Annotated in this window: 52 protein-coding genes and 1 tRNA gene (1 of these 53 running past the window's edge); 46 read left to right on the forward strand and 7 right to left on the reverse strand. The window is 42.1% G+C overall.

The genetic code is table 11. The features are described from left to right. Positions 1–167 precede the first annotated feature (167 nt). Positions 168–1,352, reverse strand: coding sequence for a coenzyme F420-0:L-glutamate ligase (locus tag CS898_RS08725; RefSeq protein WP_009430365.1), 1,185 nt, complete (start codon positions 1,350–1,352; stop codon positions 168–170). 66 nt (positions 1,353–1,418) lie between these two features. Continuing rightward, complete coding sequence (locus tag CS898_RS08730; RefSeq protein WP_009430958.1) at positions 1,419–1,952, reverse strand: 5-formyltetrahydrofolate cyclo-ligase; 534 nt, start codon at positions 1,950–1,952, stop codon at positions 1,419–1,421. A 121-nt stretch (positions 1,953–2,073) separates the two neighbouring features. Between CS898_RS08730 and ftsE the strand changes: the two genes are divergently transcribed. The 24 genes from ftsE (at position 2,074) to CS898_RS09845 (ending at position 29,136) form a co-directional block, all read left to right on the forward strand. Next, positions 2,074–2,769 (forward strand): cell division ATP-binding protein FtsE, encoded by a 696-nt coding sequence (gene ftsE / locus CS898_RS08735; protein WP_009431274.1) that lies wholly within the window; start codon positions 2,074–2,076, stop codon positions 2,767–2,769. Beyond that, positions 2,747–3,649 (forward strand): permease-like cell division protein FtsX, encoded by a 903-nt coding sequence (ftsX, locus tag CS898_RS08740; RefSeq protein ID WP_009431871.1) that lies wholly within the window; start codon positions 2,747–2,749, stop codon positions 3,647–3,649. Before ftsE ends, ftsX begins: the two co-directional genes overlap by 23 nt. 9 nt (positions 3,650–3,658) lie before the next feature. Further along, entirely contained in the window at positions 3,659–4,909 is a 1,251-nt protein-coding gene (locus CS898_RS08745; protein WP_099208849.1) for a murein hydrolase activator EnvC family protein, read from the forward strand. An 18-nt stretch (positions 4,910–4,927) separates the two neighbouring features. Beyond that, positions 4,928–6,100: a S41 family peptidase gene (locus tag CS898_RS08750; protein WP_099208850.1), complete on the forward strand. Its 1,173-nt coding sequence runs from the start codon at positions 4,928–4,930 to the stop codon at positions 6,098–6,100. A gap of 59 nt (positions 6,101–6,159) precedes the next feature. After that, positions 6,160–8,145: an excinuclease ABC subunit UvrB gene (uvrB, locus tag CS898_RS08755; RefSeq protein WP_099208851.1), complete on the forward strand. Its 1,986-nt coding sequence runs from the start codon at positions 6,160–6,162 to the stop codon at positions 8,143–8,145. Beyond that, positions 8,142–10,955, forward strand: a complete 2,814-nt coding sequence (gene uvrA / locus CS898_RS08760) for an excinuclease ABC subunit UvrA (RefSeq protein WP_099208852.1) — start codon at positions 8,142–8,144, stop codon at positions 10,953–10,955. The genes uvrB and uvrA overlap by 4 nt, the downstream gene beginning before the upstream one ends. Positions 10,956–10,964: 9 nt before the next feature. Beyond that, positions 10,965–11,729, forward strand: a complete 765-nt coding sequence (locus tag CS898_RS08765) for a L,D-transpeptidase (protein WP_099208853.1) — start codon at positions 10,965–10,967, stop codon at positions 11,727–11,729. A 244-nt stretch (positions 11,730–11,973) separates the two neighbouring features. Continuing rightward, the gene (locus CS898_RS08770; RefSeq protein WP_099208854.1) at positions 11,974–12,804 is read left to right on the forward strand and encodes a transporter substrate-binding domain-containing protein; all 831 of its coding nucleotides are present in this window, start codon (positions 11,974–11,976) and stop codon (positions 12,802–12,804) included. Positions 12,805–12,841: 37 nt separating this feature from the next. Then, positions 12,842–13,528, forward strand: a complete 687-nt coding sequence (locus CS898_RS08775) for an amino acid ABC transporter permease (RefSeq protein WP_099208855.1) — start codon at positions 12,842–12,844, stop codon at positions 13,526–13,528. Next, complete coding sequence (locus CS898_RS08780; protein ID WP_099208856.1) at positions 13,515–14,231, forward strand: amino acid ABC transporter ATP-binding protein; 717 nt, start codon at positions 13,515–13,517, stop codon at positions 14,229–14,231. The genes CS898_RS08775 and CS898_RS08780 overlap by 14 nt, the downstream gene beginning before the upstream one ends. 188 nt (positions 14,232–14,419) lie before the next feature. Beyond that, positions 14,420–15,817 carry a bifunctional UDP-N-acetylglucosamine diphosphorylase/glucosamine-1-phosphate N-acetyltransferase GlmU gene (glmU, locus tag CS898_RS08785; RefSeq protein ID WP_099208857.1) on the forward strand — a complete coding sequence of 466 codons (1,398 nt, stop codon included), beginning with the start codon at positions 14,420–14,422 and terminating at the stop codon, positions 15,815–15,817. Next, on the forward strand, positions 15,814–16,764 hold the full coding sequence (locus tag CS898_RS08790) for a ribose-phosphate diphosphokinase (protein ID WP_099208858.1): 951 nt from the start codon (positions 15,814–15,816) through the stop codon (positions 16,762–16,764). The genes glmU and CS898_RS08790 overlap by 4 nt, the downstream gene beginning before the upstream one ends. Positions 16,765–16,772: 8 nt before the next feature. Beyond that, positions 16,773–17,354: an aminoacyl-tRNA hydrolase gene (gene pth / locus CS898_RS08795; RefSeq protein ID WP_099208859.1), complete on the forward strand. Its 582-nt coding sequence runs from the start codon at positions 16,773–16,775 to the stop codon at positions 17,352–17,354. A 27-nt stretch (positions 17,355–17,381) separates the two neighbouring features. After that, positions 17,382–20,849: a transcription-repair coupling factor gene (gene mfd / locus CS898_RS08800; protein ID WP_099208860.1), complete on the forward strand. Its 3,468-nt coding sequence runs from the start codon at positions 17,382–17,384 to the stop codon at positions 20,847–20,849. Positions 20,850–20,915: 66 nt separating this feature from the next. Then, complete coding sequence (locus tag CS898_RS08805; RefSeq protein WP_159459154.1) at positions 20,916–21,944, forward strand: peptidylprolyl isomerase; 1,029 nt, start codon at positions 20,916–20,918, stop codon at positions 21,942–21,944. A 188-nt stretch (positions 21,945–22,132) separates the two neighbouring features. After that, on the forward strand, positions 22,133–23,554 hold the full coding sequence (gene mazG / locus CS898_RS08810) for a nucleoside triphosphate pyrophosphohydrolase (RefSeq protein WP_009430893.1): 1,422 nt from the start codon (positions 22,133–22,135) through the stop codon (positions 23,552–23,554). Between the two features lie 23 nt (positions 23,555–23,577). Then, positions 23,578–23,856, forward strand: coding sequence for a non-specific DNA-binding protein Hbs (gene hbs, locus CS898_RS08815; RefSeq protein WP_009430487.1), 279 nt, complete (start codon positions 23,578–23,580; stop codon positions 23,854–23,856). 45 nt (positions 23,857–23,901) lie between these two features. Continuing rightward, positions 23,902–24,141 (forward strand): RNA-binding S4 domain-containing protein, encoded by a 240-nt coding sequence (locus tag CS898_RS08820; protein WP_009432025.1) that lies wholly within the window; start codon positions 23,902–23,904, stop codon positions 24,139–24,141. Positions 24,142–24,195: 54 nt separating this feature from the next. Next, the gene (locus CS898_RS08825) at positions 24,196–24,516 is read left to right on the forward strand and encodes an FtsB family cell division protein (RefSeq protein WP_099208862.1); all 321 of its coding nucleotides are present in this window, start codon (positions 24,196–24,198) and stop codon (positions 24,514–24,516) included. Positions 24,517–24,519: 3 nt separating this feature from the next. After that, positions 24,520–24,921, forward strand: coding sequence for a S1 RNA-binding domain-containing protein (locus CS898_RS08830; protein WP_009430048.1), 402 nt, complete (start codon positions 24,520–24,522; stop codon positions 24,919–24,921). Between the two features lie 45 nt (positions 24,922–24,966). Next, a complete protein-coding gene (tilS, locus tag CS898_RS08835; protein ID WP_009430665.1) occupies positions 24,967–26,262 on the forward strand; it encodes a tRNA lysidine(34) synthetase TilS in 1,296 nt (431 codons plus the stop codon). Beyond that, positions 26,259–26,807 carry a hypoxanthine phosphoribosyltransferase gene (gene hpt, locus CS898_RS08840; RefSeq protein WP_009430222.1) on the forward strand — a complete coding sequence of 183 codons (549 nt, stop codon included), beginning with the start codon at positions 26,259–26,261 and terminating at the stop codon, positions 26,805–26,807. The genes tilS and hpt overlap by 4 nt, the downstream gene beginning before the upstream one ends. A 104-nt stretch (positions 26,808–26,911) precedes the next feature. Beyond that, positions 26,912–28,864: an ATP-dependent zinc metalloprotease FtsH gene (gene ftsH, locus CS898_RS08845; protein ID WP_099208863.1), complete on the forward strand. Its 1,953-nt coding sequence runs from the start codon at positions 26,912–26,914 to the stop codon at positions 28,862–28,864. 110 nt (positions 28,865–28,974) lie between these two features. After that, positions 28,975–29,136 (forward strand): hypothetical protein, encoded by a 162-nt coding sequence (locus CS898_RS09845; protein WP_159459155.1) that lies wholly within the window; start codon positions 28,975–28,977, stop codon positions 29,134–29,136. Positions 29,137–29,296: 160 nt separating this feature from the next. Here the strand turns inward: CS898_RS09845 and CS898_RS08850 are convergent, their stop codons facing one another. Continuing rightward, entirely contained in the window at positions 29,297–29,734 is a 438-nt protein-coding gene (locus tag CS898_RS08850) for a Fur family transcriptional regulator (protein ID WP_099208864.1), read from the reverse strand. 130 nt (positions 29,735–29,864) lie between these two features. Here CS898_RS08850 and ybaK point away from each other — a divergent pair, with 130 nt between their 5' ends. From ybaK to CS898_RS08915, 13 genes are all read left to right on the forward strand, one after another. Next, on the forward strand, positions 29,865–30,332 hold the full coding sequence (ybaK, locus tag CS898_RS08855) for a Cys-tRNA(Pro) deacylase (RefSeq protein ID WP_009430522.1): 468 nt from the start codon (positions 29,865–29,867) through the stop codon (positions 30,330–30,332). A 3-nt stretch (positions 30,333–30,335) separates the two neighbouring features. Further along, positions 30,336–32,003, forward strand: coding sequence for a phospho-sugar mutase (locus CS898_RS08860; RefSeq protein WP_099208865.1), 1,668 nt, complete (start codon positions 30,336–30,338; stop codon positions 32,001–32,003). Then, a complete protein-coding gene (locus tag CS898_RS08865) occupies positions 32,000–32,902 on the forward strand; it encodes a hypothetical protein (protein WP_099208866.1) in 903 nt (300 codons plus the stop codon). Before CS898_RS08860 ends, CS898_RS08865 begins: the two co-directional genes overlap by 4 nt. After that, the gene (locus CS898_RS08870) at positions 32,895–33,449 is read left to right on the forward strand and encodes an isochorismatase family protein (protein WP_099208867.1); all 555 of its coding nucleotides are present in this window, start codon (positions 32,895–32,897) and stop codon (positions 33,447–33,449) included. Before CS898_RS08865 ends, CS898_RS08870 begins: the two co-directional genes overlap by 8 nt. A 36-nt stretch (positions 33,450–33,485) precedes the next feature. Further along, positions 33,486–34,478, forward strand: coding sequence for a metallophosphoesterase family protein (locus CS898_RS08875; RefSeq protein WP_159459156.1), 993 nt, complete (start codon positions 33,486–33,488; stop codon positions 34,476–34,478). Continuing rightward, on the forward strand, positions 34,475–36,382 hold the full coding sequence (locus CS898_RS08880; protein ID WP_099208869.1) for an ATP-binding protein: 1,908 nt from the start codon (positions 34,475–34,477) through the stop codon (positions 36,380–36,382). The genes CS898_RS08875 and CS898_RS08880 overlap by 4 nt, the downstream gene beginning before the upstream one ends. Beyond that, positions 36,375–37,076 (forward strand): metallophosphoesterase, encoded by a 702-nt coding sequence (locus tag CS898_RS08885; protein ID WP_099208870.1) that lies wholly within the window; start codon positions 36,375–36,377, stop codon positions 37,074–37,076. The genes CS898_RS08880 and CS898_RS08885 overlap by 8 nt, the downstream gene beginning before the upstream one ends. Further along, complete coding sequence (locus CS898_RS08890; RefSeq protein WP_099208871.1) at positions 37,061–37,594, forward strand: class IV adenylate cyclase; 534 nt, start codon at positions 37,061–37,063, stop codon at positions 37,592–37,594. The genes CS898_RS08885 and CS898_RS08890 overlap by 16 nt, the downstream gene beginning before the upstream one ends. 59 nt (positions 37,595–37,653) lie before the next feature. Then, positions 37,654–40,014: a phosphoenolpyruvate synthase gene (ppsA, locus tag CS898_RS08895; RefSeq protein ID WP_099208872.1), complete on the forward strand. Its 2,361-nt coding sequence runs from the start codon at positions 37,654–37,656 to the stop codon at positions 40,012–40,014. A gap of 121 nt (positions 40,015–40,135) precedes the next feature. Beyond that, entirely contained in the window at positions 40,136–41,251 is a 1,116-nt protein-coding gene (locus tag CS898_RS08900; protein ID WP_099208873.1) for a CapA family protein, read from the forward strand. A gap of 9 nt (positions 41,252–41,260) precedes the next feature. Continuing rightward, entirely contained in the window at positions 41,261–41,983 is a 723-nt protein-coding gene (locus CS898_RS08905) for a TraX family protein (protein WP_099208874.1), read from the forward strand. 51 nt (positions 41,984–42,034) lie between these two features. Further along, positions 42,035–42,121, forward strand: a tRNA-Leu gene (locus CS898_RS08910). 140 nt (positions 42,122–42,261) lie between these two features. Then, entirely contained in the window at positions 42,262–42,732 is a 471-nt protein-coding gene (locus CS898_RS08915) for a siphovirus Gp157 family protein (RefSeq protein WP_099208875.1), read from the forward strand. 191 nt (positions 42,733–42,923) lie between these two features. Here CS898_RS08915 and gltA read toward each other — a convergent pair whose 3' ends face one another. Continuing rightward, positions 42,924–44,312, reverse strand: coding sequence for an NADPH-dependent glutamate synthase (gene gltA, locus CS898_RS10130; protein ID WP_306345829.1), 1,389 nt, complete (start codon positions 44,310–44,312; stop codon positions 42,924–42,926). Beyond that, on the reverse strand, positions 44,302–45,147 hold the full coding sequence (locus CS898_RS10135) for a sulfide/dihydroorotate dehydrogenase-like FAD/NAD-binding protein (protein WP_099208877.1): 846 nt from the start codon (positions 45,145–45,147) through the stop codon (positions 44,302–44,304). Before CS898_RS10135 ends, gltA begins: the two co-directional genes overlap by 11 nt. A gap of 171 nt (positions 45,148–45,318) precedes the next feature. Here CS898_RS10135 and proB point away from each other — a divergent pair, with 171 nt between their 5' ends. From proB to thrB, 4 genes are read left to right on the forward strand one after another with little or no spacing between them, the layout of a single operon-like run. Continuing rightward, positions 45,319–46,125 carry a glutamate 5-kinase gene (gene proB / locus CS898_RS08930; RefSeq protein ID WP_099208878.1) on the forward strand — a complete coding sequence of 269 codons (807 nt, stop codon included), beginning with the start codon at positions 45,319–45,321 and terminating at the stop codon, positions 46,123–46,125. Next, entirely contained in the window at positions 46,109–47,344 is a 1,236-nt protein-coding gene (locus CS898_RS08935; RefSeq protein ID WP_099208879.1) for a glutamate-5-semialdehyde dehydrogenase, read from the forward strand. Before proB ends, CS898_RS08935 begins: the two co-directional genes overlap by 17 nt. After that, positions 47,341–48,798, forward strand: a complete 1,458-nt coding sequence (gene thrC, locus CS898_RS08940; RefSeq protein ID WP_099208880.1) for a threonine synthase — start codon at positions 47,341–47,343, stop codon at positions 48,796–48,798. The genes CS898_RS08935 and thrC overlap by 4 nt, the downstream gene beginning before the upstream one ends. Further along, positions 48,795–49,625 carry a homoserine kinase gene (thrB, locus tag CS898_RS08945; RefSeq protein ID WP_099208881.1) on the forward strand — a complete coding sequence of 277 codons (831 nt, stop codon included), beginning with the start codon at positions 48,795–48,797 and terminating at the stop codon, positions 49,623–49,625. The genes thrC and thrB overlap by 4 nt, the downstream gene beginning before the upstream one ends. 6 nt (positions 49,626–49,631) lie before the next feature. Here thrB and CS898_RS08950 read toward each other — a convergent pair whose 3' ends face one another. Next, positions 49,632–50,771 (reverse strand): alanine--tRNA ligase, encoded by a 1,140-nt coding sequence (locus CS898_RS08950; RefSeq protein WP_099208882.1) that lies wholly within the window; start codon positions 50,769–50,771, stop codon positions 49,632–49,634. 58 nt (positions 50,772–50,829) lie between these two features. Between CS898_RS08950 and CS898_RS08955 the strand changes: the two genes are divergently transcribed. Further along, the gene (locus tag CS898_RS08955; RefSeq protein WP_099208883.1) at positions 50,830–53,118 is read left to right on the forward strand and encodes a DNA internalization-related competence protein ComEC/Rec2; all 2,289 of its coding nucleotides are present in this window, start codon (positions 50,830–50,832) and stop codon (positions 53,116–53,118) included. Beyond that, positions 53,084–54,082, forward strand: a complete 999-nt coding sequence (gene holA / locus CS898_RS08960; RefSeq protein WP_099208884.1) for a DNA polymerase III subunit delta — start codon at positions 53,084–53,086, stop codon at positions 54,080–54,082. The genes CS898_RS08955 and holA overlap by 35 nt, the downstream gene beginning before the upstream one ends. Positions 54,083–54,121: 39 nt before the next feature. Here the strand turns inward: holA and rpsT are convergent, their stop codons facing one another. Beyond that, positions 54,122–54,379 carry a 30S ribosomal protein S20 gene (gene rpsT / locus CS898_RS08965; protein ID WP_099208885.1) on the reverse strand — a complete coding sequence of 86 codons (258 nt, stop codon included), beginning with the start codon at positions 54,377–54,379 and terminating at the stop codon, positions 54,122–54,124. A 148-nt stretch (positions 54,380–54,527) separates the two neighbouring features. On the opposite strand from rpsT, the gene lepB reads away from it, so the two are divergent. The 3 genes in view from lepB to hemW are tightly spaced (at most 19 nt apart) and all read left to right on the forward strand, a layout consistent with a single transcriptional unit that may run on beyond the window. Then, positions 54,528–55,043: a signal peptidase I gene (gene lepB / locus CS898_RS08970; protein WP_099208886.1), complete on the forward strand. Its 516-nt coding sequence runs from the start codon at positions 54,528–54,530 to the stop codon at positions 55,041–55,043. Positions 55,044–55,062: 19 nt separating this feature from the next. Then, the gene (gene lepA / locus CS898_RS08975; RefSeq protein WP_009431768.1) at positions 55,063–56,871 is read left to right on the forward strand and encodes a translation elongation factor 4; all 1,809 of its coding nucleotides are present in this window, start codon (positions 55,063–55,065) and stop codon (positions 56,869–56,871) included. Then, positions 56,868–57,671: the 5' portion of a radical SAM family heme chaperone HemW gene (hemW, locus tag CS898_RS08980; RefSeq protein ID WP_099208887.1), read on the forward strand. The gene runs 327 nt beyond the window's last position; 804 of the gene's 1,131 nt are visible here — the first part of the coding sequence; the start codon lies at positions 56,868–56,870; its stop codon lies beyond the right edge, outside the window. The genes lepA and hemW overlap by 4 nt, the downstream gene beginning before the upstream one ends.

The following is a 57,671-nucleotide window of genomic DNA, read 5'->3' on the forward strand; positions in this document are numbered from 1 at the left end:
TAGCTACCTTTTCACGCCCGCCTGTTTCTCCTGATAAATATTCTAGCACTAGTTTTATTTTAAATTCTTTTGTGTATTTTGGCATACAAAAAACCCCTCCATCCGTATTCCGGATTTTGGGGTTCAGGTCAGGCTCAACCGCTGGTCTAAAAGTCTTTTATTTTCAATTATTGGTCAACATAGGAGTCAAAGTATCCTTGAATCCAAACCACAGGGGTTCCCTTGTCTCCACTACCACTGGTAAGGTCACTTAAGGACCCTAAAAGGTCGGTTAGGTTTCTAGGAGTGGTTCCCAGGGTTTCATCGGCTCCAACCAGAGATTCTGGCTTGGTCTTAATTTTTTCTTCTAGGACAGCATATTTTTCATCATCAGACAGGCCTTCCAGTTGGTTGTCGGCAACGTACTTCATCTTGATTTCGTTGGGGGTTCCCAAAAGTCCCTTGGTATAACCAGGAGAGACTACAGGGTCCGCAAGTTCCCAAATTTGTCCTACTGGATCCTTAAAAGCGCCGTCTCCATAGACTAAAACTTCAATATGCTTGTTGGTTTTTTCATAGAGGCGTTTTTGAAGGTCTTCAGCAAAGCTTTGGGCATTCCTAGGGAATAACTTCACTGTGTGGTCATTGCTGAGGTTGGATCCCAAAAGACCATAATCATCGTTGTAGCCACCAGTTTCACCAGGGCTAGTCATAATATCATCCAGGCCGTAAACCACCTTTGCACCGGCTTGCTTTAGCATGTCTTTAATTCTTTTCCGGGTATGGATACTGGCCACCAGGACTTCATCACAATAATTTAAGATGGCACAGGGGTCGTTGGCAAAGTGGATTTCCACTGGAGTATTTCCACAAACCTTGTGGTAGAGGTCAACATAGTCTACACCGGTAAAGGCATGTTCCAATTTACCGAAGATATGACGGAATTCGTCTTCTTCTAAAACATCGGTATAGGGATTGGTCTTACTCTTATAGAGGGCCTCAGGTAAGATTAAGTGGTTGCCCACTTCATCGGCAGGATAGCTCATTAAAATATGAATTTTTTTACCGGCTTGGGCAATCCCCTTTAATAAAATCGAAAAGCGGTTCCGACTTAAGATTGGGAAGACAAGGCCAATTTCGCCGGAGTACTTTGAATTAATATCTGCGGCAATTTCTTCTGTAGTACAATAGTTTCCTTGAGCTCTAGCAACTAAGGATTCAGTGACAGCAACGACGTCCTTGTCGCGAAATTCGATGCCTTCTGATTTAGATGCACGCTCTAAAGAATCTACCACAATGTCAATAAGGGGATCTCCATTCATAACAATGGGAGTTCGAATCCCTCTTACAGTTGTTCCAATATAACGATTCATTCAATAACTCCTCCATTTCATATTCCATTATAGTCTACTTTAACTTGAAATAAAAGGAAAAAATGACTAGATTTCCCTTAGACCCTTTTCAGTAAAGAGGGCTTGGACTGGGATATCGTAAGAGGCAGGATCCAGGTCAGGGACGATTTGTTCTTCCAGGCAAAGACCAATGCAATAGCAGGGGTGGTCTTTTAGGAAACGATCGTAGTAGCCTCCTCCGTAGCCAATCCGGTAGCCTTGGAGGTCAAAGACCAGGCCCGGAACTAAACAAAGGTCAATCTTTCCCTTGTAGGCAGGAGTATTGGCCTCAATTAAATGAAAAGGACCAGCTACTAGGTCTTCCTTGGACCGGATGGGGCAGGCTTCCATGCTTCGGTCTTGAGGCTTGGTTCTAGGGATTAAGATTTGGTGGTGGTGCCAGGTGGAATAAAGGGCCTTGCGGGTAGGGAGTTCGTCTTCAATACTAAAATAAGAAAAGATAGTTTGGGATTCCAGGTTAGAGAGAAAGTCCACTAAGGCTTCTTGAAAAGCTTGAATTTTTTCTGCTTGGAAGGTCTTTCTTCTTTCTAACCAGTAGCGACGGTAGGTATTTTTATCCATAAATCCTCCTAAAAGGGAAATAAGTAACAAAAAAGTAACAAATTTTTACAAAATAGTTTCAATCTCATTCTACTTATATTATAATATAAAATTGAAGAAAGTGGAATGAGGAGGAATAGCTTTGATTATTTTTAATCATGTCTACAAGGAATATAAGAATGGGGTTATGGCACTCAATGATGTCAGCCTAGAAATTCCTTCCGGGGATTTTGTATTTCTTGTTGGAGCAAGTGGAGCCGGAAAGTCAACGATGATTAAATTACTTATAAGAGAAGAACAAGTCAGCAAGGGCTTTATCCGCATTAACGATACAGATATTTCGGCCATGCCTAAATATAAAATTCCAAAACTCAGACGAGAAGTCGGGGTCGTGTTTCAAGACTACCGTCTACTAGATCGAAAGACAGTTTTTGAAAATATAGCCTATGCCTTGGAGATTACCGGGGAAAGTAGTAGTGAAATAAAGAAACGGGTAGAATCTGTCCTGGAAACTGTCCACTTGGAAGACAAGCAAAACTGTTATCCAACAGAGCTGTCTGGGGGAGAATCCCAAAGGGTTAGTATTGCTCGAGCCATGATTCATCGGCCTAAAATACTTGTTTGTGATGAGCCTACGGGGAACCTGGATTTTGATACAGCCAAGGATATTATGGATGCCTTGGATCGATTTAACCAAGAAGGGGTTACCATTGTTATGGCAACCCATGCCAGAGAAATTGTGGACGCCATGAAAAAAAGGGTTGTCTCCTTAGAAAATGGATCCATTTTATTTGACCAAGAAAGTGCGGGATATTATGAAAACCCTCAGACAATTTAGAAATATTATTCGAGAAGGCCTGGTGGGCATGTGGAGAAACCTGGGCATGACTGTGGCTTCAGTAGTATCCATTACTTTTGTCCTTTTGATGTTTGGCTTTGTCCTTCTCATGGTACTTAATGTAGAACAAGTGGTTTTTGAATCGGGAGCCAAATTGCAAAAAATTGTGGTCTTTTTCGAAAATAATACCCCCCAGGACAAACTAACAGAGGTTGAAAAAAAGTTTAAGACCATGGAGGGTGTTGATAAGGTTGAATTTACCAGCAAGGAAGAAGCCTTAAATGAAATGAAGGACCGCTTAAAGGGTGATGACTACATCCTGGAAGGACTTCCAGAAAACCCCCTACCCGTTTCCTTTACCCTCCACTTAAAAAGCTTAAATGATGGAGAAAGAGTGGCCCGGGAAGCCAAGACAATTCCAGGTGTCTACAAGGTCCAATACTATAATGAACTGGTCAACAATATGTTGAGAATCTATCGGGGGGTTCGCTATGGAGGGACGGCCACTATTGGAATTTTACTTCTGATTGCCATTGTCCTAATCCACAACACCATCCGAATTACCCTACAAAATAGGCGGAGAGAAATTCAAATTATGCGCTATGTAGGGGCCAACAACTACTATATCCGAGGACCCTTTTTGATAGAGGGGCTCTTGTTTGGATTACTTGCAGGAGTTTTAGCCTGCGTCATTCTCTACTTGCTATATCAATATAGTTTTAATCGATTTAATCCTCAATTGTTAGATATTTTAGGAGTCGGCTTGTTTGTACCCGACCGGAAGTTATCCATGAACTTGTTTGTTATTTTAGCAAGTCTGGGGATGGGGATTGGTTACTTGGGAAGTATTATTTCCGTAACCCGTCACTTAGATGTTTAGGAGGTTTTTGTGAAACATAAAGATTGGTTGCAAAGAGGGCTCTGTAGCCTCTTGATTTTGACAAGCTTGGCACCTGGAGCTATTTACGCTTCATCCAAGGACCTGCAAAAGGCCCAAAGCCAAAAAAAGGCAATTCAAGAACAATTGAATAACAAGCAATCTGTAATCAATTCAACCAAAGCAGAAGTATCCAGTGTTGCTGAAGATATCAAGGCCTTGGACCTTTCTATAACCAATGCTAGCACAGAACTTTATGCCCTAATGGACAATATTAAGGTTTTGGAAGGCGATATTGCCAAGGCCCAAAAAGAACTTGACCAAGCCCAAGCGGAACTTAAAAAATCCCAAGATGCCTTTGCCCAAAGAATCAAGGTCATGTATGTTAAGGGGGATATAGGCTACCTAGATGTCTTGTTGAATTCCGAAGATATGGAGTCTTTCTTAACCAATGTAGAATTGATTAAGGTCATCAACAGACAGGACCGGAAATTGGTGGCCAAGATTAAAGCTCAAGTAGATACCATCCGGGCAAAAAAAGAAGAGCTGACCCAGAAAAAAGCAGCCCTTGAAAGTCAAAAGGCCCAAGCCGAAGAAAAGAAAAGAGCCTTGGAAGAAGCCAACCAGGCCAAGCAAGTCTATATGGTGAACCTAAAGGGAGACCTTTCAGCCTATGAAGATGACTATGATGAAATGCTTAAGGAAAGTAAGCAGCTGGAAGCTAGGATTCAACAAATCAAAAATGACATCCAAGAACAAAAGCGTTTGGCCGAATTAAAGAAAAGGGCCCAAGAAAAAGCCAACAAGGCAAAAAGGGCAGGATCCTCAGGTACAGTTACAGAACTTCCTATGGCATCTAGTCCCTATGTTCGGAGCAATAAAAGTTTAACCTGGCCAGTTCCAGGCCATAGCCGTATTTCTTCTCCCTTTGGCTACCGGATTCATCCAGTTTTGGGAACTCGTAGGCTTCATTCAGGAGTGGATATTCCTGCACCGAGTGGAACCCCTATTGTAGCTGCTAAGTCAGGCATTGTTATTACAGCCAGCTATATGGGGTCCTATGGAAATGTCGTCATGATAGATCATGGAGATATTGTTACTGTCTATGCTCATAATTCCAGTCTCAAGGTCAGTGTAGGCCAACAAGTATCCGCAGGTCAGGTTGTGGCCTTGGCCGGATCTACAGGCCGCTCAACAGGTCCCCACTGCCACTTTGAAGTTAGGGTAGGAGGAAGACCTGTAAATCCCTTGAGCTTTGTATAATAAAAAGGGGACGATATAATGAAAAAAAGATGGATTTTCATGACCCTATCCCTTTTATTGGTGACCAACCTACTTACTTTTTATTTTTCCAAAAAGGACTCTGTATTCTCTAACTCCTTAACTGGAAAACAAGCCATAAAGATGGAATACCTCAAGGAGTTTATAAAAAAGAACTACTTGAGAGAGGTGGATGAAGGTAAGTTTTATGAAGGTCAATTAAAGGGGATTGTGGCTTCTCTTGGAGACCCTTATTCAGAATATTACAGCAAGGAAGAAATGCAAGAGCTGATGGACTTTACTTCAGCTAGCTTCTACGGAGTCGGCATTGTCCTATCTCCAGGAGAAGACAATCGGATTACAGTGGTTTCAGCCATCAAGGGAAGTCCAGCGGACCAAGCGGGACTTTCTGCCGGAGATAAGATTATCAAGATCAATGGCAAGGACTTTATGGGAGACCAGTTAACCAAGGCTGTGGAAGAAATCAAAGGAAAAGAAAACACCAAGGTTCAAATCCAAGTCTTAAAGTCTGACAGCAATAAGCTGGAAGACTACCAGCTGGAGAGAAAGAAAATCAGCGTAGATACGGTTATTTCTAAAAAGTTGGACCAAGATATAGGATATATTGGGATTACCCAATTTTCAGACCACACTAGCAAGGAGTTTGACCAACACTTGAACAAGCTCCAAAAGCAAGGAATCAAGGGCTTAATTCTTGACCTTAGGGGGAATCCTGGAGGCTATATGGATGCAGCCACAGCCATTGCAGATAGCCTTCTACCCCAGGGCACCATTGTTACAGCCAAAAATCGTGCCGGCAAATTGGTGGAAAATGTCCAATCAGACAACCGGGCCCTTAACCTGCCCATGGTGGTTGTGATGAACAAGGGGTCAGCATCAGCCAGTGAAATTTTGGCTGGAGCCTTGAAGGACCATAAGAAGGCAACCTTGGTGGGAGAAACTTCTTATGGCAAGGGAGTTATCCAAATTGTAAAGACCTTTCCCAAGGGGGATGGCCTAAAACTTACTGTAGCTGAATATTTTACACCAAATGGGGTAAGTATAGATAAGAAGGGCATCGAACCAGATGTCCAGATTAAGTTGCCTGAAAATATTAAAGGAATTGGTTTGGACTATCTTGAAACAGATAGCCAATTAAATAAAGCAAGAGAGATATTAAAGGATAAAATTTAAAGAAAAGCTATCTAGTTTTGCTAGATAGCTTTTGTGCCTATGTAGAAAAGAGGGAAGCGATGGAGTTTAAAGTACATGCGCCTTTTGAACCCATGGGAGACCAGCCCCAGGCCATAGACCAATTGGCCCAGGGGATTGTCCGAGGAGATAAACATCAAACCCTAAAGGGGGTTACGGGGTCCGGGAAGACATTTACCATGGCCAAGGTCATTGAAAAAGTTCAAAAGCCAACCCTGGTGATTGCCCATAATAAGACCCTGGCCTACCAATTGGCCAGTGAGTTTAGGGAGTTTTTTCCTGAAAATGCTGTGGAGTATTTTGTCTCCTATTATGACTACTACCAACCCGAAGCCTATGTGCCTCAAACAGACACCTTTATCGAAAAGGATTCTTCCATTAACGATGAAATTGACAAGCTGCGCCACAGTGCAACCATGAGTTTGTTTGAAAGAAAAGATGTCATTATCGTAGCCAGTGTCTCCTGTATCTATGGTTTGGGGGACCCTATTGACTATGAAAATCTGGTAGTTTCCTTACGACCGGGGATGGTCAAGGATCGAAACGATATTATGTCCAAGCTAGTGGACATTCAATATGTCCGTAATGATGTGAATTTTATCCGGGGAACCTTCCGAGTTCGGGGGGATACTTTGGAGATTTTTCCAGCCCATAGTTCAGAAAATTCCTATCGGATTGAATTTTTTGGCGATGAAATCGACCGGATTACAGAAGTCAATGCCTTAACAGGGCATGTAGTGGGTTATTGCAACCATGTGTCTATCTTCCCGGCCTCCCACTTTGCCACTTCGGAAGAAAAGGTGCAAAGGGCCCTGGTGACCATTGAAGAAGAATTAGAAGAACGCCTAGCTCAACTGAAGGACCAGGACAAGCTATTAGAAGCTCAAAGGTTGGAGCAAAGAACCCGCTATGACCTGGAGATGTTGGCGGAAATGGGTTTCTGTACGGGAATCGAAAACTATTCCAGACACTTGTCAGGACGGGCTCCTGGCTCAAAACCCTATACCCTGATTGATTATTTTCCCAAGGACTTCCTCACCATTATTGACGAGTCCCATGCCACCATTCCTCAAATTGGAGGGATGTACAATGGAGACCGGGCTAGGAAGACAACCCTGGTGGAATATGGTTTTCGACTGCCCTCAGCCCTGGATAACCGGCCTATGAGGTTTAGTGAATTTGAAGCCATGATGCACCAATGCCTCTATGTATCAGCCACACCTGGCCCCTATGAAAGAGAGCATTCCAGTCAAATTGTAGAGCAAATTATCCGTCCTACCGGACTTTTAGATCCGGCCATTACTGTTCGGCCTACGGAAAATCAAATCGACCAAATTGTTGCAGATATCCACAAGCGGATGGAGAAAAAAGAAAGGGTCCTTATTACAACCCTGACCAAAAAAATGGCAGAGGACCTGACGGACTATTTAAAAAGTCTAGACCTCAAGGTAACCTATATGCACTCGGATATTGACACCATTGAAAGAATGGAGATTATTCGAGACTTGCGACTGGGAGTTTATGACGTCTTGGTGGGCATCAACCTTTTACGGGAGGGCTTGGACCTACCGGAAGTTAGTCTTGTTGTCATCCTAGATGCTGACAAGGAAGGCTTCCTACGGTCTGAAACAAGCTTAATCCAAACGGCTGGTCGGGCCGCTCGAAATGTCCAAGGCCAGGTCATTATGTATGCTGACAAGATTACCGACTCCATGCAGGTAACCATTGATGAAACCAATCGGAGACGGGAAATCCAAGATGCCTTTAACAAGGCCCACCACATTGAACCCAAGTCTGTTCAAAAGAGTGTTCGAGATATTATTGCCGCCACGATTGCTGCCGAAGAGGAAGAGGACTACCAGGATGAATTTGATGTGGATGACATCCAAGCCATGATTGAAAACCTCAAACCAGAAATGTATCGGGCTGCAGAAGAACTGGACTTTGAACGAGCAGCAGAAATTCGTGATAAGATTAAAGAATTGAAGTTACAAATACAATCCATCTATGAAAGGGAGGCAGAATGAGAGATTCCCATATTGTCATTCGTGGAGCAAGACAACACAACTTAAAAAATATTAATGTAAAGATACCCAGGAATAAATTTGTCGTAGTAACGGGTCTATCAGGGTCGGGGAAGTCTTCCCTGGCCTTTGATACCATCTATGCCGAAGGGCAAAGACGGTATGTGGAAAGTCTATCCTCCTATGCCCGGCAATTTTTAGGCCAGATGGATAAACCGGAAGTGGATGAAATAACCGGCATGAGTCCGAGTATTTCCATAGACCAAAAGACCACTAGTAAAAATCCCCGGTCCACTGTTGGAACAGTGACTGAAATTTATGACTATCTCAGGCTTCTTTTTGCTAGGATAGGCCATCCCTATTGTCCCAAGTGTGGCAAGGAAATTACATCTTTCAGCATCGACCAAATGGTGGATGAGCTCATGAAGTTGGATGAGCGGACCAAGATTCAAATCTTGGGTCCCAATGTAGTTCAGAAAAAGGGCATGCATAAAAAGCTCTTGGAATCCATTAAAAAAGAAGGCTATGTCCGGGTCCGGATTGATGGTCAACTCCATGATTTAATGGAAGACATTGAACTGAATAAAAATCAAGCCCATACCATTGAAACTGTTGTAGACCGGTTGATTATCAAAGAGGGCATTGAGTCTCGCCTAGCAGATTCTCTGGAATTGGCTACAGAAATTGGCCATGGCCTGGTCCATGTGGATGTCATTGGAGGAGAAACTAAGGTTTTTTCAACCAAATTATCCTGTCCCCATTGTGGTATTGCCATTGAAGAAATTAGCCCCAGGTCTTTTTCCTTTAACAACCCCCTGGGAGCCTGTCCCACTTGTAATGGGATTGGTTATTCTAAGGAACCTGATGTGGACTTGATTTTACCCAATAAGGACTTGTCTATAGACCAAGGGGGGATTTCCTGCTATTCCAACAGTCCGGGAACCTACTACTATGAAATTATTCGAGGCTTGGCCAAGAAGTTTTCTGTAGACACCAAGGTCCCCATTAAAGATCTGCCAAAAGACTTTTTAGATGCCCTCCTTTATGGGAGTGACCAGGAAATTTCTATCAGCTTTGATTCTTATTTTTCTGGTCGTAAGCGCTATCGTGGAACCTTTGAAGGGATTATCAACAACCTCAAAAGACGCTATACAGAAACAAATTCAGACCGGATGATTGATCGGATTGATGACTTTATGACTGATATCCCCTGTCCGACTTGTCATGGAGCTCGGCTCAAAGAAAGTCTCCTATCTGTTCGGATTGACGGCTTAAACATCTATGAAGTGACGGAATTATCCATTAGCAAGACCCTGGACTTTTTCAAGAAGTTGGAATTAACAGAAAAGGAAAAAATTATTGCCAGTGAGATTTTAAAAGAAATTATATCTCGCTTGTCCTTCCTGGACAATGTGGGCTTAAACTACCTGACCCTGGCTAGGATGAGCGGTAGCTTGTCCGGGGGTGAAGCCCAAAGAATTCGTCTGGCCACACAAATTGGATCGGCCCTGGTAGGAGTCATCTATGTTTTGGACGAGCCTTCGATAGGTCTCCACCAAAGAGATAATGCCATGCTTTTAAAGACCCTCCGGGACTTGACAGACCTGGGAAATACCTTGATTGTGGTAGAGCATGATGAAGAAACCATGGAGGCAGCTGATGAAATTATAGATATTGGACCGGGAGCCGGAATCCATGGAGGCCAGCTGGTGGCCCAAGGAACAGCTGAGGATATTATGAAGGTCAAGGAGTCCATTACAGGAGACTATCTCAAAAAACGGCGACAAATTAAGGTGCCCAAGGAAAGAAGACCTGGAAATGGCCACAAGATTCATGTCAAGGGGGCTGGTGAAAACAACCTCAAGGACATTGATGTGGACTTTCCCCTAGGTAAATTTATTGTGGTTTCAGGGGTCAGTGGGTCTGGAAAGAGTTCTCTAGTCAATGAAGTTCTCTTAAAGTCCCTCCAACAAAAAATCAACAAGTCCCGAGTTAAGCCGGGGCGCTGTAAAAAAATTACAGGTCTAGACCAAGTGGACAAGGTAGTGGATATTGATCAAAGTCCTATCGGTCGGACACCGCGGTCAAATCCTGCAACCTATACAGGAACCTTTGATATCATTCGAGATCTTTTTGCCATGACCAATGAGGCAAAAATGCGGGGCTATAAAAAGGGACGCTTTTCCTTTAATGTCAAAGGGGGCCGGTGTGAGGCCTGCAAGGGGGATGGTATCATCAAGGTAGAAATGCACTTTTTACCTGATGTCTATGTCCCCTGTGAAGTTTGCAAGGGGAAGCGCTACAATCGAGAAACCCTGGAAGTAAAATACAAGGGGAAGAATATTGCTGAAGTTTTAGATATGACTGTGGAAGAAGCCTTGGACTTTTTTAAAAACCATCCTAGGATTGTCCGCAAATTACAGACCCTTATGGATGTAGGGCTGGGCTATATCAAGCTGGGGCAACCTTCTACCCAATTGTCTGGGGGAGAAGCCCAAAGGATTAAGCTGGCAACAGAACTTTCCAAGCGGTCCACAGGAAAGACAGTCTATATCTTAGATGAACCTACCACAGGTCTCCACATGTATGATGTAGACAAGCTGGTCCAAGTCTTAAACCGCCTGGTAGACCTGGGCAATACCGTTATTGTCATTGAACACAATTTAGATGTTATCAAGGTGGCTGACCAAATTATCGACCTAGGTCCCGAAGGGGGAGATGGTGGAGGTCAAGTCATCGTTACTGGAAGTCCAGAAGAAGTTGCCCAATGTGAAAAATCATATACAGGTCAATTTTTAAAGAAGATATTGTAGGAGGAAGGAATGAAGAAGCTAAGAAAGAATCTTATGATTTTGATGGTCTGCCTAATCTTATTGCCATCGAACTTATATGCCCAGTGGGTTAGGCCCAACCACTTTGTCAACCAAAAGGGAGCCCAAAGGGTTGCGGAGATTAAAAGGTTTCAAGCCCAAAATAACTTGGTTGTAACCGGGGGCTTAAACAAGGAAACACAAAACATGCTCTACAATCAAGACCTCCGAGCCCGGGATGTGGTGAAGAATCCACCCAGTCAAGGATATTGGATTGTCGTAAATAAGACTCGGCTTTCTTTAACCCTTTATAAGGGGGACAAGGTTGCCGGCAAGTATCCGGTTTGCCTGGGGACCAGCCGGACCTCTACCCCATCCGGCAAGGGGAAAATTCAGAACCGTCAAATCAATCCCGCCTGGGGAGGAATGAATGGAAAGTACAAACCTATTGGAGCCAATGATCCTAGAAATCCTCTAGGGGAACGCTGGATGGGACTTAAGCTTCCTGGCAAAAGTGGCTATGGAATCCATGGCACCATTAAACCTCACGAAATAGGGACTTATTCTAGTAATGGCTGCATTCGGATGTACAATTACGACATTGAAAATTTTGTCTTTCCCAGGATGACTCTAGGTGCCCCTGTTTGGATTGGAACAGATGCTGAACTGGCTAAAATGGGCATCCAACAAGTCATTGAAAAGGGAGCGAGCCAAGCTCAAAATCAAGCTCCTCCAGTAGAAAAAGAAGTTAAATTAAAGGCCATTACCCTATATTAAAAGTAGGATCCCAGGGATTTGAAAGAATTTCTGGGATTTTCTTTGTATTGAACTTGATTTTATCGGATAAAGTGTTATATAATGATTCCATTATATTTAATTTTGGAAGGAGGCCTTAATCTTGATGCCCAATTTGTCATGCAAGAGCCACTGGAGCCACTGGGTCCACACTACAGACTCCAAATCTATGAGAAGAATCCGTCTGTAAGTTTGGTAAGCCGTTGAAATACAGAGGAGGAAAATCATGTTAAAAAAGTTATCTAGTATATTGTTAGTTATTGCAATGATTGCAAGTATTGCTGCTTGTGGAAAACAAGAGTCTAATGGAGGCTCATCCCAAGGACCGACCCTAGCTAAAATTAAAAAAGAGGGAAAATTAGTTTTGGGAACCAGTGCAGACTACCCACCCTATGAATGGATTTCCAAGGACCAAGATGGCCAAACCCAAATTATTGGAGCCGACATTGCCTTGGCTCAAGCCATTGCCGATGAATTAGGGGTTGAATTGGTGGTTCAAGACATGCAATTCAATGCAATTATCCCATCTTTAAAGTCTGGAGAAGTAGATATCGGCCTGGCTGGAATTGTTGACAATGAAGAACGCCGTGAAGTTGTGGACTTTTCAGAATCTTACTTTGCTGGAGACCAAGGTCTTTTGGTCCGTAAGGCTGATGCCGCAAAATATACATCCAAGGACAGTTTAAAGGGAGTAAAACTAGCAGCACAAATTGGAAGTACCCAAGATGAATTGGCCAAGACCATTGAAGGGGCAGATTACGAAGGAATGACCAACCAAAACAACATTGTTTTAGAGTTAAAGAACCATACCTTTGATGCAATGGTTGTTGCAGGTCCTCCAGGACGTCAATTTGCAAGTTTAAACCAAGACCTAGTCTACCAAGATGTAGGCTTTGAAGATGAAGGAAAAATGTCTGTGGCTGTGGCCAAGGGCAATGAAGATTTAATCGAAATCATCAACAAGGTTATTGGGGACTGGACCAAGGAAGGTAAGATGGATGCAGAAATTGCAAAATACACCGACCTATCCAGTAAAGAAGTCGAAGAATTACAATAAAACTCCCGTTAGGGAGTTTTTCATTTAAGGAGGAAACATGGACTTTATACAAAAGCGAGTCTTGTTTATCAGTAAATATTGGAAGGACTATGCCAATGGATTAAAAGTAACCTTAATCCTGTCCATTATTGGAGTCTTTTTTGGGGTTTTAATTGGAGCCCTTTTGGCCCTGGGACGTCGGAGTAAGAATCCATTTTTAAATAAGCTTTCCTCAGCAATTGTAGAAATTATTCGGGGAACCCCCTTGATTGTACAAATTACCTTATTTGTCTACTCGGTCCTCAACATTATTCCACCGGAATTCACTTTTTTGAGAAATAAGATTTTTCTAGCTTCAATTCCCATGTGCTTAAACTCAGGGGCCTATATTTCTGAAATCATTCGGGCGGGAATCCAAAGTATCGACCAAGGTCAAAGTGAAGCAGCTCGGTCCTTGGGAATGAGCGAGCGACAAACCATGCTTCATATCATCCTACCCCAGGCTGTAAAAAATATCCTACCGGCCCTAGGAAATGAATTTGTCACCTTAATTAAGGAGTCTGCTGTGGTTTCCATCGTAGCCCTCCACGATATGATGTATTATGCAGAAGCCATTCGGGGAGCAACCTTTAAGGCCTTTGAACCCTATTTTTATGTGGCAGTCATCTATTTTGTACTAACCTACAGCCTGACAAAGCTTTTACAACAATTTGAAAGGAGGCTCCACCGCAATGATCGTTACTAATAAAATCAGCAAATATTTTGGAGACCATAAGGTCCTAGATGAAATTTCAGAGGAAATTCAAGACGGAGAAGTCGTAGTTATCATTGGACCCAGTGGATCGGGAAAGTCCACCTTCCTGCGTTGTTTAAATGGCTTAGAAGAAGTAACATCAGGGTTAATCCTTGTGGATGGGCAAGACATTACCCAGCCTGATGTCAACATCAACCAAGTCCGGGAAAATTTGGGTATGGTTTTTCAACATTTTAACCTCTTTCCCCACAAGACTGTTTTGGAAAATTTAACCCTGGCACCCAAGCTTGTCAAAGACAAGGATGCCAAAGAAAAAGCTCTTCGCCTCCTGGACCGGGTGGGTCTTTTGGACAAGAAGGATGCCTATCCAGCTTCCCTGTCTGGGGGACAAAAACAAAGGATTGCCATTGTCCGAGCCCTGTGTATGGATCCCAAGGTGATGCTTTTTGATGAGCCTACATCTGCCTTGGACCCTGAAATGGTGGGAGAAGTTTTAGAAGTAATGAAGGACCTGGCTGACCAGGGAATGACCATGGTCTTGGTCACTCATGAAATGGGCTTTGCCAAGGAGGTGGGAGACCGAATCCTCTTTATGGACAAGGGACAAATTATAGAAGAGGGTCGGCCAGAAGACCTTTTTAATAACCCTCAAGAAGAAAGAACCCGGGACTTTTTGTCCAAGGTTTTAAGTTAAAGACGAGTAAAGTAAGAGTGAGAGAAATCTCACTCTTTTTCATTGTCCAAAAAGAAGGCTAGTAAGACTTACCGGGCTTTAAATTAAAGGACTGGGAAAAATTAAGGAATCTATTTTGCCTAGCTACTTTTTTATTTGGTCTATTTCGGATATAATAGAGAAGAATGAAGATTTCGAAGGGGTGAAGTATGATTGTTTCAATCGTTCTGGCAGCAGGCGAAGGGACACGAATGAAGTCAGACCTACCCAAGGTCTTGCATCGGATTGCAGGTAAACCCTTGGTGGACTATGTCATTCGCGGTGCCAAAGAAGCTGGCGCAGAAGAAACAGTAGTCGTCATCGGCCATAAGGCAGACTTGGTCAATGAGGAATTAAAAAATAAAGGGGTTGTTATCCGAAAACAACCAATGTCTGCAGATGTCCCCTATGGGACTGGTTTTGCCGTTATGCAAAGTTTAGATTGTTTTAAAGATGACGATGTTGTAGTTATTTTAACGGGAGATACCCCCTTAATTACAGCAGATACATTAAAGAACTTTATAAACTTCCATCAAAACAATGGCTATGAAGCTTGTGTTTTAACGGCAAATTTAAAGGATCCCACAGGCTATGGGCGGATTGTCCGTAGGGAAAATTCTAGTATTGGCAAGATTGTAGAAGAAAAGGATGCTACCATCAAGGAAAAGGCCATTCAAGAAGTGAATTCAGGAATTTTTACCTTTCAAGGAAGGGCCTTGCGTAATGCCCTAACCCATTTGGAAACGGACAATGCCCAAGGGGAACTGTATTTAACAGATGTTATTAAGATTCTCAACGAAAAAGGTCACAAGGTTGGGGGCTATACCCTAAAGGATGCCAATGAAATGTTGGGAATCAACTCCCGTATCCAGTTGGCCCATGTGGATTCCTTAATCCGCAAGAGGATTAATGAGCGTCATATGGAAAATGGGGTTTCTTTTATGGACCCCGGGTCCACCATTGTGGAAGATGATGTAGAAATTGGTCAAGATACCATCATCTATCCAGGAGTCGTCTTGTCAGGCAAGACCAAGATTGGAAGTCACTGTGTCCTATATGGGTCTACCCGGGTTGTAGATTCTACCGTTGGGGACCATGTTATTTTGGATAATGTCTTGATTGAAGAATCCATTGTCCATAATCATGTAAAACTTGGGCCCTATGCCCACTTAAGACCCAAGTCGGAAATCAAAGACCATGTGAAGATTGGAAACTTTGTAGAAGTAAAAAATGCTAGTCTTGGGGAAGGAACCAAGGCCGGCCACCTGGCCTATATTGGAGATGCCAGTGTGGGAGATGGTGTAAATATTGGTTGCGGAACAATTTTTGTCAATTACAATGGCCTGGAAAAATTCCATACAAATGTAGGAGACCATGCCTTTATAGGGTCTAATTCAAACCTGGTAGCACCAGTGGAAGTGGAAGACTATGGATACATTGCAGCAGGATCAACCATTACCAAAAAAGTGGAAGAGGGACAATTGGCCATTGAAAGAGGAAAGCAAAAGAACATTGACCATTGGTCAGAGAGAATGGGCATGAAAAAAGACGAGGGGGTTCAAAAATGAGTCAAAATTATGGAGATATCATCGTATTTACAGGGAATTCAAATGATTCCTTGGTGGAATTAATTTGTGAAAACTTGGGGATTGAAGAAGGGGATTGTGAAGTTCGCCAATTTTCAGATGGAGAAATCAATATCAATATTGGTGAAACCGTTCGGGGCAAAGACGTTTTTGTCATCCAATCCACATCCAGTCCGGTAAATAATAATTTAATGGAATTATTAATCCTCATGGACGCCCTAAAGAGGGCTTCTGCCGGTCGGATTAATGCCGTGATTCCCTACTATGGCTATGCAAGACAAGACCGTAAAACCAAGGCTAGAGAACCCATTACATCAAAGCTAGTAGCAGATCTTATTACTGTAGCTGGGGCAGACCGGATTGTTTGTATGGACCTGCATGCTGGTCAAATCCAAGGATATTTTGATATACCTGTAGACCATTTAAGTGCTATTCCCTACCTGGCAGACTATTTTAAGGATATGGTCAAGAAAGAAGACTTTGTTGTCGTCAGTCCAGACCTAGGCGGGGTAACCCGGGCTCGTAATTTCTCCAACCACCTAAACCTTCCTATTGCCATTATTGAAAAAAGAAGACCTAGACCTAATGTCAGCGAGGTCATGAACATCATTGGAGACATTGAAGGGAAAAACTGTATCCTAATTGACGATATTGTAGATACAGCAGGAACCATCTGCCAAGCTGCCCAGGCCCTCCAAGACCGGGGAGCCAAGAAAGTCTATGGTTGTGCAACCCATGGTGTATTATCTGGACCGGCCCTAGACCGTTTGGAAAATTCTGTTTTGGAAAAATTCATCATTACTGATACCATTGAACTGCCAGAAGAAAAACGAGGCCACTCTATTGACGTCGTTAGTGTTGCCAAGGTTTTTGCAGATGCAATTTCTAGAATCAATGCCAACACATCCGTTAGTGCTATGTTTGATTAAGGTGTCCTGTGAAAGTTATTGTTGGCTTAGGAAATCCCGGGAAACAATATGAAAACACCCGGCATAATGTAGGCTTTAACGTGATTGACCTTTTGTCTCAAGTCCTGTCCATTCCCGTGAACAAGGCCAAGTGTAAGGGGCTTTATGGTCAAGGGACTCGGAATGGAGAGAAAATCTTTTTATTAAAGCCCCAAACCTATATGAATAATAGTGGGAAAAGTGTCCAAGAATTTATTCGATATTTCAATATTCCTATCCAAGATGTCTTGGTTTTGGTGGATGATATTGACATTGACTTTACTGAAATCAAAATCAAGGCCAAGGGGTCAGCGGGAACCCACAATGGCCTAAAGTCCATTATTGCCATGACAGGATCTCAAGACTTCCCCCGCCTCAAGATTGGCGTAGGGAAAAAACATCCAGAGGAAAATTTGGCAAATTTTGTCCTGGGGCGCTTTCCCAGGGACCAACAAGAAGAAATGAAACAATGCCTTGACCGGGCTGCTGAAGCAGCGATAGCCATTTTGGACCATGGAGTTTCTTATGGAATGAATCACTTTAATGGAAAAGCAAAAGAGCTCAAGTCTTAAGACTTGAGCTTTTGAAGTGGAGGAAAGATGGATTTTTTTATTGAATGCATGGAAAAGACAAGTTCATACCAAGAGCTAAGGACCGGCATTCAGGAGAAGAAGTTTCCCCTTATGCCCTATGGCCTTGTAGATGGTGCCTACGAACACCTTTTGGCCAGTCTTTCCCAAGACTTGGACCAAGCCTTTTTGGTCCTATATCCGGATGTCTTTTCTGCTAGAAAATTTTATGAAAGCATCAAACATATTGGGGAAGAGTCTGTTTATTTACTTCCCTATAGGGAATATTTTTATTTTACCAGCCTGTCCTCCAACCAGTCTGATAAGGGAGAGGGATTAGAGGCTCTAAAGGCTCTTTTGGAAGGTAGGTGCAAGGTCCTAGTTACCAGCATTGAAAATCTAGAAAAGAGATTTATGGCCCCGGACCGGATGAAGAAGGCTTCCTTTTCCCTTGCAGTGGGGGATGAGCTTGACCTGGAAGACCTCTTGGAAAGGCTTGTAGCTATTGGCTATGACCGGGTAGACCAAGTAGAAGGACCGGGGCAGTTTTCCAACCGGGGAGGGATTGTGGACCTCTTTACTTATGAAAAAAATCCCATCCGGATAGAGTTTTTTGACACAGAGGTGGACTCACTAAGAAGCTTTGATGTAGCCAGCCAAAGGTCTATTGCCAGTAAAGACAAGATAGATATTGTTCCCTATGGGGAATTTATCTTCAAGGCTGGGGAAAAAGAGGCCATTGTGAAGAGGGCCAAAAAGGACCTGGAGGGGGAAAATCTACCTGACCGGAGCCTGGAAAAATTTCAGCCCTATTTTGAAGAATTTTTAGAAAGCAACCAGGTATCCAATATGGACCTCCTCTTGCCTTACCTGGGTAAGGCGTCCTATGCAAGTATCTTGGACTACTTTCAAAGTCCACCCCTGGTCTTTATCAAGGACCTCCACCAAGCCTTCCAAAATTTGGACCACAAGGCCCAAAAAAACTTGGAGGATTTGACAGAAATGCTCCAATTAGGAGAAGTCTTAAAGGGCCACCTAAGTCTGGTCAAGACCAAAGAAGATAGTCTTAAGGCCTTAAAGGACCAAGACCTGGTCCTCCTCCAAGGAGTCATATCCTCTTTAGAAGGAGTGAGGGTTAAGCAAAAAATTCCCTTTGATTTAAAGACCACAGTTAAGTACAAGGGTCGAATGGACCTCTTCTTGGAAGAAATCCAAGGTCATGTCCAAAAAAAGACCCAGGTCATCATTTTTGGAGGAGACAGCAATAAGTGTCGGGACCTGGTGGACTATTTAACAGCCAACCACTTGGCGGTTACCTACCTGGAAGACCGTCAGCAGGAAGTCGAGGATGGCATTATTATTACACCAGGATCTATTGTTTCTGGCTATGAGTACCCCAAGGAAGGCTATGTCATCTACAACCATGGGGAAATTTATGGCCAGGAAAAGAAGAAAAAGAAGAGGTCTAGAAAAGGCAAGGCCTTAAACTTTGAAGACTTAAAAATTGGCGACTATGTAGTCCATGAGGCCCATGGGATTGGTCAATATGTAGGCACCAAGCAATTGGAAATCCAAGGAACCATAAAGGATTATATTAAAATTTCCTACCGGGGAGGAGACAACCTCTTCCTTCCCATGGACCAATTAAGCATCATCCATAAGTTTATCGGTAAGGAAGGCCAGCCGCCTAAGATAAACCGTTTAAATAGCCCTGAGTGGAACCGGACCAAGTTAAAGGCCAAAAAAGCTGTTGAGGTCATGGCAGAGGACTTGATCCAACTCTATGCCAAGAGGGAAGAGGCCAAGGGCTTTAAATTTTCCAAGGATGATAGTTGGCAAAGAGAATTTGAAGACGCTTTTGAATACGAGCCTACAGAAGGCCAACTGGAAGCGTCTAAGGAAATCAAAAGAGACATGCAGTCCAACCGGCCCATGGACCGGCTCTTGTGTGCCGATGTGGGTTATGGAAAGACGGAAGTAGCCTTAAGGGCAGCCTTTAAGGCGATTTTAGACGACAAGCAGGTGGCTTTTTTGGTTCCCACCACCATCCTTGCCCAGCAACACTACAATACAGCCCTTAAAAGGTTTGAAGATTTTCCCGTAGACTTAACGGTCCTATCCAGGTTTCGGACGGCCAACCAGCAAAAACAGGACCTGAAAAAATTAAAGTCTGGGCAGATCAACCTGGTTATTGGGACCCACAGGCTCCTATCCAAAGATGTCCACTTTAAGGACCTGGGCCTTTTAATTGTCGATGAAGAACAACGCTTTGGGGTCCGTCATAAAGAAACCTTGAAGATGTTAAAAGAAAATGTAGATACCTTGACCTTGACAGCAACTCCCATTCCCAGGACCCTGCAAATGTCCATGGTGGGGATCCGAGACATGAGTGTCATTGAAGAACCTCCCCAAGAGAGGTTCCCTGTCCAAACCTACGTAGTGGAACAAAATGACTACATGGTCCGGGAGGCCATCTTAAAGGAAATTGAACGAGGAGGCCAGGTTTATATGGTTTACAACCGGGTAGCCACTATGGAATCCAAGCTTAGACAGCTCAAAGACCTGGTACCTGAAGCCCGCTTTGCCATCGCCAATGGACAAATGAGTGAAAGTCAATTGGAAGACACCATGTTGGACTTCGTCAATGGAGAGGTAGACGTCCTCTTGTGTTCCACCATTATAGAAACCGGCATGGATGTAAAAAATGCCAATACCATGATTATCTATAATTCCAACCACCTAGGTCTGTCTCAACTCTACCAATTAAGAGGACGGATTGGTCGAAGCAACCGGATTGCCTATTGTTATTTAACCTATGAAAAAGATGTCAGTATGAGTGAAATAGCAGAAAAGAGGCTCCAAGCCATAAAAGAATTTACAGAATTTGGTTCTGGCTTTAAAATCGCCCTTCGAGACCTGGAAATTCGTGGGTCTGGGTCGATTTTAGGTAGTAAACAGTCTGGTCACATTGATGCCATTGGCTATGACCTCTATGTTAAATACTTGAAGGAGGCCATTGCTGAACTTAGGGGAGAGGCTCCACAAGAAAAAATAGACACCAGCATTGAATTAAATGTAGATTCCTATATTGAACCATCCTACATCCAAGACCCATCCCAAAGAATGGAAATCTATAAAAAAATTGCCATGGTGGAAAGCCAAGAAGACTTTGAAGACTTGATGGATGAATTAATAGACCGTTTTGGAGAACCCTCCAAGAAATTAATTAGCCTCTTAAGAATCAGCTGGTATCGGAATGCCAGTGGCCAGTATGGCATTGAAAGCATTAACCAAAAGGGACAAGATATCCAAATTAATTTTGCCCAGGGAGAAAAATTGGACCTGGCTGTGGTCAATGAATTAAAGCGAAAGTATCGTGACCAAGTGACCTTTTCCCTATCTGGGGCCAACTATATCCATTTTAAAAAGGTTAAGGATCCCCTTTTGCTTATTGAAGACAGCCTAAAAACTCTTAAAAAACAGAAAAATTTCACATAAATTTCATAGAATATTGTATAATGGATACTATAACTGAAGAAGATGAAAGAGAAAGGATGTTATTTGATGAAGAATAAAGCAGTAAAACTAGTAACTGGTGCCCTACTGATGGGACTCTTGGTCACAGGATGTGGAAAAAAACCTGCAGGAGTGGCAGCCAGCGTAGATGGGCAAGATATTCCCATGGAAGCCTACCAAACAGAATATTGGATGCAAAGAAACTATATTGTTCAACAATATGGAGATAAATATCTAGAAGAAAATGTAGTCCAAGGTCAAGATAAGACGGTAGATACAGCCTTAAAAGAAATGGTTTTGAAAAACTTGGAACAAATGGAAATGATCCGTCAAGAAGCCAAGGATGCTGGCATTGAAATCAAGGATGAAGATGTTAACCAAGTTTTGGAAAATATGAAAAAACAATATGGTGGAGAGGAAGCCTTCCAAAAAGCCTTAAAAACAGAAGGAATGACGGAAGATTATTTAAAGAAAAACATTAAAAATTCCATCTTAATGGAAAAATATTCTGCCCACCTTCAAGACACTATTAAGGTTTCAGATGATGAAGTGAAAAAATACTATGACAAGCACAAGGATGAATTGGCCCAAGTAGATGCCTCTCACATCCTGGTTAAGTCAGAAGATATGGCCAAAAAGGTCAAAAAAGAGTTAGACCAAGGGGCTAAATTTGAAGATTTGGCTAAAAAATATTCCACAGATACCTCCAACAAGGACAATGGAGGAGCCCTAGGCTACTTTGGAAAGGGACAAATGGTCAAAGAGTTTGATGAAAAAGTCTTTTCTATGAAGAAGGGTGAAATTTCTGATCCTGTTAAGACTGAATTTGGCTACCACATTATCAAGGTTAACGACATCAAGGATTCTCTAGAATCCATGAAAGATGCCCTAAGCCAACAAGTGAAGTCAGAAAAAGTTCAAGAAAACATGAAAAAAGTTGAAAGTAAGAAAAAAGTTAAAGAATACGTCAACTTTAAAGATGAAGTAGAATTGCCTAAGGGAATGGAAAAGGTAACAAAGAATGACAAGGCCCAAGACCAAGGCCAAAATCAAAAGGCAAAAAAAGAAGATAAATAAGACAAGGAGGGCTGGATTTTCCAGCCTTCTTTTTTTCTTTTTAAAATAAAAAAGAGCAAGCTAAGGAAAAAAAGCAAGAAAAATTAGGGGGTAAGATAAAATTTCATAGAAAAATCCTGAAAAGTGGCTTTTTATCTAGACAAACGGTTCATAATCTAGTAAAATACATACTTGTTAGGGGGTTCGATTTGGGAAAAATATATATCGTGGGTCTTGGACCATCGGATGCAGACCAGCTGACCAAAAAAGCCCTGGAAGCCATCCATAGTGGTCGGAAGAACTTTCTTCGAACAGACCAACATGAAAGTGTAAGCTATTTTAAAAACAATGAGATTCCCTATCTAAGTTTTGATGGTCTCTATCAAGAGCTAGATTCTTTTGACGAAATCTATACCGGGATCTACCAAGAGCTCATCCAAGCTGCTGAAAGAGAAGATATCAACTATCTGGTGCCGGGAAGTCCTATGATTGCTGAGAAGACAGTAAAAATGCTCTTGGACAAGCTAGACTCAGACCAATATGAAGTGATTCAAGGTTTAAGTTTTCTAGAACCAGTTTTTACCCTATGCCATTTGGACCCTGTAGAGGGATTTATCCTGGTGGACGGGGATAACTACCACTGGACGGACTTTAATCCCCACTTGGCTAATTTGGTAACCCAGGTTTATAATTCTCGTATTTTAGCAGACTTGAAACTGTCCTTAGGAGAAATTTATGGAGATGATCATGAAGTTTTCCTTGTCAGCGATGCAGGCTTAAAGTCTGAGAAAATGGACCGGGTAAAGGTTCATGCCTTGGACCGGTGTCAGGCTTCTTACCAAACCAGTCTCTTGGTACCGAAATTGGACAAAAAGAAAAACTGGCAAGACTTGGCCAAGGTTATGGAAGAGCTTCGAGGACGCCATGGTTGTCCTTGGGATTTAGAACAAACCCATGAAAGCATCTGCCCTGATATGATTGAAGAATCCTATGAGGCAGTGGATGCCATTAAAAGTGGCGATTTAGACCAAATGGTTGAGGAGCTGGGGGATGTATTGTTTCAAGTTTACTTCCACAGCCAAATTGCCTATGAACAAGGGGAGTTCAACCTTTATGATATCTGGACCCAGGTGACCAACAAACTTATCCATCGTCATCCCCATGTTTTTGACCAAGAAAAGTATGATGAAGGAAATTGGGATCGGATTAAAGACCAAAGCCGAGGCTTTAAGACCTTTGCTCAGCGTCTAGAAGATATCCGGGGGCTACCAGCCTTAATGAGGGCACAAAAAATAACCCATCAAACTGGCAAAATTGGATTTTTTTGGCAGGATGCTCAAGAGGTTTTTTCCTGTGTCCAAGAGGAAATGGATGAATTAGCCCAAGCCTTAGCAGAAGGAGATTCCAACCATATCCAAGAAGAAATTGGAGATGTGTTTTACAGTTTGGTCAACTTGTGCTATGCTTTAAATTACGCAGCAGAAGACATTATGCACCAAGCTTGTAAGAAAATAATTCATCGACTAGAAAAAATGGAAGAATTGGCGATGAAGGATCAATTAGATTTTCAACATCTAGATTTCAACCAGTTAGAGAACTATTGGAAGCTAGTGAAGAAAATAGAAAAATAATGCATTATTTTAGGAGGAAAATTATGAACAAATCTGAATTAGTAGCAAGCATTGCTGAAAGTGCTAACCTAACCAAAAAGGATGCTGAAAACGCATTAAACGGCTTTTTATCCGCTGTAGAAGGTGCACTATCTAAGGGAGAAAAAGTACAATTAGTTGGCTTTGGAACTTTCGAAGTACGTCAAAGAAAAGCTCGTGAAGGACGTAACCCAAGAAATCCAGAAGAAGTTATTAAGATTCCAGCAAGTAAAGCACCTGTTTTCCGTGCAGGAAAAGCTTTAAAAGAATCTGTAAATAAGTAAAAAAAAGCACTTGCCTAGCAAGTGCTTTTTTCTTAAGGAAAAGTTATGCGAATCGATAAATTTTTAAAAATATCTAGGTTAATTAAGAGAAGGACCGTGGCCAAAGAAGCTTGTGAAGGGGGCCGGGTCAAGATAAATGATAAGATAGCAAAACCAGGCGACGATGTTAAAATTGGCGATATCATTGAAATTTCTCTAGGCCAAGGAGAATTCAAGTGTCGGGTTGTAGACCTAAAGGACCACGTTGGAAAAAATGAAGCCCAGTCCTTGTATGAAAGTCTTTAAATGACTTGAATATTCCCATTAAACGTGTGATAATAGACTTGAATGGGTGATAGGATGAAAAATTCAAAAAAGGGAATTTTTTTGCTGGCTTTTAGTCTAGTCGTTTGTATAGGACTTACATACCGAGTGTATACATCGAGTAATCTACGCTATGACCGGGCAAAACAAATTGTCAAAAACGAGGAAAATATTCAAGGGCTCAAGAGTGAAATTAAGACCATTCACTCAGAAATAAAAGAGTCAAATTCAATGGATTATGTCGAACAAGTTGCACGTGAAGATTTAGGAATGGTCAAACCTAGGGAGATTATTTTTGTTGACGAAGGGGCCAAGGCTCCTGATCAAGAAAGTCAAGTAGAAGAAGGAGGAAATTAAAGCTTGTCAGTTAAAGTAAATGAGATTGTTGAAGGTGTAGTGACGGGGATCACTAATTTTGGTGCTTTTGTCCAAATTGATGAAGAGACCAGTGGCCTTGTCCACATTTCTGAAATATCGGATGAATATGTAGAAAAGACATCGGACTTTTTAGAAAGAGGCCAAAAGGTTAAGGTAAAAGTTGTCAATATTGACAAGAATGGAAAAATCGGTTTATCCATTAAAAAAGCCCAACCTCCTAAGAGTAATAATAAGCCTATGGACATCAATTGGCTGAAAAAGGATAATCAAAAAGACCTTTCCTTTGAAGACAAGATGGCCAAATTCTTAAAGGAAAGCAACGAAAAGATTGAATCTGTTCGACAAAGAAATAATAGCCGTGGCAATGGAAAATGGAGAAAGTAAAGAAAAAGTGATAGCTAGCTATCACTTTTTCTATTCGAGGGGAAAATGAAAAAAGTAATTGATGAAATTTTATCCCGAGACTACCTAGAAGAAGGGGATCGTTTAGTGGCTGGAGTCTCTGGTGGAGCGGATTCCATGGCCCTAGCCTGTATCCTATACGATCTCAAAGAATACCTATCTTATGACCTGGTTATCATGCACATCCATCACGGCTTAAGGGGCCAGGAAGCAGACCGGGATTTAAATTTTGTCAAGACTTGGGCCCAAGACCACCAACTTCCCTTTGTGGAAAAACACGTTAAGATGGACCAATACGCCAAGGACCACAAGCTGTCCTTGGAAGAGGCGGGGCGGATTCTACGAAGGCAGGCCCTGCTAGACCAGGCGGGAAAAGATGGTTTAGTTGCCTTGGCCCACAGTCAGGATGACCAGGCGGAAACTGTCCTACATAGGATTATTCGGGGAACAGGTCCTGATGGGCTCCAGGCTATGGTGGAAAAAAATGGCCCCATCCTTCGACCTCTTTTGAAGGTCTCCCGGAGGGAGCTGTTGGCTTATTTAAAAGAGAGGGGTCAAGATTATTGCATTGACTCTACAAACTTGGAAGATGACTATACGAGAAATTATATTCGTCACCATATTTTAAAGGAGTTAAAGGTTCTAAACCCACAAATCAAGGCCTCCTTGGGTCGTTTGGCAGACCTTTCAGCCCTGGACAAGGCTTATTTTCAAGAAGAGGTCCAAGCCCTTTACCAAAACTTGGTCCAAGAAGAATTGGACTATGGCCTTTTAGGAGTCCGGGATCTTGAAAAACTTCCACCGGCTTTACGTTTTCGACTTTATCGGGAAGTTTGCAGCCGCTATGGAAGCAAGGGGATGAAGGACCTGGCCTACAAGCACTTGCTGGCTATAGACCAGCTCTTGACCCTGCCATCTGGCAAGGGAATTGACATCCATGGTCTAAGATTGGAAAAAACCTATGACCAGGTAATTTTTTTCCAGGAAAAAATCTACCAGCCCTACAAGCTTCAAGAAGGAGACCAGGTTTGCGACTTTGGATTTTATGCTGTCAAGCCTATTGATGGGGAGGGGCCCAAGGGACTTTCCTGGAAAGCGGGAGAAGAGCTTTGGCTTAGACCTTGGGAAAAAGGGGACCGGATTCTTATGGAAGGAAAAAGGGTCAAGGTCAAGGAAATTTTTCAAGAAAAGAAGATTCCAAGACCTTTAAGAGAGCGAATCCCTATTTTAGTGGGTGAAGAGATTTATGCAGTGGCTGGTTGTTATAGTGACCATTGGGTAAAAGATGGTCCAAGGATACTTATCAGGAGAGGAAAGCTATGAAACACGAATTAGAAGACGATATTTTAGATATTTTAGTATCGAAGGAAGAAATCCAACAATATACAAAGGAAATTGCAGATAAGCTTACAGAAGATTACAAGGGAAGACGTCCCCTTTTAATTGGGATTTTAAAGGGAGCCTGCCCCTTCTTGTGCGACCTAATGCAAGCCATGCCCATTGATATTAGCCTAGACTTTATGTCTGTGTCCAGCTATGGGGCTAGTTCGTCCTCCACAGGAGAAGTTCGAATTTTAAAAGACCTAGACACCAGTGTCCAAGATCGAGAGATTATCATTGTTGAAGATATTATCGACTCAGGGAACACCCTCTTTTATTTGAAAAACCTCCTCTTGAGTCGGGGAGCTAAGTCTGTTGAGTTGGTGACTCTTTTAAATAAGCCCGATCGTCGGACTCGGAATATTGAAGTGAAATATATTGGTAAGTCTATTCCAGACCATTTTGTCGTAGGCTATGGCTTGGACTTTAATGAAACCTACCGGAACCTTCCCTATATTGGAATTTTGAAACCTGAGGTTTATTCATAAAGCCTAAGTTAGATAGACTGGTCTAAAGCACTGAATTCCGATATTGAAGCTTTTAAAGAAAATATGCTATAATAAGTAATATCGGAAAATAAGGAGGAAGACGATTGAAAAGAAGAGTTAGTGGGATGAGTTTTTACTTAATCCTACTTTTAATGCTACTCATAGCTTATAGGTTTATTAGTCCTCCCAGACAAGCCGTACCTGAAATGGACTATAATACCATGGTTACGAGCATACAAAAAGGGGACATAAAATCCATAGAAATTCACAACCGCATTGTCCGTGGAGTTACCAAGGAGGATAAGTCCTTCCAAGCCATCATACCAGAAGGGGCGGAAGACTCATTCTATAATAAATATGTTCAGCCTCAAGTGGAAAACTCAGCTTTAAAGGTAGTGGGGGTTCCTGAAGAAACCACATCCAAGTGGATTTCCATCCTACCCAGTCTACTACTTGTAGGGATGATGATTTTTTTCTGGTTTGTCTTTATGCAAAATGCCCAAGGTGGCGGTGGCGGCCGGATGATGAATTTCGGCAAGAGCAAGGCCAAACAGTTAAAGGACGACGAAATGAACCATGTCACTTTTGCAGATGTGGCTGGGCTTCATGAAGAAAAAGAAGAATTAGAAGAAATTGTTGATTTTTTAAAAAACCCAAGAAAATTTGTTAAAATGGGAGCCAGGATTCCCAAGGGAGTTTTAATGGTGGGCCCTCCAGGAACTGGAAAAACCTACCTATCTAAGGCTGTGGCTGGGGAAGCGAAAGTTCCCTTCTTCACCATCAGTGGATCTGATTTTGTTGAAATGTTTGTAGGAGTTGGAGCCAGTCGGGTTCGAGACCTCTTCCAAAATGCAAAGAAGATGGCCCCCTGCATCATCTTTATAGATGAAATTGATGCTGTCGGTCGTATTCGGGGTGCTGGTGTTGGTGGAGGTCATGATGAAAGAGAACAAACCCTAAACCAACTTTTAGTTGAAATGGACGGTTTTGGTACTAACGAAGGTGTTATTGTTATGGCGGCTACCAACCGGGCTGACATTTTAGACCCAGCCCTATTAAGACCCGGCCGTTTTGACCGAACCATTACCGTAGGTAGACCGGATATTCGAGGTCGAGAAGAAATTCTAGACATCCATGCCCGAAAAAAACCCCTGGCTAAGGATGTAGACTTAAAGGTTGTAGCAAAAAGGACACCGGGCTTTACTCCGGCAGACCTGGAAAACCTAATGAATGAAGCGGCTCTTTTGGCTGCCCGTCTCAATAAGCCCTCTATCACTATGGAAGACATTGAAGAGGCAAGCATCAAGGTCCAAGCAGGACCGGCCAAGAAGTCCAAGGTAGTTTCTGAAAAAGAAAGAAAGTTAACAGCTGTCCACGAAGCGGGCCATGCTGTAGTTTCTAGACTTTTACCCAACCACGATCCTGTCCACATGATTACCATTATCCCCAGAGGATCAGCTGGTGGTTTTACCGCCTATCTTCCAGATGAAGACCAAAGCTTTATGACTAAGGGACAAATGGAAGAACACCTGGTATCCTTATTGGGAGGACGGGTTGCAGAATCTTTAGTTCTAGATGATATTTCTACAGGGGCCAGCAATGACATTGAACGAGCCACAAAAATTGCCCGGGCCATGGTAACCCAATATGGAATGACCAAGGAGCTAGGTACCATTACCTATGGTACAGACGATGAGCAAGTTTTTATGGGGCGAGACTTTAGTCGGGGACGTCATTTCTCCGATGAAACTGCCAGCATGATTGACCGCCAAGTGCGGGCCATTATTGACCATGCTTATGAAACCTGTGAAAGATTGTTAAAAGAAAATATGGACAAGCTCTTAAGAGTTTCTGAAGCCCTTTTGGAAAGAGAAACCATCAATCGAAAAGAGTTTGAAGACCTATTCTTAGGTCAAGCTCAACCCAGCTATGATCCGGCTCAAGGAGATATCTTTAAAGATGAAGACATTTCTGAACAGGCCAAGGAAGCCTTAAAGGAAAGTGAAAAGAAGTCTGACGATAAGTTTGCTGGGGAAGAGGATCAAGAAGAAGAGTAAAAAGCACGCTTAGGCGTGTTTTTTACTTCCTGAGAATAAGCTATAAATAAGACCATATGATGAGAAAATTTTAGAGGATCTTATCTTTAGATAGGAGAAGGGAGGAAGCCATGAAACTTTGGATCCACCGTTTAAAAATTACATTTTTCAAAAATCGCATTCGATTAAGAAGGGGTATTTTAAGGACAAAAAAATCCTTGAGTCCCCATAGAAGAAAGGGACACAAGGTTAAAAGGGCTACAAAGGTCCTATTAAGAGCCCTAATGAAATAAAAGAGCCCCACAAGTTCTAATCAATCCCACCTGAATTCAGGAAGGGATAAGAACTTGTGGGGCTTTTCTTTTTTAGAATTGGTCCATGCCAGAGAAGCCAAGGAAGAGTAAAAGGCTTCCAACAAGGACAATTCCTACAATAATACTTATCATATGCTACCTACTTTCCGGACTTTATTTTTTCTTTGCAGTCGGGACATAGGCCAGTCAATTCAAACACGTGGCCTGTAATATCAAAACCTGTATCTTTACGGATGTAGTTGTCAAAGGCATCCATGGGACAATTTTCCAAAGCAGCTACTTTACCACACTTGGAACAGACAATATAATGGCGGTGTTCACCGGAATTATATTGGTAGTACATAATTCCATTTTGATAAAGCATTGATTTCAAGAGTCCCTTTTCAGATAGTTGGTTCAAGATACGATAGACAGTGGATAAACTGGAACATATCTCACGAGGAACCAAGTCATAGACTTGTTCAGCTTTCATGGGCTCATCTTTTCTTTTTTGCATGAGCTTTAGGACCTCTTTGCGACCTTTAGTGACCTTTAGGCCATTTTTTCGCAAGAGATCCTCTAAAAGATTTTCTGTCATATTAAATTACCCCCTTAGTGAAATCACTATATGGATATTATAAAACAAATAATAATCTTTTGCAATCTCTTTATAAAAGGAAATTGTCCAAAAGCTGGGTCCATGTTACAATAAGGGGGGAGGTATCTAAATGAAAAAAACAAATGCAATGAGAAAACTAGAAGAGCTAAAAATCGACTACCAGGCCATTGAGTATGATGCAAATACTGAGGTGGACGGAGAAGTCATTGCCAGTGTTGTTCATGAGGATCCAAAACATGTATATAAAACTCTAGTTATTGAAGGGGTCCAAGATCATGCCTACTATGTCTTTTGTATCCCAGTAAATGATCACTTGGACTTAAAAAAAGCAGCCCGGCTTACAGGAGAAAAAAAGCTAGATATGCTGGCTATGAAAGACCTGCGAGCTGTTACAGGTTATATTCGAGGTGGGGTCAGTCCCCTGGGGATGAAGAAGGACTTTCCGACCTTTATCCAGGAAATCCAGGAGGGCCCTATTTGTATTAGTGCTGGTAAAAAGGGAATGCAAATTAAGCTGGATCCAAGAGAGCTTGTAGAAAAATGCGGTTTTTCTTGGGGAGATATTGTAAAGGAGTAGACCATGAATCAGAATTTAAGAGAGTGGTTGGAAGATTCTAGGATTGATGCTAGGACTAAAGAAGCGATTGACAGGATGTCTCCAGAGGAAAGGGAAGATGCCTTTTATCAAAAATTGACCTTTGGTACAGCTGGTCTAAGGGGGAAATTAGGACCTGGTAGCAACCGAATGAATACCTATACTGTAGGCTTGGCTGTGGAGGCCCTGGCTCAATTTTTACAAGAAAAGGGCTATGAGGATCAATCTGTAGTCATCGGCCATGACACCCGCCACCAAAGTGATACTTTTGCCCGGGAGGCAGGAAAAATTTTACAGGCCCATGGTATCCGGGTTTATTTATTTAAAATTCCTGTACCAACGCCACTTTTAGCCTATAGTGTCCGGGATTTAAAGACATCGGCTGGTATTATGATTACCGCTAGTCACAATCCTAAAGAATACAATGGTCTTAAGGTCTACAATAACAAGGGGATTCAAATTGATGCTTCTTGGGCAGATGGAATTTTAGAGAAGATGAACCAACTGTCTTTTGGAGATGTAAAAAAATCTCAGGAAGAAGATTTTTCTTTGGTTCCTGAAAAGACCATAGAATCCTATTTTGCCAAGCACCTAAAGAGACAGTTAAGGGACGATATCAATAAAGATTTTTCCATTACCTACACCCCTTTGAATGGGGTGGGCAATCTTTTTGTCCGTCATATCCTAGAGAAGAGAGGCTTTAAGAAGGTCCAAGTGGTCAAGGTTCAAGAAAAGCCTGATCCTGATTTTACCACTGTAGGCTATCCTAATCCGGAAAATTTTGCAGCCTTTGACTGTGCTATCCAACAGGCGGACCAAGAGGGAAGCTCTTTTATTTTGGCCACAGATCCAGATAGTGATAGGGTGAGCCTGGCCATTAAGCATGATGGAGAATGGATTCATTTAAATGGCAACCAAATCGGTGCTCTTTTGATGGATTATATCCTCCACGAATTAGACAGGCAAAATCGTTTACCCGAAAGGCCGGCTGTGGTTAAGAGCATCGTAACAGGAGACTTGGGCTTTGAAGTGGCCAAAGAGTTAGGCCTGGAAAGATTCAATACCCTAACAGGCTTTAAAAATATTTGTGCGCCAGCTGTGGATTGGGAAGAAAATGGAGACTACACTTTTGTCTTTGGTTATGAAGAAAGCATAGGCTATATTTATGGCAATGATGTTTTTGATAAGGATGCCGTTATTATTTCTATGATCTTGTGTGAAATGGCGGCCTATTATGATAGTCAAGGCCGGGACCTCTATGACCAATTGCTGGATCTCTATGCCCGGTATAAACCCCACAGGGAGCTTCTCTACAGTATTATTTATGAGGGCCAGGAAGGTTTAGAGACCATGGGGCGGATTATGGATGGGTTAAGGAAGGATCCTTTGACCCAAATTGGCCAAGAAGAGGTGGGAGAAGTGATTGACTACCTCCATGGCCAAAAAGGAAAAATTGACCTGGCACCACAAAACCTAATCCAATATGTCTTAAAAGACCGTGGAAAAATTTTCTTCCGGCCTTCTGGAACGGAACCGAAATTAAAGATTTATATTTATCTAGTAGATGATGACTTAGAAGTTGCCGATAAACGCTTAGAGGCTATTCAGGAAGATTTGGCAAGCCTTTTTAAAGAAATTGAGGAAGCCCAATGATTTTAATCTTTGAAGCCAGCCCAAAATTAGTGACCCAGTACAAGATGGATCCTGTAAAAATGGGCCAGGTTAACCAATTTAAGGACAAGTTTGTAGACATTGCTTCTCCAGGAGTTTTGGCAGCTCGAATTTTCAAGCAACAGGATGAAAAGCCCCTGCTCCTAGCCCCTATTGGAGGGAAGATTGGTCAAAAAATCAAGGAAATTGCCAAGACTGAAAAGCTGGGTCTAGTGGATATTGATTTTCGAGATGAGTCCATGGAGGAGGTTAGGCTGGGCCTAGAAGACCCTCTAATCCTTCAATCCAGACCAGCTCGGGTGACCCAAGAAGAGTTTAACCGACTTTTTTCAACCCTAGCCAGCTACCAGGAGGAGGTAAAAAACTTCTTACTACTAGGAGCTTCAGAATCTATTGAAGAAAAGTATCCTTATTTAATCAAGAAGTCTTACGATTTGGGTCATCCTGTCTTTGTTTGCTTGGAGGGAAGGATTCAAGACTGTATCAAGGAAAAACCCTATAGCCTGGTTTGTAGCAAGGACCAGTTGGAAGATTACAGTGGCTTAAAGTGTAATTTTACCCATGAGGTCATCCAGGCCGGCAAGATGGTTTTAGCGGCAGGAGTGAGGGAGCTTTTTATTGGGGGCAGTGGAAAAACCTCCATCTATATGAGGGACCATTCCTACTGGACTATCCAATCCCAAGACTTGACCCGGCAAGACCTAACCCTAATTACCATTGGCCTATCTGGAGCCTATGAAAAGAAATACGACTTGGAGATGGCCCTGAAATTTGCCAGGGGGCTAGGAGCTTTTGACAGCCAGGTTGTGAATCAAATTGACCTGGCTGACTTAAAACAAAAGATGAAAGACCTATCGATCAAGGAGGGAAAATTTGAATAATCGCTGGAAATTAAAAAGAGAAGACTGCCTACTTTTGGCTGTGGATTTTCAAGACCGTTTGATTCAAGGGATGTACAATCCAGAAGAGTTCATGAAGGAAAACCAAACCTTAGTACAGGGGTGTAGAATATATGGTGTCCCCATCCTCTTTACAACACAATATAAAAAGGGTCTTGGAGAGCTTTCGGAATCCATAGGTCAATATGCAAAAGATGCCAAAAGAATTGATAAAAACGGATTTAGTGTTTGGACCCAAGAGGAAGTCCAAGAAGAATTAAAGAGGCAGGGAAAGAAGCAAATTATCGTTACGGGAATGGAAAGCCATATTTGTATCTTGGCTTCTGTCAGAGATTTGATTGATGCAGGCTACGAGGTCTTCCTTCCTAGAGATTGCGTTTCTTCAAGAGATCCCATGCGCTATACCAATGGTTTAGACCAAATGAGAGAATATGGGGCTGTTATTAGTAATACCGAGTCCATCTTATTTGAAATAGCTAGGGTAAGTGGGACGCCGGAATTTAAAGAAATGCAAAAGTTAATTAAATAGGTGGCTTGGGCCATCTATTTTTAGATGGAGAAAAAAATGAAACTTGTGCACAGTGCAGATTTACACTTGGGAAGGGCTTTTTCAAGCCTGACTAGTCAAATGGCAGAAATTCGCCGGGAAGAGCTTTGGCTGGCCCTGGAAAACCAGGTGGCCTATTGCTTGGACCAGGGGGTTTCCTATCTCTTATTGACTGGGGATATCTTTGAACAAGACTATACTGGCTATTTTGATTTAAAGCGCTTTGCCTCCATTGTCTCTCCTATAGACCATGTCATTGTAATTAAGGGCAACCATGACTATAGGTTGGGAGCCATTGAAGGTGAAAACATCCACTTGATAGACGATATAGAGATCTTGGAATTTCCAAAGGACCACCTGACGGTCTATGGCCTTTCTTGGACAGGCCCCCTAGAACCTGATTTAAGTCGTCTCAGGGACCTGGACGTCCTAGGAGATGGTTACAAGGTCTGCCTATTACACGGAGACTTCCAGGCCAGTGACTTTCAAAAGGCGGAAGATTTTTTTAAGAAGATGGACTATGTGGCCTTAGGCCATATCCACAAGGCTGGCCAACTGACAGACCGGGCCTACTATCCAGGGTCACCAGAACCCTTAGATATTTCAGAAGAGGAAGACCATGGATTTTTAAAGGTAGACTTGAGACCCCTAAGGGTTGAAAAAATTTCTAAGGCCAAAAGAAAATGTCATCGACTGGTCCTAAAAGATGAGGACTCTTATCCCAGTCATTGGAGTGAAAAATATGGCTTAAATCAAGAAGACTTTTATGAATTGACCCTAGTAGGGGCCAAAAAGTTGGACTTAAATGAGAAATTAATCCAGAGCTTTTTCCATAAAAATTCCTACCAGGTAAAGATTATAGACCAAAGAGAAAAGCAGGAGGAGGCTCTTGATTTTATGGAAAGGGAAGATATCTTGGGAGACCTCTATCGAAGTTTATCCAAGGAAGAAGGTCCCCTAGGCCACCGGGCCCGAGAGCTTTTTATCGATCTAACAAAGGAAGTCCTATGAAGATAAAAAAACTAGACCTATGGTCTTTTGGAAAATTTCATAAAAAAAGTTTGGACCTGAAAGAGGGAATAAATGTAATTTATGGGCCCAATGAATCAGGCAAGTCCACCATCCACCAATTTATTTTGGGCATGTTTTACGGTTTTAATAAGTATTGGACCAAAAGTCACAGCTACCGCCAGGAACAAGACCTCTATGCTCCCTGGTATGGCCAACAATATGCAGGGGCCATTGAGTTTGAAGATGGAGGTCTTGTCTATCGGGCCGAAAGAGACTTTAATAAGAAGCAAGAAGACTTGAAGCTTTTTAATTTAACAGAAAACAGTAAAGTGGACCATGTGGACTTATACCAGGGATCCAGAACACCCAATATGGGAAATTACTTTTTGGGAATGAATGAAAAACTCTTTCGAGAGGTCTATTTTATCCCCCAATTAGCCCTGGAGCAAAAAGATATTGAGACCAATGACCTCTTAAACTTTTTTTACCAGGTCAACTACCAACAATCCAACAGCCAGCTAGGAGCCTTTCAAAAGGCTATCCGGGAAAAGATAGACTCTTATGGGACAGAGGGCCAGTCTCGATCTATATTGGGGTCAAAAATTAAAGAAATTCAAGACCTAGAAGATTTGGAAAACAAGCTTAAGCTTAGCCTCTACCAAGACTATGGCAAGCGAGATGAATTTGAAAAGTTGAAAAGGGAAGAAGAAGAGGTCCGGGAAGCAATCCAAGACTTGGAAAAACAGCTAAGGATCCTAGAGCACCAGGAGGAAGGTCCTGGACGGGCCAGACGGATGTATGAAATCAAACTGACCTATCTGAAAAAGAAAGAGGAAGCAGAAGGTTACCAGACCCAGTTGGGTCGCCTTCGTCAGGCAGAAGACCGGTATAGGGAAAGGGACCGGGCTGTAGTTAGACAAGTTGGCCTACTTAAGGGTCTACCCCTGGTTTTTGCCCTGGCTTTTCTAGCCCTATTTTTGGGTCAAGGCGTTCTATCAAAAAAAGTCATGATGCTAGTGGGATGTTTTCTGGTCTTTTTAGGTCTAGGATCCTATCTTTTAGGGCACTTTTTGCAAACAAGGCTAGAGGACTATTATGGAATTCCCTATTCCCAAATCAGACAAGACCTGGTTAAAAATAGACCAGGCAAGGATAAAGAGCTGGAGAAAATAAAAAGGGCCTATTCAGCCTGCTTGGAAGAAATGGAGTTCCTAGAAAACCAATACCCCTACCTGATTGAGGAAGGGGGACTAGTTATGGAAAATTCCAAGCTAAGAGAGGCAACCAGGCTCAACCGACAAGTTATGGATCGAATGGATGAAAGAACAAGACTTCTGGGAAAGATCAAAGACTATGAGCACATCTTTCAAGATGAAGAGAGAAAGATGCAAAGACTTCAAGAGAGTGTAGAAAAAAGACAAAGACTAGAAGAAGATGTGGCTGATATTCGGAAGGATATTGGGGCCTTAAAGAAGATACAAGAAAAACTCCAAGACCTTTTAAGCCAGCGACAAAGGGTGGACCAGGACCAGGTTTTTGAAAGAGCATCAAGCTATTTAAACCATCTAACCCAGGGTCGCTATGTGAGAATCCAGGGGCTGGCTGAAAAGGTGGAAGTCCAGATGAAGGATGGACCTACCATTCCCTATAAGTACCTATCCCAGGGAGGCAAGGACCAGGTCTTTTTGGCAACTAGGTTGGCCATGGCCGACTGTTTAAATACAGGAATGTTTATTGCCTTGGACGATAGCTTCAACCACTTTGACCAAGACCGTTTGGCCTTGGCTTGGGACCTATTGGCTGACTTAAGTCAAAGACATCAGATTATTTATTTTACAAGTCGTAGGGAAGAAATTCCAAACCTTCCCTGCCATAAAATTTATTTAGGAGGTGTGGATGAGTAAGATTTGGGCTATTGGAGATTTACACTTAGACCATACAAAAGATAAGAGCATGGATATTTTTGGCCAGGACTGGAAGGACCATGATCAAAAAATTTTCGATTATTGGGAAAATCATGTAGGCAAGGAAGACTGGGTTTTGATTCCCGGGGATATTTCTTGGGCCTTGAAGTGGGGAGAAGTCTTTCAAGACCTCAAGGCTCTGGACCAACTTCCGGGGGAAAAAGTCCTATCCAAGGGCAACCACGACTACTGGTGGACCAGCTTGAAGAAAATGAATGAGGCAAACTTCAAAAGCCTCCACTTCATTCACAACACGGCCATCCAAATCCAAGAGGGCCTTTATGTAGCAGGAAGTCGGGGCTGGATTCCTAGGGATGCAAAAGATTTTGACGACAAGGATGAAAAAATATCTCTGAGAGAAAACCAACGATTGAAAAATTCCCTAGACCAGGTTCCTCCGGGCAATGACATTATTGCCATGATCCACTATCCACCGCTTTTACAAAGTTTTGAAGATTCTGCCTATACAAAAACTCTCCAGGACTATCCTGTAAAACTTTGCCTTTACGGTCACCTCCATGGGGCTGGGCACCGTTTTATCTATGAGGGCCAAAAGTCAGGGATCCAGTACACTTGTGTAGCAGCAGACTATTTAAATTTTCAATGTAAGGAGATTCTATGGAAAGAGAAATAGAAGTCAAACTATTGGGTTTAGATGTTGACCAACTGGAAGAAAAGTTAAAAAAATTAGGGAGGGACTTTTTAGGAGCAGAAGAGCAAAGAAACATCAATATTTGGTCCACAAGGCAATATTGGCCCCAAGACCAAGGTTATCTGCGCCTTAGAACCATCAAGACTGACCAAGGAGAGGTCCATGAGTTTACCTTCAAAAAGCAAGTCTCCAACCAAGGGGTCCGGGACAATTATGAATACACCACCCATATTGACAATCCCCAGGCCTTAATGGAGATTTTAAAGGCAACGGGTTTTGATCGCTTTGATACAGGCTATAAGAAAAGACGGAGCTATATTTATAAAGACTGCCGTTTTGATTTTGACCAATGGGACCCAGAAACCTATCCCAAAGCCTATGTAGAAATTGAAGCCCCGAGTCGAGAAGCCCTGTACCAAATGTTGGACCAATTGGAGATTCCTAGGCATGCCGTCTCCACCCTGTCCATTGCCCAGTTAAAAAGTTTGGTGAAAAAATAAAATAAAGAGTGACATAGACAACAAATATGTTATAATAAATAACAAAGGAGGGATTAAGTATGTCACAATACTCTTATATTAAGTGGTTTACAGAAATTCAAAAGGAAGATGTAAATGTTGTAGGTGGTAAGGGAGCCAACCTTGGAGAATTAACTTCCATGGGGGTGGATGTACCACCAGGATTTTGCGTTACTGCCGGAGCCTATGATGTCTTTATGAAAGAAGCAGGTCTCGTGGACAAGGTCCAAGAACTTATGAAGAACTTGGATGTTGAAAATGTTGACGACCTACAAGCTGTCAGTGGCGAAGTTAGGGATACCATTGTCAATGGTGAAATTTATAAGCCCTTGGAAGAAGAAATTATCAAGGCCTATGAAGAATTTTCTAAAAATATAGGCATTGAAGATCCAGAAGTTGCTGTACGGTCTTCAGCAACTGCAGAAGATTTGCCTGATGCATCTTTTGCTGGACAACAAGATACTTATCTACACATCCATGGTGACCATGAGCTCATGAACCATGTCCGTAAGTGCTGGGCATCTCTATGGACAAGCCGGGCTATCTACTACCGGGAAAAACAAGGCTATGACCATTTTGACGTTTCCCTATCTGTTGTAGTTCAAAAAATGGTAAACTCTGAAAAATCAGGAGTTATGTTTACGGCCAACCCTATTAATGGAAATACCAATGAAATGATGATCAACGCATCTTGGGGCCTAGGAGAAGCCGTAGTAAGTGGTACGGTAACTCCAGATGAATACACCATTGATAAGGCAGAAAACACCATCGTTGAAAAACATATTGCTGAAAAGAACACCATGGTTGTTAAAAAAGCATCCGGCGTTGGAACAGAAGAAATCTCCATTGCTGAAAGTCTAGGACCAGACTTTGTAGACAAGGAGTGCTTGACTCCAAAAGAACTAACCATCCTAATTGACCAAGGACAAAAAATCGAACAACTTTATAAAAAACCACAAGATATTGAATGGGGTATTGACCGAGATACAAAACATCTCTATATTCTTCAATCTAGACCCATTACAACTTTGAAAAAAGAAGATAAAGGAGAAGTAGAAGCAGTGGAAGAAAAAGAAGAATTAAAGGCACTTTTAAGAGGTCTTGCAGCCAGTCCTGGAATCGGTCGTGGCGTTGTCCGTCACATTAAAGATGTCAATGAAATCAACAAGATTCAAAAGGGTGACATCCTAGTTACTGGCATGACCAACCCAGACATGGTTCCCGCTATGCGGAAGTCTGCAGCCGTTGTAACCGATGAAGGTGGACGAACCTGTCATGCGGCCATTGTTTCCAGAGAATTGGGAATTCCCTGTATTGTTGGGTCTAAGAACGGAACAAAGATTCTTAAAGAAGACCAAAAAATCACTGTAGATGCAACCCGGGGAGTTGTCTACGAAGGTCACGTTCTTCAAGAAAAAGAAGAAGCCAAGACAGAAAACCAAGCTGGTGGCATTGCCAATGAACAATTCTTAAAAGCTGTTGCTCCTGTTACAGCAACCAAGATTTATATGAACCTTGGAGAACCCAGTCTAATTCAACGCTATAAGGACCTACCCTTTGATGGAATTGGCCTGATGCGGACAGAATTCATCTTTACCAACATGATTGGTGCCCATCCAATGTACCTGGTTAAAACCGGTCAAGGACAAATGATGATTGACAAGTTGGCTGAAGGAATTTCCACTGTAGCAAGTGCTATCTATCCAAGACAAATTGTTGTCCGGATGAGTGACTTTAGAACCAATGAATTTAGAGGCTTAAAGGGTGGGGACGAAGTAGAACCCATCGAAGCCAACCCCATGATTGGATGGCGGGGCGTATCTCGTTATATCTCTCCTGAATACGAAGAAGGTTTCCGTTTGGAATGCCGGGCTATGCGAAAGGTTCGCGAAGAATTTGGCTTGACCAATGTTGTGGCTATGCTTCCCTTTGTCCGGACTCCTGAAGAATTAAAAGTAGTTAAGGGCATCATGGAAGAAGAAGGTCTAAAACAAGGTAAGGACTTCAAGATTTGGATTATGGCGGAAGTTCCTTCTGTTGTCTTCCAAGCTGAAGAATTTGCTCAATTAGTAGACGGGTTCTCCATTGGATCCAATGACTTAACCCAATTAGTTATGGGGGCTGACCGAGACAATGGTGTCCTAAACAACATGGGTTACTTTGACGAACGAAACGAAGCCGTTAAACGGGCCATCAAGATCTTGGTAGATGCTTGTAACAAGTATGGCACAACCTGCTCTATTTGTGGTCAAGGACCAAGCCAATATCCAGAATTTGCAGAATTCTTGGTAGAAGCAGGCATTACCTCCATGAGTGTAAACCCAGATACTGTAGACTATACAAGAAGACTGGTTGCCCAAGTAGAACAAAAGATGATTTTAAGAAAATTAAGAAACCTATAAGATGGTTCAAGTCCCTGGTAGCCAGCTGCTACCGGGGATTTTTTTATGGTGGAAAATTCTTCTGGCTCTAGTATAATAGGGAGTAAGAGAATTGAAAAAGATAAAGGAAAGGAAGAAATAGATGAAAAAAATCCACCAGTCCTTGGTCTTACTCCTTGTAATTTTCCTCTGTGCCTGCCAGCAGGTGGGCCCTGGGGAAAATATACAAGCCCAGGAACAAGCCGACCTGAACCAGGAAGAAGTCAAGGAAGCACAAATTGCCCGCCTATTTTTTGTAGGAGATGTGATTTATCACTATCCTGTTTATAAAAATCTAGCCAGGAATGAAAATCCAACACAATTTCGAAGCCACTATGAACTCATGGAACCCTATATTCAAGGGGCAGATTTTGCCCTGGCCAATTATGAGGGGTCTGTATCTTTTGATGGACAAACCCACTCCTATCCCATGTTTCGAGCCCCCCATGAGACCATAGATGCCTTAAAGCTCAATGGTTTTGATGCCCTATCTACAGCCAATAACCATTGCCTGGACGGAGGAGTGGATGGAGCCAAGAAGCTCATAGACCTTTGCCAGGAAAAGGGGCTTTACCAATTTGGGACCTATAAGGATCCAGATAAAAAAGGAATTCTTGTAGACATTAATGGAATTCAAGTAGGCTTTCTGGCCTATTCTCAAATCTTTAATGGTCTGGATGGCTTGGCAAAAAATGAGCCCTACTTAATTTCTCCCCTGAACCTGGACCAAGTCAAGGCAGATATTGATAAGATAAGGCCCCAGTGTGATTATTTAATTGTTTTACCTCATTGGGGAACAGAGTATGCCCAAGGGCCCAGTGACCAAATCAAGACCATGGCCAATGAAATCCTCTCTTATGGGGCGGATGCTATTATCGGGTCTCACCCTCATGTGGTCCAAGGTCTGGAAAGACGAAATGATGGAAAATTTATTGCCTATTCTTTGGGAAACAGCCTATCCAATCAAAAACGAGCCTTCCAAAATACCAAGAGGGTTGAGGGGGGCCTGGCCCTGGAATTAACCCTGAGTAAGAGGGAAAAAACCCGAGTTATTGGCTTAAAAGAAATAGCAACCATGGTTGTTCGAAGACAAGGCTTGGCCCAAGTAGCTGCCTGCCAGGATATTATGGATGGAAAAATTCCAGGAATATCTCAAGAAGACCTGGCTAGAAGTCAAGAACTCTACCAACAAGTATTAGAAGACACGACAAAATATTAAGGAGACCAGATGAATAAACACGATGGACTTACAGGAAGCAGTTTAAAATGGTTGGCCATGCTTTCCATGCTTATAGACCATGCTACGGTGGCCCTGGTGGAACCAATCTATCTTTATCAAGATAATCCTCAAATTATGGGGTTAGATGTCTGGAAGGTCTACGATATGGGGAGGAACCTGGGTCGTTGGGCCTTTCCTATCTTTTGCTTCCTCTTGGTAGAGGGGTTTTTCCATACCAGAAATCGGAAGAGGATGTTTCGGGACCTTTGTATTTTTGGCATCTTATCTGAAATTCCCTTTGACCTTTTATTTAATCATGAAGTCTTAGCAAATTTTTCTCAAAATGTGTTCTTTACCCTGGCCTTGGGTTTTATGGCTTTATGGGTCATGTATAAGGAAGGGCTGAACAAGTATTTAAAGGTTTTGGGCCTAGTGGTCTTGGGACTAGCAGCCTATTATTTCCAGGCAGACTACGACCTAAGGGGCTACCTGGCCATCCTCTTATTTGGCTTGGTCCATCCCTATAAAAAGATTTACCGCCTACCAGCAACCCTGGCTGGCTTTTATTTCGAGGGATTTTGGGGGATGTCAGCCTGTCTTCCTATTTATTTTTATAATGGAAAGAGGGGGGACCTAGGCCTGCCTAAGTATTTCTTTTATGCCTTTTATCCAGCCCATCTTTTAATTCTTTGCCTTTTGCGCTATTTTATCTATGGAGGAAATTCTTTCTGATTTTTACCTTTACGATTGGCAAAAAAAGGAGTATACTATAATGTATCTCTTGCAGAAGTGGCGGAACTGGCAGACGCGCAGGACTCAGAATCCTGTGATGGAGACATTGTGAGGGTTCAAATCCCTTCTTCTGCACCACATAAAATAGTATTTTTACCTATCTTTACAAATGGCGTAAAATATACATTAAAAAGGACGTAAAGATTTTATCTTTACGTCCTTTTACATAGAGTAAGATCTATTGTAGGGGCTATAAGTAATAAAATAGGGGGGAAATGATGAACTTATATGAGCTAACGGAAATTTATCAAAATTTATTGGATTTAGACCTAGAGGAAGAAGACCTTCAAGTCCACTTGAAAAATATCAATGACGCCATTGAAACTAAGGCTGAAAATATTGCCAAGGTTTTAAGGGACTTGAATGCCGAAGCAGAAGCCTATAAGGAAGAAATTGAACGGATGACCTTAAAAAAACAGAGAGTAGAAAATAGGATGAAGAACTTAAAGTCCTATCTTGAAGAGGCCATGAAGGATGTTAACAAGCGAAAATTCAAAACAAGATTATTTTCTTTTTCCATCCAAAAAAATGCACCCTCTTTAAAGATTTTAGACGAAAGTAAAATTCCGGACGAGTATTTTAAGCTTGAGCGGAAATTAAATAAACAGGACTTAAAAGAAGCGGTGAAAAAAGGTCTTTATCCAGAAGCGGCAGAGCTGGTTCAAGGAGAAAGTTTAAGAATTCGCTAAAAGGAAAAAAAGTAAAAAAATTTTAAAAAGTCTATTGATAAATAATATCAATTAATATATAATAGTCCTATAAGAGTTAAGAATAAATTGAAAACCTTCTTAAACATCTTGATGAACTATTGATTTAACGAAATGATTTAACGAAAAAACTTCCTGCTAAATGCAGGAAGTTTTTTTATCTCATGCTTATTTTATTCTTTAAGTAAATAATTTTTAATACCTTGGGCACCAATCTTACCAGAACTCATAGCCAAGATGACAGTGGCGGCTCCTGTAACGGCATCTCCTCCAGCAAAAACTTCTTCTCTGGAAGTTTGACCCATTTCTTCTACTACGATACCACCCCAATCTTCTATTTCAAGGCCCTCTGTGGTCATGGCAATTAAGGGGTTAGGGCTGGTTCCCAGGGCCATAATCACTGAGTCGGTTTCCAGGATAAACTCAGATCCTTCTATAGGGGAGGGTCGACGGCGACCACTGGCATCTGGTTGACCCAACTCCATTTTGATACACTTCATGGCCTCAACCCAACCCTGGTCATTGCCCAAAATTTCCTTGGGGTTGGTTAGGTAGGCAAAGTGGATGCCTTCTTCAATGGCATGGTGGACTTCTTCGGCTCGAGCGGGCAGGCTATCTTGGTCACGACGGTAGACAATGGTTACATCGGAGCCCAAGCGTTTAGCCACCCGGGCAGCATCCATGGCAACATTGCCTCCGCCAATGACAGAAACTTTTTTTCCTAGCTTAATAGGAGTATCATAGTTTTGGTCATTGGCCCGCATAAGGTTGGCCCGGGTTAAAAATTCATTGGCTGAAAAAACACCATTTAAATTTTCGCCGGGAATATTTAAGAACTTGGGAAGGCCGGCACCTGAACTGACAAAGAAAGCTTCAAAACCTTCTTCTTTTAATTGGTCAATGGTTACAGTTCGGCCAATAATTACATTGGTTTCAAAATGGACTCCCAGGGCCTTTAAATTTTCCACCTCAGCTTCAACGACATTGTCTGGTAGGCGAAAGGAAGGAATCCCATAGATTAAAACTCCACCCAGTCTTTGGAGGGCTTCAAAAACATGCACTTCGAAGCCTTCTTTGACTAGTTCACCGGCACAGGTTAAACCTCCGGGGCCACCACCGACGATGGCAACTTTATGGCCGTTGGCTGGTTTTTTTCCCTCTAAACGCCAACCCTGGTCTCGGGCATAGTCTGCAGCAAAACGTTCCAACTTACCGATGGATACGCTGTCTCCACGGTTGGTCAAGACACAATATTTTTCGCACTGTTTTTCTTGGGGACAAACCCGACCGCAAATAGCTGGTAGGGAAGTATCTTCCCACAGGCTTTCAATGGCCTCTTTGAAATTTTCATTGGCTATGCCGTAGATAAACTTAGGAATATCAATGGACACAGGACATCCCTTCCGACAACGGGGAACCTTACATTGGAGGCAACGATGGGCTTCTTTGATGGCTTCGTCCTTAGTATAACCCAGGCAGACTTCTTGAAAGTTATTTTTACGAACCTCGGGGTCCAATTCTGCAACAGGAATTTTTTGGAAACGTTGAGATTTATTGTCCATAGCCATCAACTCCTTTTAATTTTTCCACATCGGCGTATTGAGCCTGCCTCTTCATGGCTTCATCAAAGTCTACTTGGTGACCGTCGAATTCCGGTCCATGGACACAGGCGAATTTTGTTTTGCCAGCTACTGTACACCGGCAGGCACCACACATGCCCGTACCATCTACCATAATAGGGTTTAAACTCACCGTTGTAGGAATCCTTAATTTTTTGGTTAAAAGAGATACATATTTCATCATAACCATGGGACCAATAGCTACGCAGTGGTCATAGTGGTTGCCTTTTTTTACCAGGTCCTCTAGGCAGTCGGTAACTAGGCCCTTGAAACCTTGGGACCCATCATCTGTAGCGATATAGACTTTTTCGGCCACTTGTTTCATTTCTTCTTCCAAAATAACCAGGTCCTTGGACTTGCTACCGATAATGACTTGGCTGGCAACCCCATGATCGTGGAGCCACTTTACTTGGGGGTAGACAGGGGCAGCCCCTAGACCTCCACCAACAAAAAGATATTTTTTCTTTTTCAAGTCCTCCAAATCCATATGGACAAACTCACTGGCTTGGCCCAAGGGACCAACAAAACTGTGGAAACTATCTCTTTCATTAAAGAGGTTGATCTTTTGGGTTGAAGGTCCCAGGGCTTGGATTACAACCTGGACGGTTCCCTTTTCTCGGTTATAGTCTGTAATGGTAAGTGGAACTCTTTCAGCATACTGGTCTGCAATGATGATGACAAATTGTCCCGGAAGGGCCGCTTTGGCCACCCGAGGTGCTAAGACATCAAAGGCTACAATATTAGCTGCTAGAGTTTTTTTCTTTATAATCTCAAACATGAAAAACTCCTTAAAGTGATCTTAAATTCTTTAATGAACGTATTCTATTATAACCGATAATGGGGCTTTTGTATAAATTTATTTGAAAATAAGCTTATAGAAAGTCAAAGTGGGCTTTTCTTTTCTTATTAAATAATCTTTGCTATAATAGGATAAAGTTTAGGGGGAAGTATGAATACAAATTTTAACAATATAAAACGACTTGTTATTAAAGTAGGCTCATCGTCCATTACCCATGAAACTGGGGAAATTAATTTAGAAAAAATAGACCAGTTGGCTTGGGAGTGTGCTAATTTGAGAAATAAGGGTATTGAGGTGGCCCTGGTTTCTTCTGGAGCCATCTTTGCAGGAGCCCACCGGATGCTACTGAGTGAAAAGCCCAAGGATACACCTAGAAAGCAGGCAGCCTCAGCAGTAGGCCAAGTGGCCCTAATGAACACCTATGCTCGAAGTTTTCACAACTACAACTACCAGGTGGCCCAACTTTTATTGACCCGAATGATTGAAGAAAATACCACCATGGGGGTCAATGTAAAAAATGCCTTTGATGAACTTTTTAATTTGAATGTAGTGCCAATCATCAATGAAAATGATGCAATATCCACCTTAGAAATTGAATTTGGGGACAACGACAAACTGTCTGCAGTGGTGGCTCGGATTATCCAAGCTGACCTTTTAATCCTGCTGTCAGATATTGACGGACTCTATAATTCCAATCCTAAGACCAATCCCCAGGCCAAGCGCCTGTCTTTGGTAGAAAAAGTGGATGAGGACCTCTACAAGATGGCGGGCAATGCCATTTCATCTGCCGGCACAGGAGGCATGATTACCAAGTTGGATGCAGCTAAGCTCTGTATGGAACGGGGAATTGATATGGTTATTGCCAACAGTCAGGACCTATCAGTTATCCGTAAAATTATTGCTGGAGAGGATGTAGGAACCTTATTTGTAGGAGGGAAAAATGCTGGACTTGTTTAAAAATGCAAAAAAAGCAGCGACTAAGTTAAGAGACTTATCAAGCAGAGAAAAGAATGAAATTCTCCAGGCCTGGGGCCAAGACCTTTGGGCTAGACGAGAAGAAATTATTGAAGCCAATGAAAAAGACTTGGCCTATGGGGAAGAAATTGCCTTAAACCCTGGTCTCATGGACCGTTTGCGTTTAAACGAAGACCGAATCCAGGGAATGATTGATGGCTTAAAGGTTGTAGCCGGTTTGGAAGATCCTATTGGATCAGTGGACAAGATGGTTGAAAATGAAAATGGTCTGAGAATAGGAAAAATGCGGGTCCCCATTGGAGTGATTGCCATTATTTACGAGGCAAGACCCAATGTGACAGTAGATTGTGCAGCTCTGACCTTTAAAAGTGGCAATGCTCTTTTGTTAAGAGGAGGCAAGGAGGCCATCCACTCCAATCGGAAGTTGGTGGAGATTTTAAGAAAAACCCTAGAAGACAAGAATTTGGACCCAAATTTTGTCCAATTCGTTGACGACCCCACCCGGGAAAGTTCCAAGGCCCTGATGGAGGCTGTGGGCTATGTGGACCTTTTGATCCCCAGAGGGTCTGCTTCCTTGATTCGGGCCTGTATAGACCAGGCCAAGGTCCCGGTCCTACAAACGGGAGAAGGAAACTGTCATATTTATATAGATGAAACAGCCGATTTGGATATGGCCCTGAATATTGTGGAGAATGCCAAAACCCAAAGAATTGGTGTATGTAATGCCATGGAAAGTCTCTTGGTCCATAAAAAAATAGGGGCAGACTTTTTAAGAGCCTTTAAGGAAATTCAGGAAAAGCATGGAATTAAGGTTCACGGAGACCCAGGAACTTGTCAGCTTTTAGATGCTGAAGAAGCAACAGAAGAGGATTGGGGTAGGGAGTACCTGGCCATGGAATGTTCTTGCAAGTTTGTAGATTCTGTAGACCAGGCCATTGACCACATCAACAAATATTCCACCGGCCACAGCGAAGTCATTATTACCAACAGTTATGAAAACAGTCAAAAATTCTTACAAAAAGTAGATTCAGCCTGTGTTTATGTAAATGCTTCCAGTCGTTTTACCGATGGAGGTCAATTCGGTATGGGGGCTGAAATGGGAATTTCAACCCAAAAGATTCATGCTCGAGGGCCTGTTGGTTTGGAAGAATTAACCTCTTATAAGTATATTATTTATGGAAATGGACAAGTGAGAAAATGAACTATATTAGCACAAGAGGAAATCAAGAAAAAAAGACTTTTTGGCAGGGAGTCCTTCAAGGACTGGCACCAGATGGGGGCTTATATGTTCCGGAAGAGCTTCCGACCATAGACTTTCATGACTATATAGACCTGGATTATCGGGACCTGGCAGTAGAGGTTTTGAGTCTCTTTGTCGACCCCGAGGACCGAGATAAAATCAAATCATGCGTCCTTCAAGGCTATAAAAACTCTTTTTTTAAGGAAAACCTAATTGGTCTCCACCAGGAAGAAGACTTTAGTGTTTTGGAATTGTACCATGGCCAAACAGCGGCCTTTAAGGACTTTGCCCTGGCCCTTTTACCCCAGTTTATGAAAGAGGCATCCAAGGAGAAACTTTTGATTCTTACAGCTACTTCAGGAGATACTGGCAAGGCTGCCATGGAGGGTTTTAAGAATGTTGAAGGAATTGATATTGTAGTTTTTTATCCCCACCAAGGGGTCAGCGAAATCCAATACCTTCAAATGGCTACCCAAGAAGGGGACAACACCCATAGTCTTGCTATCCAAGGAAATTTTGATGATGCCCAAAGGGGGGTCAAGGAACTTTTTCTAGACCAGGATCTAAAAAGTCATCTAGAAAAAAACCAAGTCCACCTCTCTTCAGCTAATTCCATCAATATTGGTCGGCTCTTGCCCCAATCCATCTACTATATTTATGCTTATTTACAATTGGTTAAAAAAGGCACCTTGACCTATGGAGATAAACTGGATGTCGTCGTTCCCACAGGGAACTTTGGCAATATTTTAGCTGGTTATTTGGCTCAAAAGATGGGCCTACCCTTGGGAGACTTTATTTGTGCCTCCAATAAAAACAATGTCCTATCTGATTTTTTAGAGGCAGGAGTCTATGACATCAATAGGCCTTTTTTCAAAACCAGCTCTCCTTCAATGGACATCCTGGTATCCAGCAATGTTGAACGCTTCCTCTACTTTTTAACTGGGGATGCCAAGAGGGTCAAAGACCTACAAGAAGACCTAGTCCAAAAGGGACGTTATGAATTGGACCAAGATTTGAAAGACAAGATGGCCTCTTGGCATGGATACTTTGCCCAAGAAGAAGAAGTTCAAGAAGAAATCCGTCGCATGTATAGGGAAAAAAATTATCTTATGGATCCCCATACAGCTGTGGCCAGCCTTTGCTATCAAAAATACCAAAGAGATTTTGCCCCTCAAAGACATGCCTTGATCTTATCTACAGCCAGCCCCTATAAGTTTCCCCATACCGTTTTACAGGCCCTGGGAGAAGAAGGGGATTGGACGGACAAGGAAGCCATTGACCATTTGGAAGACCTTACCGGCAAGGAAGTTCCCTCTGTAATTAAGGACCTTTGGGTCAAGGAACAAAAGCCAGAAGAGCTTATTTCTTATCAAGATATGAAAAAAATTGTGGGAAAAATAGGAGATGGAGAATGAAACTAAGGATTCCAGCAACTTCAGCTAACCTGGGGCCTGGATTTGATACAATCGGTTTGGCCCTATCCCTCTACCAATACTTGGAAGTGGAAGAGGATAGGGAAAGTAACTTGAAAAAGGGACACCTGGTTTATGATGCTTATGTCAAAACTTTTGCCTATGTAGGAAAAGATCCTCTAGCAGCAAACTTTAATTTTTATGGAGACATTCCAAGGTCCAGGGGTTTGGGATCTAGCGCAGCATGTATTGTTGCAGGAATTACTGCAGCCAATGAATTGGGCAAATTGGGTCTAGGCCAAGACCAGCTTTTAGAGATTGCAACAGAGATGGAAGGCCATCCAGACAATGTAGCCCCGGCTCTTTTTGGGGGGCTGGTTTATGCTATGCGGGATGGAGGACTTTATTATAAAAAAGTTTCCGTCTCTTCCAACATGGTCTTTACCTTATTAATTCCTCAAGATGAACTCTTAACCGATGTAGCCCGAGACCTACTTCCAAAAAAAGTTCCCATGGAGGATGCCATCTTTAACCTGTCCCACCTACCTTTTTTAATTGAAGCCTTTGAAAAAGGGGACTTTGACCTCTTAAAAGTGGCTTCCCAAGACCGCTTACATGAACAATATCGTGCAAAATATATTCCCTATTTTTTAGACTTGAAAGAATCTTTAAAAGACAAGGCCTGTGTCCATATTTCCGGAGCCGGGTCCACCAGTTTGATGATTTCGAAAGAATCCATCCTCCAAGATTTGAAAGAAATAGCCCAGGAAGGGGTTCAAATCTTAGAAGTATCTGTGGATGGAGAAGGAGTAAAAAAAATAAAGCAGTAGGTTTTCCTACTGCTTTATTTTTGCTTGAAAGCGGATTAAAAACTTCTCCATAAGTTCGGGTAGATATTTTGTTTGAACATTTCCTTGGACTCTTAGATAGTTTCCACCGCCCTCCAGCTTATAGGCATCTTTCAAACGGTCGTAGATTTCCTTTAAGTCTTCGTTGCGGTTTTTAGACAGACAAATTAAAAATTGGGATAGGTCAGAAGAGGGTAGACCATACAATTGCAAATAATCATCCTGGTCCATAATCTGGGCTGAGGCTTCTTTTAAATCGCTAAAAGGGATATCGCTTATGCTTTTATAGATAACCTTAACCCCCTTGAAGTCAGAAGCTTGGGCCATGAGTTTTTGGGCCAGGTCATTTTGCTTGCTTTTTTCAGACTTCTTTACTTCAGATCGGTAGTGGTCTTTTTTTAAAAGAAGTTGTTTGACCTTGCTGGGAACCTTGTCTACAGGACAATTTAAGATTTGAGCCAAATTGTCCATGGTCTTGGCAAGATTCATGTAGTTTTCATGGGCCAATTGGCCACTGACAAAGGAAATTTCGATTCCTTGGTCAACTTTTTTCAAGTTAAAAATTCGATTTTCACCAACCTCACCAGTTCGCACCAGGTGAGGACCCATGGATTTTTGTAGGGGATAGTCTCCAACCCGAACCAAAACTCCGTTGTCTATTTTTGTTTGGTGGACTAGGAGGTTGGCTAAAACTGTATAGTTCACTAGGCTTTCAACTTGGTCCAAGGACCGGAAGGGAATATCCTGGGCATCTAAGACAATTTTTCCATATTGGTTATGGATATGGTAGTCTAAAGTAGAAATATTTAAGAGGTGGTTAAAGGCCAAGCTATAAAGGACCCGGCCCAGGGAGAGCTGCATAAAGCGCAGGCGTTTTTGCCAGTCAATTTTTTGTAGGTTATTTTTTGCTGGTCCAGCTAGGTGAAGGATATAGCCATTAGGGGATTTTTCCAAGTCCAAAACTTGGACGCCGCCAACTTGTCCCAATTGTTGGTCATAGTAGGGGGTGCTTTCTAAAAAGATTGTATCCTCAACGGCATATGTATTTTCTTCCTCCCTTGCTTGAAGGGCCAGGTCAAGGGTTTTACGATAGGGTGTATAGTCTAATTTATCCATTTTTTCATCCATCCTTTACTACTTTTATTTTACCACAGTTTCGGCTACAATGGTATGGTAGGAGGGGCATATGGTCTATTTAATAAGTTCTTTACTGGGGTTATTTACAGGCTTTCAATATGAAAATTTTTTGATTTTATTGCCTGTTTTGGCAATGGCGGCCTACTATTTGCGTCCCTATATAGATGGGCAGACAAGGCAAAAGGCCTTAGGGTGTTTTCTTTTATTTGCCTTATTTTTTGCCAGGGCATCCTTGGTGGATACCACTTGTCTTGAGGCCTACCAGGGAACCTTTCAAGCCAAGGTCCTAGCAAGTGAAAAAAAGGAAAATTCCTACCAACTACTTTTAAGACTAGGGGATAAAAAATCTTCAAAGATTCTTTTTTATAGTAAAAAAAATGTCCTAGCTGGAAGCCAGGCTATTTTTCAAGGTCAGGTCCAGCCCAGGGAAGAAGCCAGTGATTGGTCCACAGAATCCTATCCACTCTATTTGAAGTCAAGGGGAATCCAAGGCCAGGGGCATGGAAGCCTGGTAAGGGTTTTGAAGCCAGGAAACTTTCTTTACCAAGTCCAGGAAAAGATTAGCCAGAAATTAAGGGACAATGAATTAAATCCCCAGGCCAAAGAACTTTTTCAAGAAGTTCTCTTGTCCAAGAAAGAGGGGAATTTTTGGTCGGACCAATTAAAAGACCTGGGCCTAGCCCATATCCTGGCTATATCCGGACTACATATAGGCCTCTTGTACGGGAGTGTTAAGAGGGTCTTAATGAGCTTTCTACCTCGGAGGAGGGCTCTTGACCTGGCCTACCTATCCGCAATCCTCTATCTCTTATTTATCGGGGGATCTATCGGGGGATTTCGGGTCTTATTTTTTCTTCTCTTTAGCCTAATTGGAGAAAGAAGAGCGATTAAGTTTGACTATTTAAAACTTTTTGTCTTTGCGGCCTGCCTCCAGCTTTTGATTTTTCCCCTCCATCTCTACTCTATGGGTTTTTATCTTTCCTATGGGGCCTATTTTAGCCTAATCTTTATCAAGCCCTATCTGGATAGGGCCTTCCACCCCTTTAATGGAGGCTTTTTCCAATTGATTACAGCCTCTATTGCTGTAAATCTAGGAATTTTACCCTTTTTATTGGCCATGCAATTTGAAATCAACCTAGCCCAAATTTTGGCCAATATCCTCTTGCTGCCTTTTTATGGTTTGTTTATCAATGCAAGTTTTCTCTATGGTCTGGGTCAGCTTTTGGGTATCAATCCCTATCTTTTTAGCCTTCTTTTAAATAGCTTGTCAGACCTTCTCTTATTGGGAAACCAAATTTTAATGGTCTTTAGTAAGATCAAACTTAGATTTGGCAAGACCAGCCTGGAAGCCCAAATTCTCTTTTACCTAGTGACTTATCTTGCCTATTTCGGGAGTAAGTTAAGGGGAAGACCTCGCAAACTCTTTAGCTCCTGCTGTCTTATTTTCAGCCTAGGCCTTCTTCTTACAGGATTTTTCCAGGCCGGGGAAGAAGGAGTCTACTTTATCTATGTAGGCCAGGGGGATAGCAGTTTAATTAAAAGTAAAAACAAGATATGCCTGGTGGATACTGGGGGAGCCAAAAAATCCAGGCCTGCTAGAAAATACCTAGTTCCCTTTTTAAAGGCCAGGGGAGTTAAGCAGATAGACCATATTATCATTAGTCACTGGGATGAAGACCACTGTGATGGCCTACGAGACTTAGCCAAGGACTTTAAAATAGGACAAGTCCATTTTTCTCATATCTATCCAGCCTGGGCTGAATTTTTAGAGAGGGAAAATATTCCAACTTCTTACATGGAAGCTGGCTACAAGTATTCTTTAGACCAAGACCTTTCTTTGGATGTTTTAGCAGGAAATAGCCTAGAGGATAAGGAAAATAACCGGTCCTTGGTTTTTTACGCCCAGCTGGAGAATCAAAGAATCCTCTTTACAGGAGATGGAGAAAAAGAGCTGGAGGAAAGATTAAAGCCCTATCCCACAGATGTCTACCAGGTTGGTCACCATGGATCTAAAACATCTAGTGGAGAAAAATTCTTAAGTCAAATCAAGCCTAAGATAGCCGTGGTTTCATCTGGGAAGAACAATCCCTTTGGCCATCCCCACCAAGAAGTTTTGGACCGACTCAAAAGTCATGGCGTGGCAACCTATTCTCTAAAGGATAGGGGGTGTCTTTTCTACAATGTAAGGACCAAAGAAATGACCCAGACAGGACAAGAAAGAGGCCTAAATACCTATGAAGTACTGGCCTATCTTCTTGTTTTAAATGGATATATGTATGGATTAAGAAAGGTTTTTAAAGACCATGAACTATTTACAAATCGAAGAAGAAATTGCTAAAAATCAACTGGTATTATTGTCCGGAGAAGAAAAATTTTTAATGGAAGAAATTGCTAGCACCTTTGCCAAGAGATGGGTTCCTCAAAACTTAGAGGACTTTAATGTAGTCTACATTAAAGGAGAGGCAACAGAGGATAGAGTCATTGACGCCTTGATGACCCTACCCTTGATGAGTCCAAGAAAACTTGTGGTTATCCAAGATATTGAAGAATTTACCAATGGTAAAAACCTGTCCAAGGATTTTTTTAATAATTTAGAAAAGATCCAAGAGGGGACAGTCCTTCTTTGTCTTGAATCAAAAAAAGCCCTGGATAAGAGGACAAAAGTTTACAAAAGTATCCAAAAGCATGGAAAAGTTATTCCCTGCAATCCTTTAAAAATGAGAGAATTGGTACAATTTCTCCAAAAACAAGATTCAGAAAAAAGAGAGATTCCCTATGGGGTCTTCCAATACTTTATTGACCTTATGGGCTATCTTCAAAACAATACGAGCTTATTGGAAGTTAAGTTGGAGTGGGAGAAAATTTTACAGGCCTGTTCCGGACGGTCCATAGAAAAAGCAGATATTGACTACTTTATTTCCTATGAAAAAGAAAAGAGTATATTTGCCCTAACGGATGCCTTTGTCAGCAAGAATATAAAAAAGACCTTTGAAGCGATTCAAAGTCTCAAAGATCAAAATATAGACAGTTATCAAATTGTGGGTCTTTTAAACCGTCAGGTAGAAAACCTCTACCGGGCAAAAATTTTACTGGACCAAGGCTACCAGGAACAGTCCCTAAGGCAAAGGATGGGGGTCCACCCCTTTGTAGCCAAAAAGCTTTGCCAAGAGGTAGGCCGCTTTCGCTTGGAAGAATTAAAAAACATGCTAGATTCCCTCATTGCCTTGGACCAAGACCTTAAGAGCCTGTCTATTCCTGACCAATACCTGGTGGAAGTAAAAATCTTAGAAATGATGAGTTAAAAACAAGTATAAAAAATAGAAGGCCGGGGCCTTCTATTTTTATTTTGCTAAACTTTTAGCCATTTTGCTAAGGGTACGCCCAGCTTTGTTTTTGTGCATAACACCTTTTTTAGTAGCAAGTTTAATTTTTTTATCGGCAACTTTTAATAAGTCTTTTGCTTCATTTTTATTTCCAGCTTGGATTGCTTCGTTAAATTTGCGGATTGCAGTTTTAACCCCAGAATTTAAGGAACGGTTACGAGCTTCATTTTTACGAGCAATATCCACACGTTTAATTGCTGATTTAATATTTGCCATATCTTCACCTCCATGCACTTTTAAACTCTTTGTATTCTACCATGATTTGAGGGCTTTTGCAAGAAGTTTTCACATTCTAATTTGTCCCTATATTGCAAGGACTTGCCAGGATATGATAAAATACCTTATTAGATAATAGGAGGTTTGTATGGATAAAGAATCGATAAAAAGTTGGCTTATAACCATTGCAGGGGCCTTTGTCTTGGCCCTGGTGATTAGAAATTTTATTTTTAATACATCCAATGTAAAGGGACCTAGCATGGAGGCGACCCTCCACCAAAATGACCACGTCATTAGCTTGGTATTTCCCCTGTTTTACAAGGATCCAGAACCTGGACAAATTGTCATTATTCAAAGCCCCTTTGAAAAGAAAAAGTACGTTAAGCGGTTGATTGGCCTACCTGGTGATAGGATTCAAATCCTCAACGGCAGGGTTTATGTTAATGAGAAGGAAATTAATGAACCCTATATCCAAGGGACAGAGACCCTAGTGGACAATGAAAATACCTGGACCCTGGGACCAGATGATTACTTTGTCATGGGAGATAACCGCTTGCCGGGAGAAAGTATGGATTCTAGAGCCTTTGGACCTGTTCATAAAAAGGCCATTAAGGGAATTGTTGTTTTCCGATATTTTCCATTTAATAAATTTGGAAAATTATAAAAAATAGAATAGGAGTAGTATGGCAAGACAAGACTATATACGTAACTTTTCCATTATTGCCCATATAGACCATGGGAAAAGCACCCTGGCTGATCGCTTAATTGAGTCTACAGGAATGCTGACCAAGCGAGAAATGGAGCAACAGGTCCTGGATAGTATGGACTTGGAAAAGGAACGGGGAATTACAATAAAACTAAAAGCTGTTCGTTTGATCTACCAGGCTCAGGATGGACATGAGTACACCTTTAACCTCATTGATACACCAGGCCATGTGGATTTTTCCTATGAGGTTTCTCGGTCCATGGCGGCCTGTGAAGGAGCCTTATTGGTAGTGGATGCTACCCAAGGTGTAGAAGCCCAGACCCTAGCCAATGTCTATTTGGCCTTGGATGAAGACCTAGAAATTCTTCCAATTTTAAATAAAATTGACCTGCCCAGCCAGCGCTGCGAAGAGGTGATTCAAGAGATTGAAGACATTATTGGTCTTCCGGCAGAAGATGCTCCTAGGGTATCTGCCAAGACAGGCTTAAACATTGACCAAGTTCTAGAGGCCATTGTCCGAGATGTTCCAGCTCCTAACGGAGATGAAGATGCTCCTTTAAAGGCTCTAATCTTTGATTCAAATTATGACGCCTACAAGGGGGTCGTTTGTTATGTTCGAATTTTTGATGGCCAGGTTAAAGTAGGGGACACCATTCAAATGATGAATACTAAGAAATCCTTTGAAGTGGTAGAAGTAGGAGTCAATGCCAATGGTCACATTCCTCTAGACCAGTTGAGTGCAGGAGATGTTGGATATATAACCGCCAGTATCAAGGAAGTTCGGGATGCCCAAGTAGGGGATACCATTACCCTGAAAAACCGTCCTACAGACAAGTCCTTAAAGGGATATAAGAAGGTTTCTCCCATGGTCTACTGTGGAATTTATCCAGCCGAGGGAGAAGAATATACTGAAATCCGTGATGCCTTGGAAAAATTAAAGGTCAACGATGCAGCCCTGGACTTTGAGGCAGAGACCTCAGCAGCCTTGGGCTTTGGTTTCCGTTGCGGATTTTTAGGACTTTTACACATGGAAATTATCCAAGAAAGATTGGAAAGGGAGTTTGACCTCAACCTAATTACTACAACTCCCTCTGTAATTTACCATGTCATGACCACAGACCACGAACTCTTAGAAATTCAAAATCCATCCAACCTTCCAGACCCTTCTGAAATTGAATACATGGAAGAGCCCATTGTCCGGGCTGAAATTATGACGCCAACAGACTATGTAGGGGCCATTATGGAGCTTTGTCAAAACCGTCGAGGGGTTTTTATTGACATGCAATACCTGGAAGAAACCAGGGCTCAAATCACCTATGACCTCCCCTTAAATGAAGTCATCTATGACTTTTTTGATGCCTTAAAGTCGAAAACCAGGGGCTACGCTTCCTTTGACTATGACCTAAAGGGCTATCAACAAAGTGACCTGGTAAAGATGGACATCCTTATCAACCAAGAAGTTGTAGATGCCTTTTCCTTAATTGTCCACCAAGACAAGGCCTATGAACGAGGACGTAAAATATGTGAGCGGCTGACAGAAGCCATCCCAAGGCACCAATTTGCCGTTCCCATCCAGGCAGCCATTGGGTCAAAGATTATAGCCAGAGAAACCATCCGAGCTTTGAGAAAAGATGTTTTGTCCAAGTGCTATGGAGGAGATATTTCTCGGAAGAAGAAACTTTTGGAAAAACAAAAAGAAGGAAAGAAACGGATGCGGTCTATTGGGAATGTGGATATTCCCCAAGAAGCCTTCTTGTCTGTTCTTAAATATGACGAAGAATCATGATTTCTCTTTATATCCATCTGCCTTTTTGTCGGAAGAAATGTGTCTATTGTGATTTTGCATCAACTAGTAAAACAGAGGACATGGATGACTATCTAAGAGCCTTAGGCCAGGAAATAGACCTTTATAAGGAAGATTTAAGGGACCAAGAAATCCAAACCATTTATCTAGGAGGAGGGACTCCTAGTGTCTTGGGTCAGGAACGTTTGGTCCCTCTATTTGAAAAAATTCAAGAGTCCTTTAAGTTGTCCAAAGACTTGGAGTGGACCATGGAAGCCAATCCAGAATCAGGAAAAAACTTGGATTTTCAAACCTTAAATCAACTGGGCCTAAATAGGGTGAGTATGGGAATCCAGTCAGGACAAAAGAATTTTTTGGACCTAATGGGACGAATTCATTCCTTGGAAGATGTGGATGCTTGCCTAGAACAATTGGCCAAGTCTTCTATAGAAGAGATTAATGGAGATTTTATTTTTGGTCTTCCTGGCCAGGACTTGAATCATGTAAAAAAGGACCTAGACTATATCCAAAGTTTAGCCTTGACCCATCTTTCCTATTATAGTTTTATTCCGGAAGAGGGAACTCCTTTGGGGGAAGAAGTCCTCTCTGGCCTGAAAAAGTTACCCAAGGACCAAGAGGATCGGTTTATGGACCACTACATTGAAGACCGCCTGGCAGAACTTGGTTACCGGCAATACGAACTTTCTAATTTTACTAAGAAGAATCCCTGTCGTCACAATTTAGCCTATTGGCAGGTCCAGGACTACCTGGGTTTGGGACTAAGTGCCCATTCAAGCTACCAG

It is taken from the genome of Urinicoccus timonensis, from assembly GCF_900232945.1.
Classification (GTDB): Bacteria; Bacillota; Clostridia; order Tissierellales; family Peptoniphilaceae; genus Urinicoccus; species Urinicoccus timonensis.

Bases quoted from the DNA above. Each gene is read 5' to 3' on its own strand.
- CS898_RS08725 (WP_009430365.1), bottom strand. From the start codon at position 1,352: ATGAATCGTTATATTGGAACAACTGTAAGAGGGATTCGAACTCCCATT.
- CS898_RS08730 (WP_009430958.1), bottom strand. From the start codon at position 1,952: ATGGATAAAAATACCTACCGTCGCTACTGGTTAGAAAGAAGAAAGACC.
- ftsX (WP_009431871.1), top strand. From the start codon at position 2,747: ATGAAAACCCTCAGACAATTTAGAAATATTATTCGAGAAGGCCTGGTG.
- CS898_RS08750 (WP_099208850.1), top strand. From the start codon at position 4,928: ATGAAAAAAAGATGGATTTTCATGACCCTATCCCTTTTATTGGTGACC.
- uvrB (WP_099208851.1), top strand. From the start codon at position 6,160: ATGGAGTTTAAAGTACATGCGCCTTTTGAACCCATGGGAGACCAGCCC.
- uvrA (WP_099208852.1), top strand. From the start codon at position 8,142: ATGAGAGATTCCCATATTGTCATTCGTGGAGCAAGACAACACAACTTA.
- CS898_RS08765 (WP_099208853.1), top strand. From the start codon at position 10,965: ATGAAGAAGCTAAGAAAGAATCTTATGATTTTGATGGTCTGCCTAATC.
- CS898_RS08770 (WP_099208854.1), top strand. From the start codon at position 11,974: ATGTTAAAAAAGTTATCTAGTATATTGTTAGTTATTGCAATGATTGCA.
- CS898_RS08775 (WP_099208855.1), top strand. From the start codon at position 12,842: ATGGACTTTATACAAAAGCGAGTCTTGTTTATCAGTAAATATTGGAAG.
- CS898_RS08780 (WP_099208856.1), top strand. From the start codon at position 13,515: ATGATCGTTACTAATAAAATCAGCAAATATTTTGGAGACCATAAGGTC.
- glmU (WP_099208857.1), top strand. From the start codon at position 14,420: ATGATTGTTTCAATCGTTCTGGCAGCAGGCGAAGGGACACGAATGAAG.
- CS898_RS08790 (WP_099208858.1), top strand. From the start codon at position 15,814: ATGAGTCAAAATTATGGAGATATCATCGTATTTACAGGGAATTCAAAT.
- mfd (WP_099208860.1), top strand. From the start codon at position 17,382: ATGGATTTTTTTATTGAATGCATGGAAAAGACAAGTTCATACCAAGAG.
- CS898_RS08805 (WP_159459154.1), top strand. From the start codon at position 20,916: ATGAAGAATAAAGCAGTAAAACTAGTAACTGGTGCCCTACTGATGGGA.
- hbs (WP_009430487.1), top strand. From the start codon at position 23,578: ATGAACAAATCTGAATTAGTAGCAAGCATTGCTGAAAGTGCTAACCTA.
- CS898_RS08820 (WP_009432025.1), top strand. From the start codon at position 23,902: ATGCGAATCGATAAATTTTTAAAAATATCTAGGTTAATTAAGAGAAGG.
- CS898_RS08825 (WP_099208862.1), top strand. From the start codon at position 24,196: ATGAAAAATTCAAAAAAGGGAATTTTTTTGCTGGCTTTTAGTCTAGTC.
- tilS (WP_009430665.1), top strand. From the start codon at position 24,967: ATGAAAAAAGTAATTGATGAAATTTTATCCCGAGACTACCTAGAAGAA.
- hpt (WP_009430222.1), top strand. From the start codon at position 26,259: ATGAAACACGAATTAGAAGACGATATTTTAGATATTTTAGTATCGAAG.
- CS898_RS09845 (WP_159459155.1), top strand. From the start codon at position 28,975: ATGAAACTTTGGATCCACCGTTTAAAAATTACATTTTTCAAAAATCGC.
- CS898_RS08850 (WP_099208864.1), bottom strand. From the start codon at position 29,734: ATGACAGAAAATCTTTTAGAGGATCTCTTGCGAAAAAATGGCCTAAAG.
- ybaK (WP_009430522.1), top strand. From the start codon at position 29,865: ATGAAAAAAACAAATGCAATGAGAAAACTAGAAGAGCTAAAAATCGAC.
- CS898_RS08860 (WP_099208865.1), top strand. From the start codon at position 30,336: ATGAATCAGAATTTAAGAGAGTGGTTGGAAGATTCTAGGATTGATGCT.
- CS898_RS08865 (WP_099208866.1), top strand. From the start codon at position 32,000: ATGATTTTAATCTTTGAAGCCAGCCCAAAATTAGTGACCCAGTACAAG.
- CS898_RS08875 (WP_159459156.1), top strand. From the start codon at position 33,486: ATGAAACTTGTGCACAGTGCAGATTTACACTTGGGAAGGGCTTTTTCA.
- CS898_RS08880 (WP_099208869.1), top strand. From the start codon at position 34,475: ATGAAGATAAAAAAACTAGACCTATGGTCTTTTGGAAAATTTCATAAA.
- CS898_RS08885 (WP_099208870.1), top strand. From the start codon at position 36,375: ATGAGTAAGATTTGGGCTATTGGAGATTTACACTTAGACCATACAAAA.
- CS898_RS08890 (WP_099208871.1), top strand. From the start codon at position 37,061: ATGGAAAGAGAAATAGAAGTCAAACTATTGGGTTTAGATGTTGACCAA.
- ppsA (WP_099208872.1), top strand. From the start codon at position 37,654: ATGTCACAATACTCTTATATTAAGTGGTTTACAGAAATTCAAAAGGAA.
- CS898_RS08900 (WP_099208873.1), top strand. From the start codon at position 40,136: ATGAAAAAAATCCACCAGTCCTTGGTCTTACTCCTTGTAATTTTCCTC.
- CS898_RS08905 (WP_099208874.1), top strand. From the start codon at position 41,261: ATGAATAAACACGATGGACTTACAGGAAGCAGTTTAAAATGGTTGGCC.
- CS898_RS08915 (WP_099208875.1), top strand. From the start codon at position 42,262: ATGAACTTATATGAGCTAACGGAAATTTATCAAAATTTATTGGATTTA.
- gltA (WP_306345829.1), bottom strand. From the start codon at position 44,312: ATGGACAATAAATCTCAACGTTTCCAAAAAATTCCTGTTGCAGAATTG.
- CS898_RS10135 (WP_099208877.1), bottom strand. From the start codon at position 45,147: ATGTTTGAGATTATAAAGAAAAAAACTCTAGCAGCTAATATTGTAGCC.
- proB (WP_099208878.1), top strand. From the start codon at position 45,319: ATGAATACAAATTTTAACAATATAAAACGACTTGTTATTAAAGTAGGC.
- CS898_RS08935 (WP_099208879.1), top strand. From the start codon at position 46,109: ATGCTGGACTTGTTTAAAAATGCAAAAAAAGCAGCGACTAAGTTAAGA.
- thrC (WP_099208880.1), top strand. From the start codon at position 47,341: ATGAACTATATTAGCACAAGAGGAAATCAAGAAAAAAAGACTTTTTGG.
- thrB (WP_099208881.1), top strand. From the start codon at position 48,795: ATGAAACTAAGGATTCCAGCAACTTCAGCTAACCTGGGGCCTGGATTT.
- CS898_RS08950 (WP_099208882.1), bottom strand. From the start codon at position 50,771: ATGGATGAAAAAATGGATAAATTAGACTATACACCCTATCGTAAAACC.
- CS898_RS08955 (WP_099208883.1), top strand. From the start codon at position 50,830: ATGGTCTATTTAATAAGTTCTTTACTGGGGTTATTTACAGGCTTTCAA.
- holA (WP_099208884.1), top strand. From the start codon at position 53,084: ATGAACTATTTACAAATCGAAGAAGAAATTGCTAAAAATCAACTGGTA.
- rpsT (WP_099208885.1), bottom strand. From the start codon at position 54,379: ATGGCAAATATTAAATCAGCAATTAAACGTGTGGATATTGCTCGTAAA.
- lepB (WP_099208886.1), top strand. From the start codon at position 54,528: ATGGATAAAGAATCGATAAAAAGTTGGCTTATAACCATTGCAGGGGCC.
- lepA (WP_009431768.1), top strand. From the start codon at position 55,063: ATGGCAAGACAAGACTATATACGTAACTTTTCCATTATTGCCCATATA.